We start from the raw sequence: 56,222 nt of genomic DNA on the forward strand, positions 1-56,222 counted from the left end.
ACTGGCTGTTCAAATCCGAGCCCAATACCTGGAGCTGGCAAAACCAGATCGATAAAGGCGATGCGGGCGAAGAATGGGACGGCGTGCGTAACTACCAAGCGCGCAATTTCATGCGCGACATGAAAATCGGCGACCGCGGTTTCTTTTATCATTCCCTGAAAGAGAAATCCGTGGTCGGCATCGTGGAAGTCATCGCCGAAGCCCACCCAGATTCCACCACCGACGACCAAAGGTGGGAATGCGTGGATATCAAGGCGGTTGAGACGGTTCCAACTCCGGTCAGTCTTGATCAGATCAAAGCGGATGAGCGCCTTGCCGATATGGTTCTGGTAAAGAACTCTCGTTTATCGGTGCAACCCGTCACCGATGCCGAGTGGCAAGTGATCTGTGCGCTAGGTGGTCTAAAAAGCTAGCCAGACAACCCATCCCATGCGCATACTCAGTCCCGGAACGTAGGTGACATGGAGTGTGACATGGGAATTCTCAACGTTTTAGCTGCCGCAGTGGCGGCTTATATTTTTGGTGCAATCTGGTACATGACGCTGGCCAAACCTTGGATGTCTGCTTCGGGTGTGGAAGTCGGAGAGGACGGACGCCCCGCGAATTCAACAGACAAAGTGCCTTATATTGTGTCTATCGTCTGTCTCGTGATTGTCGCGGGAATGATGCGGCACGTCTTCAATTTGTCGGATATCGATACCGTCGGCAAAGGGCTGGTGTCGGGGCTTGGGATTGGTCTGTTCCTCGCAACCCCTTGGATCGCGACGAACTACACCTTTGCCGGTCGTTCAAAGCAGCTGATCCTAATCGACGGCGGATACGCAACGATCGGGTGCACGGTCATCGGGACAGTACTGACGCTTTTCTAGGGTCCGCGGACAATCTCCACAAAAAAACACCCGGCGCAATCACCGGGTGTTTTTCTTTTGTCAGTCGGTTTCGAAATTAGCCGTAAATGGACTCTTTTCCGAAATGCTTCACCAGCATGTAGTAGACCACTGCGCGATATTTATTGCGCTCTGAGCGGCCATAAGTTTCGATCACTGAATTGATCGCTTCCATCAGCGCTGGGCTATCAGACAGAGCGAGCTTCTTGATCAGGAAATTGTTTTTTACGGTTTCCAATTCGGATTCTTGGGTTGCCGCAACGGTCGAGGCATCCGCATTATAAATCGCAGGACCACATCCAATGGTCACTTTTGTCAGCAGGTCCATATCCGGCTCCATGCCGCATTTATTGCGCAGGTCGTCGGCATATTGTGCGATCAGATCGTCACGTTTTCCCATAATCACTCTCCCAGTTAAAAAACAGATTGTCAGCTTCGAGCGGAACGTTACGGCTAAATGTGCCAATCACAAAGGAAAAGTTTCCAAGGTTTTTCCCCGTAGAACCAGAGCAGGCGGCGGAACAACACCGATCACCCTACTGGGAGTTTCCAAAGAGGTTTCCCCTAACTGTGATATCCGCAGACGCTAGAAAGGTCTCAGACACAAATTGGGAGAATACCATGGGACTGTTTGATTTTTTCCGCGGCGGTAAAAAAGTATCAGCTGCGGCACCAACGGCAACGGATCTGAAGAAAGAAGTCGCGGACCTTGGATTAGCGGCCGACAATGTTGAGATCGAAGTAGACGGCGACATAGTGAAAGTCAGCGGCAATGTGGATCAGGAGACCAAGGAAAAGGTGATCTTGGCCGTCGGCAATGTCGAAGGGATCTCTAAAGTCGAAGACAATCTTGGCGGCGCAGATCCTAAATTCCACACGGTAGAAAAGGGCGATAGCCTTTGGAAAGTGGCCGAAAAGGCGCTGGGTAACGGCGCGCGCTACACCGAGATCTTTGAGGCCAACAAGCCAATGCTAACCGACCCTGACAAGATCTACCCGGGCCAAGTGCTGCGCATTCCTGGCTAATCCACGATTTAGTTTTGGTAGTAACGAGTAAAAAACCCGCGCTCTGTGGCGCGGGTTTTCTTTTTTGATTTGCTTAGTAGCGGTAGTGCTCTGGCTTAAACGGCCCTTCGGGGGTCACACCAATGTAATCCGCCTGCTCTTTATCGAGCGTTGTCAGTTTGACGCCAATCCGATCCAGATGCAGGCGTGCAACCTTCTCATCCAGATGTTTAGGCAGGATGTACACATCGTTGTTATAGGTCTCACCGCGGGTCCACAGCTCAATCTGCGCCAGAACTTGGTTGGTGAAAGAGGCTGACATCACGAAAGATGGATGGCCGGTCGCGTTGCCGAGGTTTAGCAAACGACCTTCGGACAGCAGAATGATACGGCTGCCCGATGGCATCTCGATCATATCCACTTGTTCTTTGATGTTGGTCCACTTGTGGTTCTTCAGCGCCGCCACTTGGATCTCATTGTCGAAGTGGCCAATGTTGCCCACAATCGCCATGTCCTTCATCTCGCGCATATGCTCGATGCGGATCACGTCTTTGTTGCCAGTGGTGGTGATAAAGACGTCAGCAGACGCCACCTCATCTTCCAGCAATGTAACCTCAAAGCCGTCCATTGCCGCCTGAAGCGCGCAGATTGGATCAACTTCGGTGACTTTCACACGGGCACCCGCACCGCGCAGGGATGCCGCAGAGCCTTTGCCAACGTCACCGTAACCACAAACAACAGCCACTTTGCCAGCCAGCATCGTATCCGTCGCACGACGGATGCCGTCAACGAGGGACTCTTTGCAGCCGTATTTGTTGTCGAATTTTGACTTGGTCACAGAATCGTTCACGTTGATCGCTGGGAACGGCAGGTGGCCATCTTTCACCAGTTGATACAGACGGTTCACACCTGTTGTGGTTTCCTCAGACACGCCTTTGATTTGATCACGCATCTTGGTGAACCAGCCCGGCGACGCTGCCATACGTTTCGCGATTTGCGCTTTGATCACTTCTTCTTCTTCGGAAGATGGGACAGGGATAATATCTTCACCCGCTTCCGCCCGCGCACCCAGCAGGATGTAAAGCGTCGCGTCACCGCCATCGTCTAGGATCAGGTTCGGACCGTCTGCAAACAAGAACGACTTGTCCAGATAATCCCAATGCTCTTCCAGCGTCTGACCCTTGATCGCAAACACCGGAATGTCCGCCGCCGCAATCGCCGCTGCCGCGTGGTCTTGAGTGGAAAAAATGTTGCAAGACGCCCAACGCACATCTGCGCCCAGCGCCACTAGCGTTTCAATTAGAACGGCGGTTTGAATGGTCATATGGAGCGAGCCAACAATTCGCGATCCCGCCAATGGTTTGCTCTCGCCGTACTCTGCACGAAGAGCCATCAGGCCCGGCATTTCGGTTTCCGCAATATCCAGTTCTTTCCGGCCAAACTCCGCCAGAGAAATGTCTTTTACAATGTAGTCATTCGGCATCTCGCCGTGCTCCTTACCATAGGAATTTGAGGGTCAGATAGCACTGAGACCCCCATCCGACAATGGCTTGCGATGGGCGAAATGGTCTTATGTTCAGCTTTTCACGCCATCCGGAACAATTGGCACGTCGCGCTTAAAGAAGTCAGTCCCGGTCGCCACCACACATGAGATACCCTGAGGATTGGTCAGGATCACTGTGAATGTACCGGTTTTTTCAGACGCCCAGACCTCGACCATGGTCTGTACGTTTTTGCTACCCTGCAGTCCGCCCGCAGTCAGCGATTCAGAATATTTGGTTTGCAGTCGATCAACGACCTTGTCGCGCAAAGCGCAATTGTTGGCGTGGGCTGGAGGCGCTGTCGCCACCATGCCGAACAAGAGTCCGGCTGCTAAGACACGTTTGAACATCTCATTGGCTCCTTCTCATCGTTCAAAGTTCTGCTTCTGAGAGGGAGGCACGCGGGAGGACTGACCGTGCCCCCCTTTCGGTTCCAATATCGAGTGTATTCAGCGCGAATTCAAAACACCTGTGATCACGGTTTTGATGCTTTTCGCGATCTCGATATGACACCAGAATTGTTTTCTTTTTGATCAAAAGCAAGGCACATCGTTGATTTTATGAAGGTTTTATGACAAATTGAGTCTTATAAACCACAGATCCCCCTCTGTGAGCATAAAATCGAGCACGGCATTTCTCTCGTTTCTTCGGGCCAAGAATTTTGTGTGTTTCGCGCCAGACACCGTTGTATCCGAGCTTGATGTGATCGAAACTCCCGCAAAACTGAATCATAAAGGCAGAGGCTTATGGCGCGCGCGTGGCAACGCATGTTGTCTGGACGGCGGTTGGATTTATTGGATCCAACGCCAATGGACATTGAAATCGAAGATATCGCGCACGGGCTCGCGTTTGTGGCGCGCTGGAATGGTCAGACCCAGGGGGATTTTCCATATTCTGTGGCAGAACACTCCATTCTGGTCGAAGCGCTGTTTTCCAGAATGTACCCAAAAGCGCCGGTGAAATGGCGGCTAGCCGCCCTCCTGCATGACGCGCCTGAATATGTGATTGGGGATATGATTTCACCGGTAAAGGCTGCGGTTGGCCCTGACTATGGCGAGTTGGACGACCGGCTTATGGCAGCGATCCACATCCGCTTCGGCTTGCCAGCCGCACTGCCCAAAACCATCAAGTCCCAAATCAAGCGCGCAGACAAGGTCAGCGCCTATATGGAAGCCACACAAATTGCCGGGTTCTCTGAAAGCGAAGCGGCAAAGTTCTTTGGCAAACCGAAACCGGAACTCATGGACGGTTTAGAAATTTCCCTTCGCGCCCCTGTCGAAGTACGAAATGATTTTACCGCGCGCCACAACGCGCTCCTGAAAGAGCTTTCATGAACAAATTGGTGGTCCGTCCCGCAGGCAAAATGGACGCGCGCAAAATCGCCTCGTTGATGAATGAAATCATCAAGGCTGGTGGCACCACAGCCATAACGACAGAGCTGACAGCCCAGGATATTCTCGATCTCATGCAAGAAGGTCAACGTGCCGCTTGGCATGTGGCCGAAGACGAAGCTTGTGCGCTTTATGGATTGCAATGGTTTGAGGAACATCCCGATCTGCCTAAGGATGTCGCCAACATCGCAACGTTCACACGCGTCGGCAAAACGGGTCTAGGCATCGGCAGCCGGTTGTTTGAAGCCACTCTGAAATCCGCAAAGGATCTGGGGTATCAATGGATAAACGCCAATATTCGCGCAGATAATGAAGGGGGATTGATCTACTACCAGTCCCGCGGCTTTGAAAACCATAGCCGGCAAGAAAGTGTGAAACTCGCCGACGGCACCTTGGTCGACAAAGTCATCAAACGCTACCGGCTGTAGCGCCTAACCCGCTCTTCTTCTTTGAAAAAATACTCGCGCCGCAGGCAGCGCTCGACAGAGCGCTTGGTTTACCGTGGGCTGCGCTTAGCCAAAATACGCTGCAACGTCCGCCGGTGCATGTTCAAACGGCGCGCCGTTTCAGACACGTTGCGGTCACACAATTCATAGACGCGCTGGATGTGCTCCCAACGTACGCGATCTGCAGACATTGGGTTCTCAGGCGGCGGCGGCAGCTCGCTTTCCGGGGCAAGCAAAGCATTTACGATATCTTGTGCGTCAGCAGGCTTAGACAGGTAATCCGTCGCGCCAATCTTCACCGCAGCCACCGCAGTGGCTATCGCGCCATAGCCTGTCAGAACCACAACGCGGCAGTCCTCGCGTTTCTCACGTAGAATTTCAACAACGTCCAAGCCGTTACCGTCTTCAAGTCGAAGATCCACAACTGCGTATGCCGGTGGTCTAGCCGTTGCGATCGCCGATCCAGCGACCACAGAGCCGGCGGTTTCAACCTCAAAGCCACGTTTCTCCATCGCTTTCGCAAGCCGCTTCAGAAACGGTTCATCATCATCCAGCAACAAAAGAGATTTATCTGGCCCGATGTCTTTCAAATTCTGTTCAGACATATGCGTCCTTCCAAGACCGCCCAATTTATTGAGCTGATTTCATTGAGGTTTTAGCGCGCTACCTTGGGTCCGTCAAACCAAGGCGGGCTGGCTCTATGACGAATTGGCGTAGCAGGCCACCGTTTCGGCCATTTGCTCTGGGGTCGTATCGCGGCGGAAAAACTCAACAAAACCAACCTCTGGCAGCACCAAATAAGAAAAAGTCGAGTGATCCACGAGGTAATATTCGTCTTCTGCAGGCTGCCGCTTGTAATAAGTCCGGTAAGCCTTTGACGCTGCGTCCACTTGTTCGAGGGAACCGGTCAAACCAACCATGCGAGGGTGCAAATAATCTGTGAACTCAGCCAAAACCTCTGGCGTATCTCGCTCTGGATCAATCGAGATCATGACCGGCGTCGTCATGATGCCACGGTCCTCTAAAATCTCCACCGCTTCGGCGTTACGTGATAAATCGAAAGGACACACATCCGGACAGAAAGTATACCCAAAATACAAGATCGTCGGATCAGTAAACACATCCTTGTCAGTGACCAAAACGCCATCTTCTCGCACCAACTCAAAAGGCCCGCCAATCGCTCCTGCGCCACCGGCAATCGTAGAAGCACGGCATTGCGCATAGGGGTCGTCGGAACCACCTTGGCTCGCATACCAGATGCCTCCCATCAGGGCGACCATAGCCAGGGTTGATACGCCTGCAATCACTCGGATCATCGCAGCGCTCCTTCACTCAAATGCACTCTTAGACGATGTTCCGAGTCTTATGCCCGCTTCTATGATCATTCAATATCAGCGCCCTTCACGTTTGAAAGACCGCGCCAATGCACCGCAGCTGTTTGTCAAACCCGGCGCCCCGCCCTATCAATATCTAAGCACAACATGGATATGCGTCCCAATGCGTGAATTGACCGAATTGACCGCGGATATAGGCTCGGATCTCAGCCCTGAATTGATCTCTGGCGAAAGGCGCGGAAACTGGATCCGTTTGCGGACCATCACGATGGTGCGTTGGATTGCTGTTGTAGGACAATTGGCGGCTTTGCTCGTTGCCGATCAATACTACCATCTCGATTTGGCCTACGGGCTTTGCTACATGGCCGTTGGCGTCTTGGTGATTGCGAACTTAGTCGGCGCATTTGTTTTCCCTGAAAACCGGTTGCTCTCTGAGAGCGAGAACGCAGTCATGCTGCTGTTTGACTTACTGCAGCTCTGTTTCTTGTTGTTCCTGACCGGAGGCCTGAACAACCCCTTCTGCATCCTAATTGTCGGCCCCGTTACAATCTCTGCAGCCACGCTGACCATTCGGTCCACGCTGACCTTGGCCTTGGTTGCTATTGTCCTCGTGTTGCTCATACTGGAGTTCCATCTTCCGCTGCGCACTGCAGATGGCGCGATCCTGCGCATTCCAGACATTTTCCTATTGGGCAACTTGGCGGGGATCACAATCGCGATCGTATTCTCATCGATCTACTCTCGACGTGTGGTTTCAGAGATGGCCTCCATGGCCGAGGCGCTGGCCGCCACCCAGCTCGCCCTCGCCCGGGAGCAAAAATTGACGGATTTGGGCGGCGTAATTGCAGCAGCGGCACATGAGCTTGGCACTCCGCTGGCCACGATCAAACTGACCAGCGCAGAGTTGATGGAAGAACTGGACGACCGCCCTGAGCTCTATGAAGACGCAGCCCTTATTCGCGAGCAAGCCAATCGCTGTCGCGACATTCTGCAATCCATGGGCCGCGCTGGAAAAGACGACTTGCAATTGCGCCGCGCGCCGCTTTTGACGTTGATCGAAGAGGCGGCGGAACCTCATATCAACCGCGGTAAAAACCTGACCTTCTCTGAGGACATCACCCAAACTTCGCAAGGGGAAGAGCCTGTCGTTTTCCGCCAACCAGAGATTATCCACGGGCTGCGCAACCTCATCCAAAACGCAGTGGACTTTGCCCGTGAGGGCGTTTGGATAGAGAGCGACTGGACCGATGACCGCATCACGGTTCGTATCATGGATGATGGGTTGGGGTATCCACCCCATGTGATCGGTCGCCTTGGCAACCCCTTCGTGCGCACGCGCCGCACCGACGCGGAAAGACGCCAGCGCCCTGGTTATGAAGGTATGGGACTTGGACTATTTATTGCGAAAACGCTCCTTGAGCGTACCGGTGCCGAGCTCAACTTCGCAAATGGGGCTGAAAACGATGGCACTCAGAGCAATCATTTGAAAAAACGAGGTGCCATTGTGGAAGTCTCCTGGCCCCGCGACCGGATCGAGGCGCCCACAAAATCTGACTTCTCTGCCGAGAACCCTGTGAACTCCCCGTAACCGCACAGCACCCGTTGATCGCTTAACAATTTATTAACCCTGTTTGGCAAATTTGTTTCGGTCTACCGGAGGGAAAACTATGCCGAATCCAGACGTGTTGTTCGCGCTATTTGTCTCGGGCCTTACATTGCTTTTCCTATGGCAAAATGTCAGCCGCCAAAGAGGCAAGAAAAGCGAACCGTGCACGGGCGTTCCCGAGTTTCTGTTTCACAAGGGCACCCTTATTCACAGCAATGCACCTGCACTGGCATTCATTGCCGCGCATGACCAAAACGCGTCAACTTGGGTCGACCTGCGTGACATGCTTGCGCCGCGTTTTGGCGACCTTCCCAACGCGCTTCTATCCACACAAGAAACCCTGTCCTTCCGCGATCCGAATGAAAAAACCGGCGCGCGCGCGGTCATTGAACTCAATCAAGATTATGCAAGGTTGGCTTTGGTGGGGCTTGAAGATCAATCCTGCGCCAAGGCTCTCAAGGCGCACCATACGTTCCGTATCGCCGCAAGAAATGCGCCATTTCCGATTTGGAAAGTGACCAAAGATGGTGACCTTATCTGGGCCAACAAAATGTTCAAAACCAAAGGACTAGGCGCAATTCAATTGCCCAAACCCAAAAAGAATAACCAAGGTGTAATTCGCATCACGGGACCCGAAAGTCCGACCTCCAAGACCAATCACTTTGACGTTCTCAGTCAATCGGTGAAGGGTGGGGTGGTCTATTATGCCCTAGACGCAAACGCGGCGGTGACTGCGGAAGAAACACGTCAGGAATTCGTGACAGCATTGGGCAAGACCTTCGCGCAACTTTCCACAGGAATTGCTGTGTTTGATCAACGCTCCAAACTGGTGCTGTTCAACCCCGCATTGGTCGAGCTCTTTGGCTTGTCTGCCACCTTTCTGACAAATGGGCCGACACTCCAAAGCTTCTTTGACCACATGCGCAACAATCGCATGATCCCCGAACCCCGCGATTACAATACTTGGCGAGAGCAGCTTACCAACCTGATCCTCGGGGCGAGCGAGGGGCGCTACCGCGAGATATGGCAATTGCCGACGGGTGAATCCATTCGCGTCACAGGACAACCCCATCCCGATGGCGCTCTCGGTTTTCTGTTTGAGGATATCAGTGCTGAAGTTTCCATGTCCCGCCGATTTAAGAGCGACCTCACCCGCGCCTACGGAATCCTGGATGCCTTGCCTGACCCTACTTTGGCCATCAATCAAAATGGCGTCGTGTTCTTTGCAAATGAAGCCTTTAAATCCCAATGGAAGGCGGACCCCGAAAGCAGCTTCGCGGACTTTACCATTGCGGATTTATTAGAGGTGCTATCCTCCAAACTGCCCCAAAAGCTCATTGGCGAAATTGAAAGGGCACTGACGAAACCAGACCAAAAGAAAGGGGCGCGCATTAGGCAGTTGGGCTGGGACATCCATATCAACCGCACGAGCGAGCAGGTCATCGTTTTAAAGCTTGTCCAGCACCAAACGAGCGCGCAACCGCAAGCGCATAAAAAGAGCGTCGCCTAAGCGCTTCTTTCTTGCAGGCGGCGCAATGGATTGTATCCTCGGCCCATGCAAAAGGCGCGCTTGAACTCACTTCTTAAATCTCCGGAAGACACCGCAGATCTGGCCGCGCAATTGGCATCTGTTTTGCAACCCGGTGATACGATCCTGCTCAGCGGAGATATCGGCGCTGGCAAAACCCATCTGGCGCGCAACCTCATCCAGAATTGCCTCGGGTATTTGGAAGACGTGCCCTCCCCTACATTTACTTTGGTACAGACTTACGACGGCCCTCAGTGCGAGATTTGGCACTCCGATCTTTACCGACTTAGCAGCCCAGAAGAAGTGATCGAGCTAGGTTTGATTGACGCGTTTGAAGACAGCATTTGTCTGGTTGAATGGCCTGATCGTTTAGAAGAACTTCTCCCGAAGCACGCCCTCTCAATTGAGCTTTCGATGACGGAAGAAACCGGCCACCGAAACTTCAAAGCGGAATGGTCCCATGCAAAATGGAACGACAAACTGAAAGGCATCAAGTTTGACTGATCGCGAGACCGCCATTCAAGGCTTCTTGCAGGCCTCAGGTTTTGGGAATGCCCAGCGCAAAAACCTTGCCGGGGACGCCTCTAACCGGCGCTACGAAAGGTTGCATTTGGAAGACGGGACCACCCACGTTCTCATGGATGCACCGCCCGAAAAAGGCGAAGACATTCGCCCCTTTGTGACCATCGCGCGGCATCTCCGACATACCGGCCTTTCTGCACCTGAAATCATCGCCGAAGATGCTCAGCAAGGCTTCCTCATTCTGGAAGATCTTGGGGATGATCTTTTTGCACGGGTGGTTGCGGCCGCTCCTAATAAGGAAGAGACGCTCTATGCAGCTGCGATCGACGTCTTGGTAGACCTGCACCAAGCGCCACTTCCCGAACACCTTGCCCCATATAGCCCGAAAGTCATGGCCGAAATGGCTGCCCACGCATGGCGTTGGTACCGCCGAGGATGCGGTTTGGATTTTGAGGACCAAGCCCGTGCATTTGAAGAGATTTTCGAAGCAATCCTGGCGGAAACCGTCCCAGAAACCGACGTGCTTATCCAGCGGGACTACCACGCTGAAAACCTACTTTGGCTACCTGAAAGAGCCGGCATTGCGCAGGTCGGTCTCCTAGATTTCCAAGATGCTATGGCGGGTCACCGCGCCTACGATCTGGTCTCCCTGCTTCAAGATGCGCGCCGGGATGTGCCCCCTGCCCTGGAAACCAACATGATCGCGCGCTATTGCGCTGAGGCCAACATTGAACCAGCTGCCTTTGATCGCGCCTATCACTTGCTCGGCCTACAGCGAAACTTGCGCATCCTCGGTGTCTTTGCCCGGCTCTCCATGCATTTCGGAAAAGCCCATTACGTGGATTTCATCCCGCGCGTTTGGGGTTTCATCGAAAGAGACCTCGCCCATCCCGTTGCCGATCCTATCCGGGACACCATTACATCCGAGATCCCCGCCCCAACCCCTGAAATCCTGAAAAACCTGAGAGATCAATGCGGCACCGTCCCAACGCTTTAATGCTCTTCGCCGCTGGTTTCGGTACACGCATGGGCGCGCTCACAGCGAACCAGCCAAAACCGCTGATCAAAGTGGCAGGCAAAACGCTGATCGATCACACCTTGGATCTGGCGCAACCTTGCGGGTTCGAAACGACCGTTGCGAACCTCCACTACAAACCAGAAATGCTGGAGGCGCATCTTTCGGGTACTAACGTCCAAACACTTCGCGAGGAACCGGACATTCTTGAAACCGGCGGAGGCCTCAGAAACGCTCTGCCTTTGCTAGGTGATCGACCAGTTGTCACCTCAAACACCGACGCCATTTGGCAGGGGCCCAACCCCTTCGAGCAGGCTTTGGAAGCGTGGGATCCGGAAAAAATGGACGCGCTTCTGGTGTGCACCCCCCTCCCCCAATGCGTCGGCCACACCGGCGCCGGTGACTTTAAAATTGATGATGATGGACGCCTCACGCGAGGCACCGGAGACGTGGTCTATGGTGGCATCCAAGTGCTCAAAACCACAGGGCTGCATGATATTGAAGATGACGTCTTTTCCTTAAACGTGCTTTGGAACCAAATGCTAGAAGAAGGTCGCCTATACGGTGTGAAATACCCCGGCCAATGGTGCGATGTCGGCCGACCAGACGGTATAGAACTGGCGGAGACCATGTTAGAGAACGCCAATGTTTAGCCCAAAGCAAAATCCGCGCGTTTATGGCGTCGCACCGGGCATCGATTTTCCGCAGGCGCTTTGGCATGGCGTCTTAAGCCGCATGCAGGGTCAGCCCCCCGAAGCCATGGCGCGGGTCCAGATTATCGTGAACACACAACGGATGGCGCGGCGTTTGCGCAGCATCGCGGATCGCGGTCCTGCCACGCTCATGCCACGCATCGACTTGCTGACCCATGTGGGCAAAGACTTAGCCCATAAAGAAATCCCGGCCGCTGTGAACCCGCTGCGGCGACGGTTTGAATTGATCCAGCTGATCGCGCGCCTTCTAGAACAACAACCAGACCTCGCCCCGCGCGCCTCTCTCTATGATCTCGCAGATAGCCTTGCGGGACTTATGGATGAAATGAGCGGCGAAGGTGTGTCCGCCGACACAATTGAAAAGCTGGATGTGACAGATCAATCGGGCCATTGGGAGCGGGCCCAAGCGTTTTTCGGCATCGCGCGGCAGTTCCTGTCTACCGTCGATGACGCCCCGGATTCTGAAACACGCCAACGTATGATCATCCAACGATTGGCGGATCATTGGGCAGATAATCCACCCGAACACCCGGTGATCCTAGCAGGTTCCACCGGATCGCGCGGCACCACGATGCTGTTGATGCAAGCGGTTGCCAAACTGCCCCAAGGTGCGTTGGTTCTCCCAGGCTTTGACTTTGATACGCCACCAAGCGTTTGGAGCGCCCTGTCTGATGCGCTTACCGCTGAGGATCATCCGCAATATCGCTTTGCCAAGGTTCTGTCCGAGCTGGGTCTTACTGCCGATGAGGTCCAAGATTGGTCGCCAGAGGCCATCGCCCCCTGCCCCGAACGCAACAAACTGATCTCGCTTGCCCTGCGCCCTGCCCCGGTCACCGATCAATGGCGTCGCGAAGGCCCCGACCTCACCGGCCTCGATCTCGCGACCCAAAACGTCACTTTGCTCGAAGCCCCGTCAATGCGAGAAGAAGCGCTCGCTATCGCCATGCGCTTGCGCCAAGCAGCAGAAGACGGCCAAACCGCAGCTTTGATCACGCCCGACCGGATGCTGACTCGACAGGTTACCGCGGCGCTGGACCGGTGGGACATCCTACCCGACGATTCCGCAGGCACACCTTTGCAGCTGTCGCCCCCTGGTCGGTTCCTTCGTCATGTGGGCGCGTTGATGTTTCGGCCATTGACCTCAGAGTCCCTGCTCACCCTGCTCAAACACCCGCTGACCCATTCAGGCGAAGAGCGTAACAACCACCTACGCTTCACCCGCGAACTGGAACTCTATATTCGCCGCAAAGGCATAACGTTCCCAGACCCAGAGGTGCTTGCCGCATGGAGCAAAACCATCGACGGGGCGGAAAGCTGGGGAGACTGGGTTGTAAGGTGCTTCTGCAACCAAGAAACACCCGGTTCGCTTGATTTTGAAGACCATCTGAGCACCCATCTCGCACGCGCCGAGTTAATTGCACGTGGTTCTGTATCCGACGCTGGAACCGGCGGCCTTTGGGACGAAAAAGCGGGACGAGACGCGGTTAAAACAGTCTCTAACTTGCAGGAAAACGCTCAATATGCCGGAGAGCTCACCGCCGCGGCCTATATGGATCTTTTTGGTGCGGTACTGTCTCAGGGCGAAGTCCGTGACCGCGATGCACCGCATCCAAACATCCTGATTTGGGGCACATTGGAAGCGCGTGTTCAGGGCGCGGATTTAACCATACTAGGAGGCTTGAATGAGGGCAGCTGGCCCGAAAATGCCAAGCCTGACCCGTGGCTCAATCGCAAAATGCGCCATGACGCCGGATTGCTGCTGCCCGAGCGGCGCATCGGCCTATCTGCCCACGATTTCCAGCAAGCGGTTGGGGCCAAGGAAGTCTGGCTCACCCGATCAATCCGGTCTGACGACGCTGAAACCGTCCCATCACGCTGGATCAACCGGTTGGTCAACTTGCTAGAAGGCCTACCGCAACAAAATGGGCCAGAAGTGCTCGACGATATGCGCGAGCGGGGCGGCCATTGGTTGGGCATGGTCCAAGTCTTAGAAGAGGTTGCGCCCGTCCCCGCCGCCAAAAGACCTTCGCCAAAACCGCCAGTCGCCTCTCGACCGACCCGGCTATCTGTCACCGAGATCAAAAAGCTGATCCGCGACCCCTATGCCATTTATGCCCGCCATACACTGCGTTTAAGGCCGATGGATCCGCTGATGCGCACGCCGGATGCGTTGTTGCGGGGCATTGTCATCCACGAAGTTCTGGAACAGTTCATCAAAGACGTCTCTAAAGACCGAACGCGGCTCACGCCGGAGCATCTTCTTGAATTAGCAGAGACTGTTCTGGCCAAAAACGTCCCATGGCCGACCGCACGAAACCTTTGGAAAGCGCGGATCGAACGCATCGCGAACCAATTTATCGCCGATGAAGGGGCCCGCCAAAACCGGGGCAAACCTGTGGGTTTTGAAACCAAAGCCAAGACCGACATTGCAAACCTTGGTTTCACGCTGACTGGTACCGCAGACCGGATCGACCGTACATCGACAGGTGATCTGGTGATCTACGATTACAAAACCGGCGCGCCGCCCACTCAAGCGGAGCAAAGGTATTTTGACAAACAGCTGTTGCTCGAAGCGGCCATGGCAGAAAAAGGCGGCTTTATGGATATCGAGCCGGCTGAAGTACTCGAGGCGATCTATATCGGCCTGTCCAATTCCCCAAAGACTGTCGCCGCCCCGCTGATTGAAATGCCAACCGCCCAGGTCTGGGCGGAATTTGAACAACTGATCGCCCGCTATCTGGATGCCGACCAAGGTTTCACCTCACGCCGCGCCCTGCGCAAAGACACCGATTACAGCGATTACGACCAACTCGCCCGATTTGGCGAATGGGACGTGACCGATGAACCCACGTCGGAGACTTTGTCATGAAGCGCAATGACGCCACCGAACGCCAAGTCCAAGCGGCGCGGCCCGACGCCTCCACCTGGCTCTCCGCCAACGCGGGATCGGGTAAAACGCGCGTGCTGACAGACCGTGTTGCGCGGCTATTGCTTGAAGGCGTCCAGCCACAGCACATACTGTGTCTGACCTACACAAAAGCGGCAGCATCCGAGATGCAGAACCGGCTTTTCAAACGGCTTGGGTCCTGGGCGATGCGCGATGATGCGGCGCTCAAAGCTGAACTGCTTGAACTCGGCGTAGAAGGCGCGATTGATACGGAACGGCTGAATGGCGCACGCACCCTCTTTGCCCGCGCCATTGAAACGCCCGGCGGTTTGAAAATCCAAACCATCCACTCTTTCTGCTCGTCTTTGTTGCGACGTTTTCCGCTGGAAGCAGGGGTCAGCCCGCTGTTCAAAGAAATGGAAGACCGCGCGGCAACCTTGTTGCGGGAAGAAATCGTCGATGACATGGCAGAAGGCGAAGATTCCGCTCTGATCAGCGATCTGGCGCGTCATTTCACCGGCGACAGCTTTGAAAACCTAACCGCCGACATTGTCCGCGCGGCAGAAAGCTACAGCCAACCAGTTTCGTCTGAGCGGCTTTACGATGTCTTGGAACTCAAGCCTGAGACAACGGAAGAGACGATCCGACAATCGGTGTTTTTGGGCGATGAATCGGATTTGGTTACCCGCTTGATCGAGGTGCTGAAAACCGGTGGGGCCAATGACAACAAAGCAGCCGTCAAACTCGCTGCATTGCCCTCAATCGGGTTTGAATCCCTTGCCGATCTAGAGGGTATTTTCCTGACCGGCGAAAAGACAAAACAGCCATTTTCCGCCAAAATAGGGTCTTTTCCGACCAAGAAGCTGCAAACCGAGCACCCAGATCTGATCGCGCGCGTCGACAAATTTATGATGCGTGTCGAAGACGCCCGCAAAACCCGGCTTGCGCTGGCAAATGCCCGGCGCAGCCTGGTGCTGTGGCGTTTTGCGAACCGATTTTTGGAACATTACCAAGCGCAGAAACAAAAACTTGGCTGGCTCGACTTTGACGACCTGATTTTGCGCGCTCGTAACCTTTTATCTGACCCCGCCGTGGCGCAATGGGTGCTTTACCGGCTGGACGGAGGTATTGACCATATCCTTGTGGACGAAGCCCAAGACACAAGCCCTGTGCAATGGCAGGTGATCGAACGTTTGGCGCAAGAATTCACGTCGGGGACCGGCGCGCGGGATGACACGCGGCGCACCATCTTTGTGGTCGGGGACAAGAAACAGTCGATCTATAGCTTCCAAGGGGCCGACCCAGCGGAATTTGACCGCATGCGGGCGGATTTTGGTGAACGTCTAAAGGGTTCAGAAACGCCGCTTCAAAACCTCGAACTAGAGTATTCTTTTCGCTCCTCAAACGCAGTGCTTCGGGTGGTGGACGCCTGTTTTGACGTCGCGCCGGACACGGATTTCGAAAAGCACATCGCCTTTAACGGCGAATTACCGGGGCGGGTGGATTTGTGGCCCGTGGTGGAAAAGGCCGAAAGCCCAGAAGAGGGCGATTGGTATGATCCGGTCGATCGCCTGAGTGACACACATCACACCGTCCAACTCGCCCATAACATCGCTTGGGAAATCAAGCGCATGATCCGTGAAAAGGTGACTATTCCCGCTAAAAAAGGCGACGATGGCATTTATAGCCAACGCCCGGTGCGCGCTGGGGATTTCCTGATCCTTGTGCAAAGACGATCGGATTTGTTCCAGGAAATCATCCGCGCGTGCAAGGTCGCCAAACTGCCCATCGCCGGTGCTGACCGCCTCAAGGTCGGTGCCGAAATGGCGGTGAAAGACCTTGAAGCGCTGTTGAAATTCCTTGGCACGCCAGAAGACAGCCTGTCTTTGGCAACGGTCCTGCGTTCCCCGCTGCTAGGCTGGAGCGAACAACAGCTGTTTGACCTCGCCCACCGCCGCACGACGCCATTCCTGTGGCAAGCGCTGCGGGATCGCGGGGATGAATTCCCGGAAGCCATGGCGTTTCTGTCTGATCTTATGGGTAAAACCGACTTTTTACGCCCCTATGATTTGATCGAGCGCATCCTGACACGCCATTCTGGGCGGCAAAAACTGCTCGCACGGCTGGGCAATGAGGCTGAAGACGGGATCAACGCATTGCTGTCCCAAGCCTTGGCCTATGAACGCAGCGCCGTGCCCAGTCTGACGGGCTTCCTTGTCTGGATGGAAACCGACGATCTGGAAATCAAACGCCAGATGGACAGTGCCAGCGACCAGATCCGCGTGATGACGGTGCATGGTTCAAAAGGCCTTGAAGCGCCGATTGTGATTATGCCGGACACAGGCAAACGCTTGATCCGCATGACCGATCAGATTGTCCATCAAGACGGGGTCGCGCTTTGGAACACATCTGGGGCAGGGGCGCCTGATGCGGTGCGTACCGCGCGAGATGCAAAAATTGCTTCCCAACGCGAGGAACGCATGCGTTTGCTCTACGTGGCCATGACCCGCGCAGAGAAATGGCTGATTGTCGCTGCAGCGGGGGATTTAGAAAAATCCGGCGACACTTGGTATCAAACCGTTGAGGCGGGCATGACCCATGTGGGTGCGACAGCTTTTGGCTTCGCAGACGGGCAGGGGCTCCGTTACGAGCATGGCGACTGGAATGGGCCGGTTCAAAACGCACCGGCTGCGAGCGACGCCCAAAAGCCAACGCTGCCTGATCTTTACAAAGCGCCAGCCCCGGCGGTCACGCAGCGTGCAGAAGCGCTCAGCCCTTCCGACCTTGGAGGCGCGAAAGCGTTACCCGGGGACACTGGACTTGAGGAAGAAGCCGCCAAAAAACGCGGGCGGCAAATCCACCTATTGCTAGAACATCTGGCCAATGAACCAGAACAGCGCTGGTCAGAACTCGCGCCGCGCATTCTACGGAACGCGGGGGAAGGAGATGCGGGTTGGCAACACCTTCTGGAAGAGGCTGCGCGGGTATTGAAAGCTTCGGATTTGAAACCCCTCTTCTCAGAGAACTCTCTGGCCGAAGTTTCCCTAACCGCTGATTTGGGCAACCAGAAGCTCCACGGAACAATCGACCGGCTTATCGTGGAAGACGACCGCGTGATCGCTGTGGATTTTAAAACAAATGCCGTTGTACCCGAATCCGCAAGCCAAACACCTGAAGGGCTTTTGCGACAAATGGGGGCCTATGCCCACGCGCTTGAACAGATCTACAAGAACAAAGACATTGAATGCGCACTGCTTTGGACAAAAACAGCCCAATTGATGCCGCTTCCAAGAACGCTGATCACCAAAGCTCTCACAAACGCGTGTTCACCTTGACGCCCCCCATGGGCGTACATAGGTTCAGTGCCGACCCAATTTTTTAGGAGACGAACATGGCAACTGTCGCTGTCACCGATTCCACCTTTGACGCAGAAGTCAAAAATTCCGATATCCCAGTTGTCGTAGACTTCTGGGCAGAATGGTGTGGCCCATGCCGCCAGATCGGCCCGGCTCTCGAAGAGCTGTCCGCGGATTACGAAGGCAAAGTCAAAGTTGTAAAAGTAGACGTGGATAGCAACCCGAACTCTGCCGCAGCCATGGGCGTGCGCGGTATTCCGGCGCTGTTCATCTTCAAGGACGGGCAAGTGGTATCAAACCGCGCCGGCGCAGCACCAAAAGCAGCGCTGCAAAGCTGGATCGAAGAATCCATCTAAGCGCGGGTTAAGCCCCAACGCATTGAAAGGCGTCCCTCAATGGGGCGCCTTTTTCTTTGGCCCTATGAAAATGCCTGCGTGGACCTCTTTTCTTTCGCCAGTCCTTTGCCCAAGGTGATCGCAAAGAAAAGGGAACCCTAATGTCCAAAAAACGCGTGTTGGTGGAATTCGGGATGGGCACATCCTTGCGCCGCCAAGATTACACCGAAGCCGCAAGCCGCGCCCTAAAGGATGCGCTTTGGCACAACTCGATCAATATGGCGGAACTGTTTGGCTTTGATAAAGCCGACATGATCATCGACGCCAAAATCGGCTGTGCGAAACCTGATCAGGTAGATGTGGATGAGCTGAAGAAAATCTTTCCCTACGGTCAGCCGACGATCTCTGTGGAAGAGGGTGGTTTGGATATCGACGCACCCCATCGCGATGGCCACACCGTGATCGCCAATGCCGCAATCATTGTGTCCTTTGATATGGAGCCAGCCTGATGGAAAAGAAACGCATCATCTTGGAAATGGGCATGGGCAACGACCTCTACGGAGGGGACTACACCAAGGCCGCCAAACGCGCTGTGCAAGACGCGCTACATCACTCTTCGATCACGTTGTTTTCCGAGCTTGATATCGACCACAAAGACATGCGCGTGAAAGTCACGATTGGCGTCGCAAAGCCTGAAGAAGTGGATTGCGATGCGGTTTGCGAAACGCTTCCGCGCGGAGTTGCTGAGGTCACTGCGACCAAAGGCGGCTTGGACGTCTATGACGACGAAAAAGGCAGCCACCATGTGGTTGCGACTGCCGCGATTGAGGCCTTCGTCCCAGACCAAACCGGCAAGTGGAAGCTGTCGCAAAGCTAAAAATAAGAAGCCGCCCCAATGCGATTAGGGCGGCTTTCTATCGGTGGAGCGTAACGCTTAAAGACGCGTCAGACGAGGTCTTTGCGTGTCAGCCCAACGTCTTCCAGCTGCTCGTCTGAAAGTTGCAGCAACATTTCGCGAGTTTTGTGTTTTTGGTACCAGCTCACGAAAGCTGAAAAAATTTCTGAAACCAACGAATACTCACGGAGAGTGTTGACTGCTCCGAAAGGCGCTGGTGCGGCGATTGCAATAGATGCCATTGATCTTGTCCTTTACTTGTCAGCCGACCCATTGTCGGTTGCAAGGCCTAGATATTGCGCGAAAATGAGTCTCACAAATGCCGTTCGGATATGCCCGCATTGCGCGCTGTGCATAGCTTTTAGGCAGTTTGAAAACTCTTCGTTAAACTTGCGTCCAACGGTTCACCGTCCCATATACAAGGGACGTTAAAACGGAGACCCAAATGGCGGACGACACATTTCCTGGCTGGCACGGCACAACAATCATTGGCGTCAAAAAAGGCGACGAGGTTGTCATTGCGGGCGACGGGCAGGTGAGCCTTGGCCAAACCGTGATCAAAGGCAGCGCGCGTAAGGTACGGCGCCTGAAACCCGGCGGCCACGAGGTTGTCGCGGGATTTGCAGGCTCTACAGCGGATGCGTTTACACTGCTGGAACGTCTTGAGGTCAAACTCGAGGCGACGCCCGGCCAATTGGCGCGGGCCTCAGTCGAGCTCGCCAAAGACTGGCGCACGGACAAATACCTGCAAAAGCTGGAGGCGATGTTGATCGTGACAGATGGCAAGGACATCTTTGTCATCACGGGTGCCGGCGATGTTCTGGAGCCGGAACATGATGTGACCGCCATTGGATCGGGCGGCAACTTCGCATTGGCCGCCGCGCGCGGCATGATGGACAGCGACAAAGACGCCGAAACCATCGCACGTGACGCTATGGCGATTGCCGCAGACATCTGCGTCTACACAAATGGCCGCCTGACCGTGGAAAAGATTTCGGGCTAACCCGAAGACATAGGAATTTAGATGACTGACTTAACCCCACGCGAAATCGTTTCCGAACTCGACCGTTTCATCATCGGCCAAAAAGACGCCAAGCGCGCCGTTGCCGTCGCCCTGCGCAACCGCTGGCGGCGCAAGCAGCTGTCTGATGATTTGCGGGACGAGGTTTACCCAAAGAACATCCTTATGATCGGCCCTACAGGAGTGGGCAAAACCGAAATCTCCCGCCGTCTGGCAAAGCTCGCCAAAGCGCCGTTTATCAAGGTTGAAGCCACGAAGTTCACCGAGGTGGGCTATGTGGGCCGCGACGTGGAACAGATCGTTCGTGATCTTGTGGACGCGGCCATCATGCAGACCCGCGAATACATGCGTGAAGACGTGAAGGCCAATGCACAACACGCGGCTGAAGAACGGGTGATCACAGCGATTGCCGGTGAAGATGCGCGTGAAGGAACGCGCGAAATGTTCCGCAAGAAACTCCATGCAGGTGAGCTTGATGACACGGAAATCGAGCTAGAAGTGTCCGACACTTCCAACCCAATGCCGATGTTTGACATTCCGGGTCAACCCGGCGGTCAGATGGGCATGATGAACTTGGGCGATATCTTCGGCAAAGCCCTCGGTGGGCGAACAACCAAGAAACGCCTGACCGTTGCTGAAAGCTACGATGTGCTGATTGGCGAAGAAGCGGACAAACTGTTGGACGATGAAACCGTGACCAAGGCTGCATTGGAAGCGGTCGAACAAAACGGCATCGTCTTTTTGGATGAGATCGACAAGGTCTGTGCCCGCTCTGATGCGCGCGGCGGAGATGTGTCTCGCGAAGGCGTACAACGCGACCTGTTGCCTTTGATCGAAGGGACCACTGTTTCCACCAAACATGGCCCTGTGAAAACAGATCATATCCTCTTCATCGCATCTGGCGCGTTCCATATCGCAAAGCCATCTGATCTCTTGCCAGAACTTCAAGGCCGTTTGCCGATCCGCGTGGAACTGCGCGCTCTGACCGAAGAAGACTTTGTGCGCATTTTGACGGAAACCGACAATGCGCTGACCCTTCAATATTCTGCATTGATGGCCACTGAAGAAGTCACCGTGACCTTCACCGATGATGGCATCGCAGCGCTTGCTAAGATTGCCGCCGAAGTGAACCAGTCAGTCGAAAATATCGGCGCGCGACGGCTCTACACAGTGATCGAGCGTGTGTTCGAAGACCTCAGCTTCACGGCGCCTGACCAAGCGGGCACTGACATCTCAGTCGACGCCGCTTTTGTCGAAAAACACTTGGGCGAATTGTCCAAATCCACGGATGTGTCGCGCTACGTTCTGTAAGCCGATTTCACCTAGCTATTCAGACTCCGCTGAGACATAGTTTCGGCGGAGTTTTTATTTGGTGCAGCCCCGATGCGTGTTCTTATTTTGGTTACCATGTGCATCGCGTTGACCGCCTGCGGTACAGCCCGGCAAGAGCTGCAACTACGCCCCGAAGCGGAAAACGTCGGAACCCTGCATGAGATCTTTGCGGTCACCAACCGAAGCCCGTCTGCGGACGGCGGTTTCAGCGCAACCCGTGATTCATCGCTGTCCTATTTGGAAACACAGATCTCAATTCCTCCAACGCATGAGCCGGGCAAAGTCCAAACCGATCCACGCAATCCGAACCCGGCGCGCCACATTGTTGTCGCCGAGCAAACGAAGCTTGGAAGCAAAGCTCTGTTTGAGAGAACCCTGCGAAATCGTCTCGCGCAACAACCAGTCTCAGAACGCGAGTTCACGCTGTTTGTGCACGGGTTTAACACCAGCTATTCCGAAGGGCTTTTCCGGCTCGCCCAAGTTCAGCACGATATGAAGCCTCCGGGCGTTCCGGTCTTGTTTTCCTGGCCCAGCGCAGCGCGGGTCGTTGGCTATGCCTATGATCATGACAGCATGATCTTCAGCAGAGACGCCGTGCAAGACACATTGTTTTCAATGAATAGGCTTGCCCCGAAACGCACACTGTTGGTGGCTCATTCCATGGGATCGATGCTGTCGATGGAGGCTTTGCGCCAGATCGAAATTGGCCAACCCGGCTGGTCCCATCGCAACCTCGCGGGTGTCGTTCTGATCGCGCCCGACATCGACATCGACGTATTCCTAAGCCAGCTCGAGTCTTTTGAGCGACTGCCGCAGCCTTTCGTCGTCTTTGTATCCAACCAAGACAGGGCACTTGAGTTATCTGGTTTCATAAACGGACGACCGCAACGGCTTGGCCGTGCCAGTGACATTGAGGCGCTTCGTGATTACCCGATCCTCGTGATCGATATTTCACAATTTGCAAGCGGCCGCGGGGCGGATCATTTCACCGTTGGCAGCTCACCTGAACTGATCGAATTCCTCGGAAGCCCTGAACTGCGAAACGTCGTGGACAGCCAAGAATTCAAAAACGGTGTCATTTCTGCCAGTGGCCAATTGGTACGAACCACTGCGAAACGTGCGCAAAAAGCAATTCAGTGGATCTTGTTTCCAAGCGCCGCCGAAAGCTAACGACTGCGGCGCAGGTAAACATAGTAGGCACCGGTCCCGCCGTGTTTCAAATGCGCTTCACGGACCTGCAAAACCACCTGACGCAAAGGGGCCATCTGCAGCCACTGCGGCACCTGATGTTTCAAAACGCCCCGCCGCACAGGGATCGGGCCATCGTCCCTTTTTGACTTTCCTTTACCGGTGATCACAAGAATCAGGCGCTTGCCTTCGCCATAAGACCGCATCACAAAGCCAACCAACGCAGGGTGGGCCTGTTCCAGTGTCATGCCATGAAGGTCAATTCGCGCCTCTGGCACCAACTTTCCTTTGGTCATACGCCCATAGGCTTTCTTGTCCATTTGAACCGGCTGCTTACCAACCCGCTCAGAGATTGACGGCATAAGATCATTGCCCGTCGATTTGGTCTTGGCCTTCGCTCCCAGCTCAAAAGGCTGAAGACGCGATTTTTCCACCTTTACCGGTTTCGGCATCGGCAAAGGCCGTTCAGCAGTCGGCAAAGGTTTGGGTCGCGCAACCTGCAACGGCTCAGCAGTTTCAGACACTTTTTTCCAAAGCGCCTTATCCTCTTCGCTTAGCCGTTTGCGTTTCACAGCACAGCCTCAGGCAACAATGAATATGCGCGTTGGATCGGTAGCAGAACGATCATCCGGCCGGGATCACGCAAGCGGCCGGCTTTGCGGCCTGCCTCGTCGCCTGTCCCAAAGAATATATCTGCCCGTTGCGCGCCCTTAATGGCCGAACCGGTATCCTGTGCGATCATCAATCGACGGATCGGATCAGCGCCATCTTTTTCCACCCAAACCGGCGCACCAAGCGGCGTGTAGGCAGGATCAACCGCCACCGAGCGCATGGTCGTGATGGATCGGTTCATTGCCCCAAGCGGACCCTTGTCTGCAGGAACCTGATCCACGCGACGGAAGAAAACGTAAGATGGATTGTGGCGAAGCAGTTCCGCCCCATCCACCGGGTTACGGTTTACCCAATTTTGGATGACTTGCGCGCTCACTTGGTGCGGTTGATAGGTCCCGCGACGGACCAATTCGGTGCCAATCGAGCGATATGGGTGCCCGTTCGCGCCACCATAGCCAACGCGGATCGCGCTTCCATCAGATAGTTTGATCCGACCAGAGCCTTGGATCTGCAAAAAGAACAACTCAACAGAGTCATCCACCCAAGCAATCTCAAGCCCGCGCCCTTCAAGCGCTTTACTGTCTTCAATCTCCCGACGGCTGAGCCAACGCTGGCCCAAACGGACCTCTGGCGGTTTAGCATAAACCGGGAAACGATAGCGCGCCGTCGGCACCCGAGAGCCCTGCAGCTCGGGCTCAAAATACCCGGTGAATTTCATGTCGACGCCGTCCTCAATCAGGACGGGTTTAAAGAGCAACTCAAAGAACTTCTTCGCGTCCCCAAAAGAGGGTGCCGCTGCGCAAAGTGTGCGCCAATCCGGCGCATCCAGATCGGGGCAGGTGTTCTGAAAAACACGAAGCGCGGCGATATGATCGTCGCGCTCCCAGCCGTCTAAATCTTTGAAATCTAAAATCGTATACGTGGGCTCAGCGGCCGCGATGTCTGCCATCATTGCCGCTCCTGCCACCAATGCCGCTCGTAGCGCCGCAATCATTCGCCCGTGGCAACAAGCTGCCAGTTTGGATCGTCAGAACCCATAACACGTGCAAAGGTCCAAGCGTCTTTTTGGCGTTTCACTTGGGTTTCGCTGCCTTCAACGATCTCGCCGTCCGCATTGCGAACAACATAGGTCAGCTCGCCAATGAATTTAACGGTGACTTCCGCTTCGCGGGTTGCATCATCAAAGGTCGCTTCCTGCAGAGCAGTCTCACGCACACCAATGAATTCTGCATCGATTGTCAGGCCTTGCGCTTCACGCGCTTGAATCACTTCGGCGAAGGCGTCGTAAACATCTTCCGCCAAGAAATCTTTGACCTGCGCAAGATCACCTTTTTCGAAACCCATAAGGATCATCTCATAAGCGCCCTTCGCACCACCGATGAAATCGCTGACGCCAAAACCAGGCTCCACAGATTTCATCTTACCAAGCGCGACAGCGGTATCGCTGCCTTCTTCGGCATGGTCCGTGATATCGCGGTCAGGGCCGCCTTCGATCACTTCCAAATCTGGGCCACGGCGCTGAGGCGCAGGGGCTGCTTCACGAGGTGGCTCAAACCCATCGCGGGTGCCAAGTACGTTTCTCAGCCGCAGGATCAGAAAGACGGCGATGCCGGCTAGGACCAAAAGCTGGATAAGTGGCGAATTCATTAGAACCTCGTGTCAGGCGTGGAAAACATCATGTACCGCACTTATGTATGTCACAGGCGCAGTCAAGTCCACACGCGCCGGATGATAAGGAGCACTCATATGTGGTTGTTTTTGGCTTTCTTGGCCGTTCCCTTGATCGAGATCGGCTTGTTTATTCAAGTTGGCGGCGCGATCGGGCTGTTCCCGACGCTGGGGATTGTGGTTTTGACAGCTATTTTGGGCACTTGGCTGGTGCGAAATCAAGGAGCGATGGCATTGGGCGATTTGCGCAAATCCTTCAATGAACTCAATGACCCGACGGAACCTTTGGCCCATGGCGCCATGATCCTGTTTTCGGGCGCTTTATTGCTGACGCCAGGTTTTTTTACTGATGCGGTTGGCTTCGCTTTATTGATGCCGCCGGTTCGCGTGGCGATCATGAACTATGTGCGTAAGCGCGTTCACGTGCAGCGATTTGACATGGGCGGCGCTCAAAACCGCCACGCTGGCTTCCAAGATACGCGCCAAGCTGATGAAACTGTGATCGATGGTGAGTTCTCTGAAGTCGATCCAAGCAAAAAACCAACCCACGAAACACCGAAAGGCACCTCTGGCTGGACCAAGCATTAAGGCCAGCCATTGAGGCCTCCGCGCAGCTCTGATAAGCCTCGGGGCAAAGTCTTAACTCGGAGAATTTGAATGGCTGAAAATACGCCTGAAAATGGCGGCGCAGCAGCGGCGCAGCCACAAGTCAAAATGAATGTCATGACACAATATGTGCGTGACATGTCTTTCGAAAACATCCTCGCGCAAAAAGGCATTGCTGGCGACGTTCAGCCAGACGTGCAAGTGCAGGTGAATCTGGACGCAAAGAAGCGCACTCAGGAAAACCAGTACGAAACATCGATCAAGCTGAACATCGTCAACAAGGCGAAGGGCGGCGATGAAACGCTGTTCGTTCTAGAGCTGGACTACGCAGGCATCTTCCATATCGAAGGTATCCCAGAAGAGCAGCTGCACCCGTTCCTGTTGATCGAATGCCCACGCATGATCTTCCCATTCGTGCGTCGCATCGTTTCAGACGTAACCCGCGACGGTGGCTTCCCGCCGCTGAACCTGGAAACTATTGATTTTGTAGCGCTTTACCGCAATGAAATCGCGCGCCGTCAGGCGGCAGCAGGCGAACAGAAACTGGACGCTTAAGTCTTTCAATGCCCTCGGATAACGTCCGGGGGCATTACCCCAGCTTTTTCCAAAGCGCCTCATCCCCCATGCCATCGACAAACTCTGTATGAGCTGCCTTTTCCGCATCGGTTAGGCGCGCGGGCAGGGGATTCGCCCGTTGTGTTGGCCGCCAATCATCTTGCGCAGCGCCACCGGATTGACCGGATGTAGACGCCAATGCGAAGTCCGGTTGTCGACCGCCGATCAGCTCAAGGTAAACTTCCGCCAGAATTTCAGAGTCAAGCAACGCGCCGTGAAGGGTCCGGTTGCTGTTATCAATCCCAAACCGCGCACAAAGCGCGTCCAGCGAAGCGCGAGACCCGGGGAACTTCTTACGGGCAATCGCCAATGTGTCCACTGCGCGTTCCCATGGAATTTCCGCAAGACCCATTCGTTTAAGTTCCCAGTTCAGGAACTTCATATCAAAGGCCGCGTTGTGGATCACAAGGTTTGCATCACCAATGAAATCAACAAATGATTGTCCAACTTTTTCAAAAACCGGTTTGTCACGCAGTAAAACCTGGCCTGGCTCCGCTTCGCGTGGCGGTTCCAAAATATCCGGACCAATCCCGTGCACCCCGAAAGCCTCTTCCGGCATCATTCGCTCGGGGTTGATATAGACGTGATAAGTTTCGCCAGTCGGCATGTGATTATAAAGCTCGACACAACCGATCTCGACGATGCGGTCACCGGATTCCGGATCAAATCCCGTGGTTTCCGTATCCAGAACGATCTCACGCATTCTTCAGCCCCTGCTTTATATCTTCGATCACAGACCGTACTTGCTGTTGCGCATGTTCTAGCGTGTCCGTCTCTATCACATAATCAGATTTCGCGATCTTGTCTGCAATCGGCATTTGTTTTGACAGGATGCTTTCAAACTGCGCTTCAGACATAGTCCCACGCGCGAGAACTCTTTGTCTTTGGATGTCAGGTGACACAGACACACAAGCCACCGCATCAAACATGGCTTCCGCACCGTTTTCAAACAGTAGCGGAATGTCCAAGACGGCGATCTCTGCCTTTGTCTCAGCCAAAAAATCATTGCGATCTTGGGCGACCAAAGGGTGCACGATACTCTCAATGGTTTTGAGTGCGTTTGCGTCCTGTGAAATGATCTCTTTCAGAACGCCCCGAGAGACTTCTCCGTCGACAATCGCATCCGGGAATGCACCACCCATTGGCGCAACGGCCGCGCCATCTTTGCTATACATCCGATGCACCGCGGCATCCGCATCCCATACGGCACAGCCTAAATCCGCAAACATCTTTGCTGTCGTGGATTTTCCCATACCAATGGAACCGGTGAGCCCAAGCTTAAACGTCATCCCAAAATGACTCGTCTAAGGTCTTCGGTCACTTCCGGTCGCGGGCCAAACCAGCGTTCAAAACCTGGCGCCGCTTGATGCAACAACATTCCCAAACCATCAACGGAAACACACCCCCGCTGCGCCGCTTCATCTAGGAACGGGGTGCGCAAAGGGGTGTAGACCAAATCAGTCACAAGGCTACCGGGCTGGAGCCCGTCGAGCGATACTTTCAACTCTGGCTTGCCCGTCATGCCAAGAGACGTTGTATTCACAATAGTCGTGCCATCCTCAATGACATCGCCAGCCTGAACCCATTCGACCACTTTGAGACGCGCGCCAAAGTCGTCGCGCAATTGCTCGGCCCGCACCCGCGTACGGTTCGTGATGAAAATCTCGGGCACACCGACGTCAAGAAGAGAGGCAACAACCGCGCGCGCCGCACCACCCGCACCAAGAACAACAGCCGCTCCTGCCGTTGGATCCCAATCGGGCGCTGATTGCCTTAAGTTCTGAATGAATCCGTAACCATCTGTGTTATCAGCAAGAATTTTTCCATCTTCATGGAAAATCAACGTATTCGCCGCACCGATAAGCGTGGCGCGATCTGTCACCTGATCTGCAATTTCCAAAGCACGGGTTTTGTGAGGAATTGTGACATTGGCACCGACAAATCCCATCTTGTGCATATTGCGCAGAACCGTTTCCAAATCGTCCGGCGCCACATCCATTGGAATGTAATGGCCGTTAATCCCATAAGTCTTCAGCCAATGACCATGCAGCATCGGAGATTTTGAATGCGCAATCGGATGACCGATCACGGCAGCCAAAGGCACTTTGGGTAATGTCATCGCTGCAAATCTCCTCTGAGCGTCAAATATGCCAGTATCTCAAGCAATGGCATACCAAGCACCGTAAAATAATCGCCATCCACACGGGTGAACAATCGCACGCCTTCCGCCTCTAATTGATAACATCCAACGGTGTGCCGGATCTCTTCCCAATTCCGCTCTATATATGCGTCCAAAAAGTCATCGGTGAAATCGCGCATCCGAAGACGCACGATACCAACATGACGCCAAATGGGTTTGTTGTCTTCATAGATAACCGCCGCAGATAGAAGCGAATGGCTGTTGTTGCGCAACCGTTGCAACTGGGCCCGCGCGTCCTCCTGACTTTGCGGTTTGGCAAAAACCTCACCTTCAAAGTCCAGAACCTGATCGCAGCCCAGAACCAAGGCTCCAGGGACTTTTGCACTGACCCTTTGGGCTTTCGCTTCCGCCAAAGAATCCGCAATATCGCGTGGACGTGTCCCTTCGGCTTCCAAACTCTGGCGGATCATTTCTTCGTCCACCGGAGCGGTGAGCACCTCAAACGCTACATTGGCATTGCGCAGCAAATCCGCGCGAATTTTTGATCCGCTTGCCAAGATCAATGGCTGAGACATGTGGATAACCCGTCGAATAACTGACCGAACAACTTGCGTATGATTTGTCGGGTAAATCGAGAGGCGCTGCAAGCGGTAGATAACTCCCCCCGTTTAAAGTTTTTTGCGATGATTCCTACGCAGGGGATTGGGATAAGTTCCCATGGTGATGGAATCGCCCGGCGACAATTTCATCCCACAGCTTATCCACAAGCTTAATTTATGGGAAAAATTTTCAAGTATTTGTTTTTATTTAATAAATCGGAGAAATACAATTTTGCGGCCTGCAGTGTGCCAATCTTTCCCACCGCTCAGGGCTTGTGGAGAAAACCAAGATAACCCTTTAATCCACAGAAATCGGTGTCCCTACCAAATCATCTTCCTTTTTAAATAATAATTATTTATTTGAGAGGGGCTTAGCTAAGAAGGATCTGATCCATGTCCGACATTCTCGCGACTCTCTATCCTTGGACCAAGTCACTTCATATCATTTCAGTGATCAGTTGGATGGCTGGGCTATTCTATCTTCCTCGTCTCTTTGTGTATCACGCAGAAAAGGCTGAGAAGGGGGATCAATTGGATCAGACGCTTCAGATTATGGAGTACAAGCTTCTTCGCTTCATTATGGGCCCTGCAAGCGTCGCCACATGGGTCTTTGGGCTTTTATTGCTCTTCACCCCCGGGATCGTGCATTGGGGCGATGTGTGGCCTTATACGAAGGGGTTAGCCGTCATTGCTATGACAGGGTTCCATCATTGGCTTATGGCGCGCCGTAAGGACTTTGAGAGCGGCGAGAACACGCTGTCTGGAAAGAGGTATCGGCAAATGAACGAACTGCCGACGATCTTGATGGTGATTATCGTGATTTCAGTGGTTGTGAAATTCTGATCGCAGTTTCACGAGGTGGTTTGACTTGCCTAAGGAATCCACCTATCTCTTTTCGCAACAGGCCCGTCCGGGCCATGTGTCTTCCGACCTACATATATGAACTCGCGGCTCCTATAGCCGTTTGATGGACCGTTAAGGATTTCTCATGTCCGAGAACAAACTCGCGCTTTCTTCATTGAAAGCACAAAGCCCTAAAGATCTGCTGGCGATGGCAGAGGAATTGGAAATCGAAAACGCATCCACCATGCGCAAAGGTGAGATGATGTTCCAAATCCTGCGTGAACGCGCGGATGAGGGATGGGAAGTCTCAGGCGATGGTGTGCTTGAAGTTCTGCAAGACGGGTTTGGTTTCCTGCGCTCTCCAGAGGCGAACTATTTGCCGGGCCCAGACGATATCTACGTTAGCCCTGAAATGATCCGTAAGCATTCCTTGCGCACAGGCGACACCATCAATGGCGTCATCAAAGCACCAGATGACAATGAGCGTTACTTTGCGCTGACCAATGTCACATCCATCAACTTTGAAGAGCCAGAGAAGGCAAAGCACAAGATTGCCTTCGACAACCTGACACCGCTTTATCCGGATGAGCGTCTGAAGATGGAGATCGAAGATCCAACCATCAAAGACAAGTCCGCACGTGTGATCGACCTGGTGGCTCCAATTGGTAAGGGACAACGTTCCTTGATCGTTGCGCCGCCGCGGACCGGTAAAACCGTGATCCTGCAAAACATCGCGCACAGTATCGAAGCCAACCACCCAGAGTGTTACTTGATCGTTCTGTTGATCGACGAACGCCCTGAAGAGGTGACTGACATGCAGCGCTCTGTGAAGGGTGAGGTGATTTCCTCGACCTTTGATGAACCGGCAACGCGCCACGTGGCCGTATCTGAAATGGTCATCGAAAAAGCCAAGCGTTTGGTCGAACATAAACGAGATGTTGTTATTCTTCTCGATTCGATCACAAGACTTGGTAGGGCCTTTAACACTGTTGTTCCATCTTCCGGTAAAGTTCTGACCGGTGGTGTGGACGCGAATGCGCTGCAACGTCCAAAGCGTTTCTTTGGTGCAGCTCGGAATATCGAAGAGGGTGGCTCGCTCACCATTATCTCCACCGCACTGATCGACACTGGCTCGCGGATGGACGAAGTGATCTTCGAAGAATTTAAAGGGACTGGTAACAGCGAAGTTGTTCTGGATCGTAAGATCGCCGACAAGCGCGTCTTCCCAGCGATCGACATTCTTAAGTCCGGTACACGGAAAGAAGACCTGCTGGTCGATCCAAAGGACCTGCAGAAGACATTCGTTCTGCGCCGCATCCTCAACCCAATGGGCACTACGGATGCGATCGAGTTCCTGCTGGGTAAACTTAAGCAGACTAAGACCAACGGCGAATTCTTCGATTCCATGAATGCGTGATGTGTCATGACCTTGGTCAATGACACCATATTTGCTTTGGCGACGGCCCCCGGGAAATCGGGGGTCGCTGTCGTTCGGGTATCTGGTCCTGAAGTTCAAGCGGTCGCAGAAGCGCTTTGCGGGGTCGTCCCTGAACCGCGGCTCGCGACTCTAAAGGTTATTCGGGATTCTGACGGGGTTCGGGTGGATCAGTCTCTGATCTTATACTTCCCGAAAGGAAATTCTTTCACCGGAGAAGAGGTCTTAGAGCTTCATACCCATGGTTCCGTCGCCGTGGTCAATCGCTTGCTCCGCATCTTGGGGGATATGCCAGGCCTGCGCTTAGCCGAAGCCGGAGAGTTTACACGCCGAGCGTTGGAGAACGGCTGCATGGACCTCGCGCAGGTCGAAGGTCTTTCTGATCTCATTGAAGCAGAAACCGAAGCGCAAAGACGGCAAGCGCTGCGCGTACTTTCTGGCGATCTCGGTGATCTTGCGGAAAGCTGGCGTACCGATTTGATCCGCGCTGCTGCTTTAATTGAAGCGACCATCGATTTTGCGGACGAAGAAGTCCCCGTTGACGTTACTCCCGAAGTCGACGCTCTGTTGGACGGGGTTACCACACAACTCTCAAAGCAAATCATTGGTGTTGAAACCGCCGAACGCATTCGAACCGGATTTGAAGTCGCCATTGTCGGCGCACCGAACGTTGGCAAGTCTACGCTGCTGAATGCCATAGCTGGGCGGGATGCTGCGATCACTTCTGAATATGCTGGTACCACAAGGGATGTCATTGAGGTGCGTATGGACCTTGGTGGCTTGCCAGTAACGCTGCTGGATACCGCCGGTATCCGAGAAACAGAGGATCATGTTGAAGGGATTGGTATTCAGCGTGCCAAACAGCGCGCTGAGCAGGCCGATCTTCGCATTTTCTTGGTAGAGCAGGGGACTGATCCAGAGCTGGCGCCTGATGAAGATGATATGGTTTTGATCGCCAAGGCTGATACGTTGGATGATCTCGAAGGCGCAATTTCTGGCAAGACCGGGGCCGGCGTTCCAGAGCTTATTCAGTCTGTTCAAACGAAGCTGATGGAGCGGACAGGTAACTTAGGTATCGCGACACGCGAACGACATCGCGTTGCAATGGTACAGGCGACAGAAGCTCTTTCAGCGGGTAAGGCTGTTTTGGCGCTTGGGCCTGAGCAATATGATATAGCAGCGGAAGAGCTGCGTACGGCGATTCGAGCTTTGGATTCCATTGTCGGGCGAATTGATGTTGAGAACCTCTTGGACGAGATTTTCTCTAGTTTCTGCATCGGTAAGTAAGGAGTGTTTCACGTGAAACATTTTGACGTCATTGTTGTCGGCGGCGGTCATGCCGGATGTGATGCCGCGCACGCTGCTGCGCGAGCTGGAGCTAACACCGCGCTAATCACCCTGACCATGGACGGCATTGGGGTAATGTCCTGCAACCCGGCAATCGGTGGTCTGGGCAAAGGCCACCTGGTCCGCGAAATCGATGCGCTGGACGGTGTGATGGGGCGCGTCGCCGACTTGGCAGGCATACAGTTTCGGTTGCTGAACCGACGGAAAGGGCCCGCTGTTCAAGGTCCCCGTGCGCAGTCGGATCGAAAGATCTACCGAACCGAAATGCTGCGTGAGATGAAGGACTGCGAGAACCTCTCGATTATCGAGGGAGAGGCGACAGACTTCATTATGGACAATGATCGCGTCTCTGGCGTCATCCTCGCGGATGGCTCTGAGGTTCATTCGTCCGCAGTTGTTTTGACCACCGGCACATTCCTTCGCGGCGTTATCCATATTGGTGATGTTTCCAAACCCGGCGGCCGCATGGGCGATAAGCCTTCAGTCAAGCTGGCAGAACGAATTGATAGCTTTAGTCTGCAGCTGGGCCGTCTGAAGACCGGCACACCGCCTCGCTTAGACGGCCGTACCATCAAGTGGGACTTGCTGGAATCTCAGCCAGGCGATGATGATCCGGTGCTCTTCTCGTTTATGTCTAGAAAGACAAGCGCGCCGCAAATCTCATGCGGGATCACACACACCAATGAAAAAACGCACGACATTATTCGGGACAATCTCGACCGCTCTGCGATGTATGGCGGGCATATCGAGGGGGTAGGGCCGCGGTATTGCCCCTCTATCGAAGACAAGATTGTACGCTTCGCTGATAAGACGTCTCACCAAATCTTCCTAGAGCCAGAGGGGGCGGATGATCACACTGTATACCCAAACGGTATTTCGACGTCTCTGCCAGTGGATGTTCAAGACGATTACGTTCACTCGATCTATGGACTTGAGGATACCAAGATCCTGCAGCCGGGATATGCGATCGAATATGATTACATTGACCCGCGGTGCTTGTCGGCAGACCTCCAGCTGAAAGATGTCCCGGGCCTTTATCTTGCGGGACAAATCAACGGAACAACGGGCTACGAAGAAGCGGCGGCACAGGGCTTGGTTGCGGGAATGAACGCAGCTCGTGCAGCAAAGGGTTTGGCGCCTCATACTTTCGGCCGTGCAGACAGCTACATCGGTGTGATGATAGATGATTTGATCACACGCGGCGTTTCCGAGCCGTATCGTATGTTCACCTCGCGGGCTGAATTTAGATTGTCGCTGCGAGCCGATAACGCCGATCAACGGCTTACCCCTGTCGGCTTGGATCTGGGTTTGGTAGGCGAGGCTCGAAAAGAGGCGTTCGGTGATAAGATGGAGCAACTGACCACTGCGCGCAGCTTGCTAGAAGGGGATACATTTACACCGAAGCAGGTGAACGCCGTTGGCATTTCGGTGAACAACGATGGTCAACGTCGAAGCGCGTTCCAACTTTTGGCTTTCCCTGATGTATCCTTCTCTGAACTGACCGGATTGAATGAGGAATATGGTGAGATAGATGGTCTGATCCAAGATCAGCTCGCTAAAGATGCGCTCTATGCCAATTACATTCAACGCCAACAAAAAGACGTGGAGGCTGTCCGCCGCGACGAGGCACAGCCTATTCCGACCGATTTTAGCTATGAAGGCATTGAAGGGCTGTCCAACGAACTGAAACTGAAGCTCGGTAAAGCCCGTCCTGCTAACCTCGCGCAGGCTGGACGCGTGGATGGAATGACGCCGGCCGCGCTAACTCTTCTTCTTGCGAAGCTACGGCAGCGTAAGCGTCAGGAAAAATCTGCATGACACCAAATGATTTTGAAAAGCGCTTTGATGTTTCACGTGAAACAATGGAGCGCCTAGAGCATTTGGACGTATTGCTCAAGAAATGGAACCCTAAGATCAACCTGGTATCCCCGGCCACTCTTAAAGAGAGTTGGGGAAGACACATATGGGATTCAGCGCAGATCTATGGCCTAGCGTCAGAAAAATGCGGCAAGTGGCTGGATATCGGGAGTGGCGGTGGTTTCCCCGGACTGGTTGTTGCAATCTTGAATGCAGGTGAAGGAAATCCTTGGGATGTTGCGATGATGGAAAGTGATGTCCGAAAATGCACTTTCTTGCGCACAGTCCTGCGAGAAACCAGCGTGAAGGCAGAAGTGATCACGTCCAGGATTGAGGAAGCGGAACCCGCTAATGCGGATGTGCTTTCCGCACGCGCTTTAACGGATCTCACAGGGCTTTGCGAGTTCAGTGTGCGGCATTTGAAGGCAGATGGCCTTAGCATTTTCCCGAAAGGCGTGTCCTGGAAAAAAGAAGTGCAAACCGCTGAGAAATCGTGGTCTTTCGCCTCAGAGGTGATTAAAAGTGAAACTCAAGAGGGTGCAGTAATACTGAAAGTCAGGGATATCACGGGTGTCTGATCCAGTGCGTGGCAGCGGGCCAAAAATCATCGCGATTGCCAACCAAAAAGGTGGCGTAGGCAAAACCACAACAACGATCAACCTAGCAGCGGCTTTGGTCGAAGAGGGGGTTCGTGTTTTGCTGGTTGACTTGGACCCGCAAGGCAACGCGTCAACAGGCCTTGGCGTCGATGACCGCCCCCTGACAACCTATGATCTCTTGGTTGATGACATCGACCTTTCTGACGTTATCCAGATGGTCGATCAGGAAGGCTTGGGCATTATTCCAGCGACCGTTGACCTAAGTTCTGCCGACATGGAGCTGATGGCGAACGAAAAAAGATCGTTTCTTTTGCATGATGCGCTCCGCCAGACCGCTATGGATCAGTTCGACTGGGACTATATCCTGATCGATTGCCCGCCTTCGCTAAACCTTCTGACGGTGAACGCGATGGTCGCATCGCATTCGGTCATGATTCCACTGCAAAGTGAATTTTTCGCGCTTGAAGGCCTGTCTCAGCTGATGCTGACGGTGCGTGAGGTCCGCCAGACGGCAAACCCAGATTTGCGGATCGAAGGTGTTGTGCTCACTATGTTTGATGCGCGGAACAATCTGTCTCAGCAGGTAGAAGAAGACGCCCGAGCGAATTTGGGCGATCTGGTTTACGAAACCCGGATCCCGCGCAATGTGCGCGTTTCTGAGGCTCCCTCTTTCGCGCAGCCTGTTTTGCAGTATGATCCAACCTCAAAGGGAGCCGAAGCCTATCGCTCTCTCGCGCGCGAAATGTTGGATAAACATTTCGGTGCGGTTTAAGAAATTAAAGTAGGGGGCAAAGAGCATGGCTGAAAATAGAACAAAATCCCGAGGATTGGGCCGCGGTCTGTCTGCGCTTATGGCAGATGTAAATGAGGCGCCGGCAGCAGCATCGTCTGATGAGCCACGCCGTCCGGATTTGGTTGTTCCCATTGAGAATATTGAGCCAAACCCGGATCAGCCGCGCCGCCGGTTTGATCCCGAGCACCTGGAAGATCTTGCCAACTCAATTCGCGAAAAGGGGGTTATCCAGCCTTTAATCGTACGTGAGAAGGCAGGTGGTAAGTATGAGATCGTTGCGGGTGAACGGCGCTGGCGCGCGTCTCAGAAAGCGCAGTTGCACGAATTGCCGGTTATCGTACGAGAGTTCGACGACACGGAGGTTCTTGAAATTGCGATCATTGAGAACATCCAGCGCTCTGATCTGAACCCGGTCGAAGAGGCGGCAGGGTATCGTCAGCTGATGGACAAGTTTGGCCATACGCAAGATGCGATGTCTAAAGCACTTGGTAAAAGCCGAAGCCATATTGCGAACCTTCTGCGTTTGTTGAACTTGCCACAGGATATCCAGGATTTGGTCGAAGAGGGTCAGCTAAGCTCTGGTCACGCCCGTGCACTGATCACTTCGGACCACGCGCATGAGATCGCAAAGCGCATCGTGAAAGAAGGCCTGTCCGTAAGGGCGACTGAGGCGCTTGTTAAAAAATACGCGTCTGGAGATCTGGAAAAGCCGAAGAAACCTAAGGCTGAGAAGGATGCAGATACAAAAGCGCTGGAAGGCGATTTGTCTGCCAATCTTGGTATGAAGGTTCAAATCGACCACAAAGCTGGCGGCGAGACCGGCCAGATCACGATCAAATACAAAGATATGGAACAGCTTGATGAGCTGTGCCGGATCCTGACTTCGTCGTAATTGTGCTTGATTAGAGCCGATTATTCGTCTGGGCGTGTCCAGATAAACAACATGACACAAGATAAAGTGACGGCTTGGATAATCAAGACCGTCATTTTTACTTCCATCAACCAGGATATGCCAAAAACCGCCACGATTGACGCCGTGGCCAGCAATTTCGCCCTTCGGCTGATGGCGCCGTTTTCGCGCCAATCCGATATTGGGGGGCCGAGCCTAGGGTGTTCTAACATCCAATCGTGAAGTCTTTCCGACCCGCGTGCGAAACAAAACGCCGCCAGCAGAAGGAAAGGTACTGTTGGAAGAAGCGGTAAGATGACACCCAGCGCGCCTAGACTCAGCGAGATTAGACCAAATGTTGCCCAAATATACCGCATATGGTTAGTCCACCAATATCTCGGCGAGAAGGGTATTTAGAACCATACGACCATCTTGTGTCGCATAGATCCTGCCTTGCGCCTGCCTGATCATTCCTATGTCTTCCAAATGGTCCGTCACGTTAGAATTTAAAGGCCGGCCAGATAAGTTTTGCCAACGCGCAATGTCGACACCTTCCGATAGGCGTAGGCCCATCATCATCATTTCATCTGCTTGATCGGGGAGCGAGATCGCGCGGCGCACGTTTTCGGCGGTTTGTTTGGAAACAGCGTCTAGCCACAGGGTTGGGTTTCGAATGCATTCTGTCGCGAATCTTTGTCCACCCAACGTCACGCGGCCATGTGCGCCGGGACCGATCCCGACGTAGTCCCCATACCGCCAATAGATCTGGTTGTGGCGACTTTCGGAACCGGGCAAGGCGTAGTTGGAAACTTCATAACCTTCCAGGCCAACCTCAGCGCAGATTTCACCAGTCACTTGGTACATATCAGCAGCAAGATCATCTTCGGGTAAGCCTTTGAGCTTGCCCTTTTCATAGCGTTGTCCGAACGGTGTCCCGGCTTCGATTGTCAGTTGGTAGAGCGAGAGGTGATCAAAAGCCATCGAAAGCGCTTCGCGCAGTTCTGCCTTCCAAGCCTCAAGGGTTTGATCCTGACGGGCGTAGATCAGATCGAAGCTAACGCGATCAAAGGTTTTGCGCGCAATGTCAAAGGCGGCCTTGGCTTCATCAACCGAATGGATGCGCCCCAAGCGTTTTAGGTCTCGATCATTCAAGGCTTGCACACCCATCGAAATCCGGCTGACACCACCAAGCCGGTAGTCGGCGAATTTTGCCGCTTCTACAGAGCCCGGGTTTGCTTCGAGAGTGACTTCAAGATCGTTGGCAGTTGGCCAAAGGCGATGCACCCTTTCCAAAATGGCTGCGACGATCTCTGGATCCATCAAGGAGGGGGTGCCACCTCCGAAAAAGACAGAGTTTAGAACGCGTCCCTGGGTCTCTGATCCGACACGGTCCAGCTCCGATAAATAGGCGCTAAGCCATTGTTTTTGATCAATTTTTTGAGATACGTGAGAGTTGAAGTCGCAATAGGGGCATTTGGCCTGACAAAAGGGCCAATGGATGTAGAGCCCAAAGCCCCCATTTTTCCAATCTTCACCCAAAACAGCCAGCAACAAAGGCTGTCACGGCACGGCCGCGGTGGCTGATTTTGTTTTTCTCAGCTTTTTCCATTTCGGCGCAGGTGATGTCCAAGCCTTCTGGAATAAACATAGGGTCGTAGCCGAAGCCACCTTCACCACGAATAGGCCAAGTGAGCGAGCCGGGCATCACGCCTTCGAACACTTCGTCATGACCATCGGGCCAAGCGAGAACCAAGGTGCAGCGGAACTGCGCAGTGCGCGGCGCATCTGGACCGGCGGCTTTGATTTCGTCATTGGCGCGGTTCATCGCCATCATGAAATCACGGCCATCAGGAGTTTCCGCCCAGTCGGCGGTGTACACGCCCGGCGCGCCGTTCAGCGCATCAATCGTGATACCGCTGTCATCGGCGAGCGCTGGTAGACCTGTGGCCTTTGCAGCGGCGTGCGCTTTGATGCGGGCATTGCCCACAAACGTGTCTTCGGTTTCTTCTGGCTCAGGCAGCTTCATTTCGCCCGCGCCGACAACGGTGACCCCGTGCGGGGCCAAGATGTCGGCGATTTCCAGAAGTTTGCCTTTGTTATGCGTGGCGACCAGAATGCGGTCGCCCTCGAATTTGCGGGTCATGCAGTGGCTTCCAGCTGTTTCGCCGCCAGCTCTTCCACGCCTTTTTCAGCAAGGTCCATCAACTGGTTCATTTGATCACGAGAGAAGACAGACCCTTCAGCACTCATCTGTACTTCGATCAGGTTTTTGTTGCCGAGCATGATGAAGTTGCCGTCAACGCCGGCCTCAGAGTCTTCAGGGTAATCCAGATCCAAAACAGGCTGTCCCGCGTAGATGCCGCAAGAGATAGCAGCAACCGGGGAAATCAGTGGATCAGTCACAATATCACCAGCTTTCAGCAGTTTGTTGACTGCCAAACGCAGCGCAACCCAGCCGCCTGTGATGGACGCGCAGCGGGTGCCGCCATCGGCCTGGATCACGTCACAGTCGATCGTGATCTGACGCTCACCCAAAGCGACGCGGTCAACACCAGCGCGCAAGGAACGACCGATCAGACGTTGAATTTCAACGGTACGACCGCCTTGTTTACCAGCCGCTGCTTCGCGACGCATGCGGGATGTGGTCGAACGTGGCAGCATGCCATATTCCGCAGTTACCCAACCAAGACCGGATCCTTTAATGAACGGTGGTACGCGGGCCTCCAAAGTGGCGGTACACAGCACATGTGTGTCGCCCATTTTGATCATGCAGGATCCTTCCGCGTGTTTTGTGACGTTGGTTTCAATCGACACTTCACGCATTTCGTTCAGCTGACGTCCGGAGGGGCGCATTTGGCAATTCCTTTTAAAGGCATATTTGTTAGGTCTGTTGGGCCATGGGATACAAGGCCGTGCAAGGGAAACGCAACCCCGTTTGCCCTTTCTGCTTGAGGCTCTGAAAGGGGCGATTAAAGTACATATTCAGATGAGCGATAGTAAAGATATCCTAAATGAGATGAATGACCGCAGCCGCGAAGTCTTCCGGCGTGTGGTTGAAGGGTATTTGTCCACCGGCGACCCGGTGGGCTCGCGGACGCTGACTCGTGAGTTTTCGGAAAAAATCAGCGCAGCAACAATTCGCAATGTGATGCAGGATCTGGAGTTTCTGGGTCTGCTGGATTCTCCGCATGTCAGTGCAGGGCGCATTCCGTCTCAGCAGGGATTGCGCATGTTTGTCGATGGCTTGCTGGAAGTGCGCGATCTAGATCGTGATGATCAGCTGAAGATCGACGAAACCCTTGGATCGAATTCCAACGATGTTGGCGGCATGCTCGACCGCGTTGGATCGGCGCTGTCCGGTGTCACTCAAGGGGCGTCCTTGGTGCTCGCGCCAAAACACGAAGCTCCCATTCGACATATCGAATTTGTCAGCCTCGCCCATGACCGGGCATTGGTCGTGTTGGTCATGGCAGATGGCCACGTGGAAAACCGACTATTCACTCCGCCGCCAGGTCAAACCCCAAGCAGTATGCGGGAAGCCGCCAACTTTCTGAACGCGTTGATTGAGGGGCGCACGCTGTCTGAGCTGCAGACCGTGATTCGCGAAGAGATTGGTAAGCGGCGGCAAGAGATCGACGAACTTTCCCGCGCCATGATCGATAGCGGATTGGCGGTTTGGGCGGATGATGGCGGCAGTGACGAACGACTCATCGTGCGTGGCCGGTCGAATTTGCTGGGCGATGCGCAGGGTGAAGAAGAGCTAGAGCGCATCAGAACCCTGTTTGATGACCTCGAACGCAAGCGAGATATCGCAGATTTCCTTGAATTGGCCGATCAAGGCGATGGCGTTCGCATTTTTATTGGCTCTGAGAACAAACTTTTTTCACTTTCGGGTTCCTCTTTGGTGGTCTCTCCATATATGAACGCTGATCGTAAGATTGTGGGTGCTGTCGGGGTCATCGGACCCAAGCGCCTGAACTATGGACGCATCGTGCCGATTGTAGATTATACGGCGCAGCTGGTTGGAAAGCTGATTTCTGATCGGAGCTAGAGGTGGAATATGGCAGAGCCAAGAGAAGACGATTTTCTGGATGATGTAGAAGACCTGGAAGCGGAGCTTCAGGATCTGGATGAGTTGGAAGATGAGGCCATCGAATTGGATGAGCTGAAAGCGGAACGCGACGAATACAAAGATCGCTGGATGCGTGCCTTGGCGGATGCAGAGAATTCCCGCAAGCGTGCGGACAAATCCCGCCGGGATGCCGAGATGTACGGCGGCTCTAAACTGGCGCGCGACATGCTGCCGGTTTACGACAATATGAAACGCGCGATGGAAGCGATTACCGAAGAGCAAAAGGCAGCCGCGCCTGCTGTGATCGAAGGCATCGAGCTGACCATGCGCGAGCTTCTGAACGTGTTCAAAAAGCATGGGCTTGAGATCATTGTGCCCGAAGTGGGCGACAAGTTTGACCCGAACCAGCACGAAGCGATGTTTGAAGCGCCAGTACCTGGGACTAAAGCGGGCGACATTATTCAGGTGTCCGCAGAAGGCTTCATGTTGCATGACCGTCTGCTGCGTCCAGCGCAGGTGGGTGTGAGCTCGACGCCGGGCTAATTGGAAAGGGCTAACGCTCTACAAAATCTGAAAAATCTGCTACAAAGCCCTCGGAACTTCGGGGGCTTTTTCTTTTGCGACATATTCTTGCAGCTGTTTTTCTATTTGTGACGGCGTTGGCGGCGCAGGCCCAGACATACCCGGACTACACAGAACTCTATGTGAACGACTTCGCCTATCTGCTTTCGGTTGAGGATGAAGAGGTCATCCGCGAAAAACTGATCGAGCTAAAAACCGAAACCGGCATTGAATTCACCGTCGTGATCATCGACCGGATGAGCGACTACGGCCATGACGGGCCGATTGAACCCTTTGCCACCGGGCTTTTCAACTATTGGGGCGTTGGGGATGCGTCGCGCAACGACGGTGTCATGCTCTTGGTTTCGCGCCTTGATCGCGTGCTGCGGATTGAAGTTGGATCGGGTTATGGCGACACCAAGAACGATGCGATGGCTGCGATTATCGACGAGAAGATCGTGCCGCTGTTTCGTGATGATGAATATGAGAAGGGCATCAATCGCGGCGTTGATGCGGTAATCCGAGATGTGGGTGGGTCGTGGCCCGGTGAGTTTAATGCAAGTATATTTGAAAAACTGAAGAACCGATTCAGCTTTGGCCTTGATGTGATCGGTGACTGGATCGCGGTTTTCTATGCCTTTGTGGCCGGTTTAGCGTTTCGGCTGTATCGCCGTTGGCGGCGCAATAAACCTCGGATCTGTCCGATTGATGGCGCGAAGATGCGCAAGCTTGAGGAACATCTGGATGATGAATACCTCGATGACGGTCAGAAGCTTGAAGAGCATCTAAAAAGCGTCGACTATGACGTGTGGTTTTGTGACGAATGCGGGCACCGCACGATAGAAAGCTACAAATCCTGGTTTTCAAAATATGGCGCTTGCCGGTCCTGTGAATATCGAACTCTGGAAGGCGAAGAGACGATTGTGGAACATGCCACCACGTCCAGCACCGGCCTCAAGCGTATCGATTACCACTGCAAACACTGCAATGATCGCTACCACACCCATGTGACCATTCCGAAGAAATCCAAAAGCTCGTCTTCGTCATCATCTGGCGGATTTGGCGGTGGGTCGTCCTCTGGCGGTGGTGCCAGCGGAAGCTGGTGAATTAGTCGCCTGAGGTTGCGAGACCTTTCAGTTCGTACAGCAAATTCAGTGCTTCGCGTGGGGTCAGTTCATCTGGGATGATTTCATCCAGACGTTCATCGACGGGTGATGGACCTGACTTTTGTGCCTGCATAGGCTCTGGCGCGGCGGCAAAGAGCGGCAGATCGTCGATAATGGCTTTTTGGGACCCGCCTTCACGCTCGTTTTTCTCTAGCATATCCAACACGTCGCGGGCGCGGTTGATGACCGCTGGTGGCAGTCCCGCGAGTTGCGCCACTTGAACGCCGTAACTGCGATCCGCCGCGCCACGTTTGACCTCGTGCAAGAAGATCACTTCGCCGTCGAATTCTTTAACGGAAACCGTTGCGTTATCGACGCCTTTAAGCTTGCCGGCGAGGGCAGTCATTTCGTGGTAGTGCGTCGCAAATAGTGCGCGGCATTGGTTGACCTCGTGCAGGTATTCAAGGGTCGCCCAAGCGATGGACAAACCGTCATAGGTCGCTGTGCCACGGCCGATTTCATCAAGGATCACCATAGCGCGGTCGTCTGATTGGTTCAGGATCGCAGCAGTTTCCACCATTTCGACCATGAAAGTGGATCGGCCACGTGCAAGATCGTCTGACGCGCCAACGCGGGAAAAGAGTTGGCTGACAATGCCGATTTTAGCGGACTCCGCCGGGACATAGCTGCCCATCTGCGCGAGCAAAGCGATCAACGCATTTTGGCGCAAGAAGGTCGATTTACCAGCCATGTTCGGACCGGTCAGCAACCAGATGCTGGCGTCATCGCCACCGCTTAGATCGCAGTCATTGGCCACAAACGGCGCACCGGATTGCTGGCGCAGCGCGGCCTCAACCACTGGGTGGCGACCAGCATTGATCTCAAAGTCACGGCTGTCATTGACCTGCGGCAGGTTCCAGTTTTCCGCTGCGGCCAAGTCTGCCAATGCGGCCTGCAGGTCGAGTTCTGCAAGGGCGCGGGCAGCGCCGGAAACCTTAGCCGAAGCCTTCAGAATTTCTTCTCTTAAGCTGGAAAAGAGACGCTTTTCAATCTCAAGTGCGTTCCCCCCAGCGTTCAGAATTTTGGTTTCCAGCTCAGACAATTCAACGGTCGTAAAACGCACCTGATTGGCGGTGGTTTGACGATGGATGAAGGTTTCAGACAGCGGCGCAGACATCATTGCGTCCGCATGTTTCGCCGTCGTTTCGACAAAATAGCCCAGCACGTTGTTGTGCTTGATTTTCAGGGACTGAATGCCTGTCAATTCGCTGTACTGCGCCTGCAGGCCCGCAATCACACCACGCCCCTCATCGCGCAAGCTGCGCGATTCATCGAGCTCTTCATGGTAACCCGGCGCGATGAAACCTCCGTCCCGTGCCAAAAGCGGAGGATCAGCGATCAAGGCTTGGTCGAGCAAATCCAACAATGTGTCGTGGCCTCGAAGGTTCTGTAGCGCATCAGTCAAAAGTGCAGGGAGTTCGACGGAACCCATCAATCCACAGATGTCTGCAGCTTGCGCAAGACCATTTCGGATGGCTGCCATGTCTCGCGGACCGCCTCGGTCAAGTGATAGGCGCGACAATGCCCGGTCCAGATCAGGGACTTTCCGCAAAAGATCCCGCAGATCTCGCGCCATATGGGCGTTTTCAACATTAAAGGTCACCGCAGCTTGGCGGTTATGGATTGTATCGAGCGAGAGCGATGGGGAGGACAAGCGCCGTTCCAGCAGTCGCGCGCCAGCGGAGGTCACGGTGCGGTCCATCGTCGACAAAAGCGTGCCGGATCGACCGCCGGACAGAGAATGCGTAAGTTCTAAATTCCGACGTGTTGCGGCGTCGATTTGCATCGTGCCGCCTGTGATCTCTTTCACTGGTGGACGCAGCAGCGGCAGTTTGCCTTTTTGGGTGATCTCTAGGTAGTCAACGATCGCGCCCAGTGCACCGGTTTCCGACCGAGTGAAGCTGCCAAATGCGTCCAAATCCTGCGTGCCAAACAGGGCCGCAACCCGTTTTCCCGCAGCAGTGCTGTCAAAGGATCCGCGAGAAACCGGGGTCATGGAAACGCCCATATCAGAGACTGTTTCAGCCAAATCCGCCTCGGATCCCTCAGCCACCAATATCTCAGAAGGGGCCAAGCGCGCGAGTTCTGCGCCCAAGCGAACTTGAGGCAAAGACATAACGTGAAGCGCGCCGGTCGAGATATCCGCCCATGCCAGCGCCGCCTCATCCCGTACTTGGGCAAAGGCAGCCAAGAAGTTGTGACGACGGGCATCAAGGAGAGAATCTTCAGTCAATGTACCGGGCGTGACCAGACGGACGACCTCACGGCGAACCACCGCCTTGTAGCCACGCTTTTTGGCTTCGGCAGGGCTTTCCATTTGTTCGCACACCGCAACGCGGAATCCTTTGCGGATCAGTGTCAGGAAATAACCCTCCGCCGCATGGTGGGGCACACCGCACATGGGGATTTCATTGCCATCGTGTTTGCCGCGTTTGGTGAGCGCGATATCGAGCGCTTCCGCCGCCGCAACCGCGTCGTCAAAGAACATCTCGTAGAAATCGCCCATCCGGTAGAACAACAGCGCATCCGGATGCGAATCTTTGATCTCAAGATACTGCGCCATCATTGGCGTGACAGCTGGTTTCGCTGCGTTCACGTGCCCGTTCCCCGAAAATTCTTGTTCCTATGGGTGTAGCAAAGGTCATAATGGTGGTGAAAGGCGAAAAACAACGGAGTTTCGCCGCTAACATGTTGAGCCGACCATGCGGTCGGTTTATGAGCGGCGCGAGCCAAAAGGAAATTCCCCCAATGACCAAGACCAAAGTCACCCGTGAAGAGGCGCTTGCCTTTCACCTAGAGCCAACGCCCGGCAAGTTTGAAATCAACGCAACCGTGCCAATGACGACGCAACGCGACCTGTCGCTGGCATACTCCCCTGGGGTGGCGGTGCCATGTGAAGAAATCGCAGCGGACCCGGCGACGGCTTATGATTACACGAACAAGGGTAACTTGGTTGCGGTCATCTCTAACGGTACAGCTGTCTTGGGCCTTGGTAACCTTGGTGCGCTGGGCTCTAAACCGGTGATGGAAGGGAAGTCGGTCCTGTTCAAACGCTTCGCGGATGTGAACTCGATCGATATTGAGTTGGACACCGAAGATCCGGACGCGTTCTGTCAGGCGGTGAAGCTGATGGGGCCGACTTTTGGCGGTATCAATCTTGAAGACATCAAAGCGCCTGAGTGTTTCATCATTGAGCAGCGCTTGAAGGAAGAAATGGACATTCCTGTCTTCCACGATGACCAGCACGGTACCGCAGTGATCTGTGCGGCGGGCTTGATCAACGCGCTGAAACTGTCCGGCAAAAAGATCGAAGACGTAAAGATCGTCCTGAATGGTGCGGGTGCAGCCGGTATTGCGTGTATCGAGCTGTTGAAGTCCATGGGCGCAAAGCACGATAACTGCATCGTCTGCGATACCAAGGGCGTGATCTATCAAGGCCGCACAGAGGGTATGAACCAGTGGAAGTCAGCGCACGCGATCAAGACGAAACTGCGCACGCTGGATGAAGCCATGAAAGGTGCGGACGTCTTCCTTGGTGTTTCCGTTAAGGGCGCGGTGACACCAGAGATGGTGGAAGGTATGGCGCAAGATCCATTGATCTTTGCCATGGCGAACCCAGATCCAGAGATCACTCCGGAAGAAGCACAGGCGGTGCGTCCAGATGCAATCGTTGGGACAGGTCGTTCCGACTATGCCAACCAAGTGAACAACGTATTGGCTTTCCCTTACCTGTTCCGCGGCGCGCTTGATATTCATGCCCGTGCGATCAATGACGAAATGAAGATCGCCTGCGCGGAAGCACTGGCGGAGATGGCACGTGAAGATGTGCCGGACGAGGTGGCGATGGCTTACGGTCGTAAGCTGTCTTTTGGTCGCGATTACATCATTCCAACACCGTTTGACCCACGCTTGATCCACCGTATTCCGCCAGCAGTGGCCAAAGCGGGTATGGACACTGGCGTCTCCCGCCGCCCGATCGTGGATATGGAAGGTTATGAAGCGAGCCTGAAATCTCGCATGGACCCAACCGCGACCATGCTACGTGGCCTGAACGCCCGTGCACGAAACGCTCAAGCGCGTATGATCTTCGCGGAAGGCGACGATCCGCGCGTTTTGCGTGCGGCTGTGACCTACCAACGCTCTGGATTGGGCAAAGCCATTGTTGTTGGGCGCGAGACGGATGTCGCTGAGAAGCTGGAAGCTGCGGGTCTTGGCGATGCAGTGAACGAGCTTGAAGTGGTCAACGCAGCAAACTCTCTGCATTTCCGTTCTTACAAAGACTTCTTGTACAAACGTTTGCAGCGCAAAGGTTATGACCGTCACGATGTGCACCGTCTGGCGGCGCGTGACCGCCACGTATTTGCGTCTTTGATGCTGGCGCATGGTCATGGCGATGGCTTGGTGACCGGCGCGACACGTAAGTCGGCGCATGTGATGGAATTGATCAATCACGTGTTTGACGCAGACGCGGATGCCGGCGCTGTTGGTGTGACCGCGATCTTGCACAAGGGTCGTGTGGTTCTGATCTCAGATACGCTGGTGCATGAATGGCCGGACGAAAATGATCTTGCCAACATTGCGGAACGCTGTGCGGTCGTGGCACGTGACATGGGGCTTGAGCCTCGTGTTGCCTTCGTGAGCTTCTCAACCTTTGGCTACCCAGTTTCTGAGCGCGCCGAGAAGATGCACCTGGCTCCGCAGGTTCTGGACAAGCGTGGCGTTGACTTTGAATACGAAGGTGAGATGACCGTGGATGTGGCGATGAACCCATCTGCGCAGGAAGCCTATCCGTTCCAACGCCTGACTGGTCCTGCAAACGTTCTGGTGGTTCCAGCACGTCACTCTGCAAGCATCTCGACCAAACTGATGCAGGAAATGGCTGGCGCCACAGTGATTGGCCCGATCTTGTCCGGTGTCGATAAGTCGATCCAGATTTGTTCCACAACATCGACCGCAAATGACATCGTCAATATGGCGGTTCTGGCAGCGTGTAAGGTTGGCTGACAAGTAGGTCTTTCAAATATTAGTGGCTTGTACTCCCCCTGAGACCAATTCAGATTGGCCTCAGGGATTTCTCTTTTTGTGAGTGACAATGGCCATCTATAACCTTGGTTCGATCAACGCAGATCTGTTCTATCAGGTGCCGCATTTGCCGGGGCCTGGCGAAACGCTTGCGGCGAAAAGCATGACCCGTGGTTTGGGTGGCAAAGGCGCGAATATGTCTGTTGCCGCCGCACGGGCGGCGGCGTTGGTGTCTCATATCGGCGCGGTTGGGTCTGATGGCACTTGGGCGCGGCAGCGGCTGTTGGAATATGGCGTGGACACGCGGCATATCGCGGTGATGGATCAGCAATCCACTGGTCATGCGGTTATCAATGTTGACGAGGATGGTGAAAACGCGATTGTCTTGTTTCCCGGTGCGAATGCAGAAATCACCGAAAGCGCGGTTGGCCAAGCGCTGAGCGAAAGCGCGAATGGCGACACGTTGCTTATTCAGAACGAGACCAACCAGCAGGCCTATGCTGCGAAGATGGGTAAAGAACTGGGCATGTATGTGGCCTATGCAGCGGCACCCTTTGACGCGGCCTCTGTTCAAGCGGTTCTGCCCTATTTGGATTTCTTGATTTTGAACGAAGTCGAGGCGGCGCAGCTAACAGAAGAGACCGGCCTAGCGGTAGATAATCTGCCTGTCGCCGATGTGGTCATCACGCTGGGGGCAAAGGGGTGTCGTTGGATCAACTCGATCGAAAAGACCTCTCAAGATTTTCCAGCGCATAAGGTGGATGTGGTGGATACGACCGGAGCAGGGGACACGTTTACGGGCTATCTGCTCGCGGGTCGAGATCGCGGTATGCCGATCGCTCAGGCGATTGGTTTGGCGATGAAAGCGGGCGCCTTGATGGTTACGCGTGAAGGTACCGCCGATGTGATCCCGGACCTTAAAGAGGTCCAGGAATCAGGGCTCTAACTTACTTCGCAAATGGTGCGTCCGTGCCCCAAAGTTGTTTTACCCGGGCATCCCGACCGCAAGCTTCGCGGTAGCGTTTGTAGGCCTCTGACTGTTTCTTTGGCCCAAAACGCGTCAGGATCAGCTTGCTGCCTTTGTAGTAATCTTGGTGATACGCCTCGGCTTTGTAGAATGCGCCTGCGGCAATCACCGGCGTGACGACTTTGCGACCCAGCGCTTTCTGAGCATTTGCTTTGGCTTGTTCCGCAGCAGCCTTTTGCGCGTTATTGCCGTAGAAAACGGCTGTGCGATAGCTGTCACCGCGGTCACAGAATTGACCGCCGGCATCTGTCGGGTCGACAGAGCGGAAGAACTTATGAAGGATCTCGTCGCGAGAGACCCTGTTGTTGTCGAATGTAATCTCGACCGCTTCATAGTGGCCTGTGCCGCCCTTGGTGATCTTCTTGTATTCAGCGTCAGCGGCGGATCCGCCAATATAGCCAGACACCGCGCGTTTGACGCCGGGCACGCTTTCAAAATCACTTTCAACACACCAGAAACAGCCGCCTGCAACAATGAGCTTTTCGGTTCCGGCTTGCGCCTGGCCGCATTGAAGGATCGCTGCGACGGCAATCAGACCGCCCAGAAGATAGGTTTTCAGGTTGATCATAGGGTTCATAAGACACTCTCCACTCGTGTTGAGGGCAGGTTGCATAAGCGGATGCTAACGCTCAAGTCACGGGCGTGTGACGTCACGGATTGGTGATTGATTGTCACATGGTGAATGAGGGGCTCTGCCCCTCGGCCTTTGGCCTCACCCCGGGATATTTTGGCCAAAAAGAAAGGCCTGCCGTCACGAAGGAAGGCAGGCCTTTTGAAATTGGTTTGAACGCTCTTACTTGTCAGAAACGCGCTTGTTGCGGGCTGCGAGCAGTTTGAGGCGCAGGGCGTTCAATTGGATGAAACCAGCGGCGTCTTTCTGGTCGTAAGCGCCAGCGTCTTCTTCGAAGGTCACGTGCGCTTCGGAGTAGAGGCTGTGGTCGGACCAGCGGCCCACACAGGTTGCGGAGCCTTTGTAGAGCTTCAGTTTCACGGTGCCGGTGACATTTTCTTGGGATTTGTCGATGGCCGCTTGCAGCATTTCACGCTCTGGCGAGTACCAGAAGCCATTGTAGATCAGTTCCGCGTAGCGTGGCATCAGGCTGTCTTTCAGGTGGCCTGCGCCGGAATCCAGTGTGATCTGTTCGATGCCGCGATGCGCTTCCAGAAGCACAGTGCCGCCTGGGGTTTCGTAGATGCCGCGGGACTTCATGCCGACGAAACGGTTTTCGACGAAGTCCAAACGGCCGATGCCGTGTTTGCCGCCTAGTTCGTTCAGTTTGGTCAGGATGGTCGCCGGGCTCATTGCTTCGCCGTTGATGGCAACCGCGTCGCCTTTTTCGAAGGTGACTTCGATGAATTCAGGTGTTTCAGGCGCGTCTTCTGGTGCGACGGTGCGTTGGTAGACGTAATCTGGTGCGTCAATTGCTGGGTCTTCCAGGACTTTGCCCTCAGAAGAGGTGTGCAGCAGGTTCGCGTCCACAGAGAATGGCGCTTCGCCGCGCTTGTCTTTGGCGATCGGGATTTGGTGCTGTTCAGCAAATTCCAGCAGTTTAGTCCGGCTGGACAGGTCCCATTCACGCCAAGGGGCGATCACTTTGATGTCGGGGTTCAACGCATAGGCTGCCAGCTCAAAACGCACCTGGTCGTTGCCTTTACCGGTTGCGCCGTGGGCGACGGCATCTGCACCGGTCGCTTCCGCGATCTCGATCAGACGCTTGGAAATCAACGGGCGCGCGATGGAGGTGCCCAGAAGGTACAGACCTTCGTAAACCGCATTGGCGCGGAACATTGGGAAGACGAAATCACGTACGAACTCTTCGCGGATGTCTTCGATATAGATGTTGTCTGGGTTGATGCCCAACAGCTCTGCCTTTTGGCGGGCTGGTTCCAGCTCTTCGCCCTGACCGAGGTCAGCGGTGAACGTGACGACTTCGCAACCGTATTCGGTTTGCAGCCATTTCAGGATGATGGAGGTATCAAGGCCACCGGAATAGGCCAAAACAACTTTCTTAGGCGCAGACATTTTATTTTCCTTCAGACGGGCAACGCTTTGGACAACAGCGGGGCGATAACGTGTTTTGAAGGCTGGGGCAAGCGGTGTGAGTATGCAGGCTTGAAAAGCACACAGAAAATGGTCACGACTGAGGTAAATTCGTTAGGAGAAATTTATGTTGGGTTTGAGAGTTCTTTTGCATTCGGTGAAATTGGTTTTTCTAAATTGGCAGACCGCTTTGCGTATTTCGTCTCCGATTATCGCGGTCGGGCTTGCGTTTGCCGTGTTGTTTGGAAGCTCAGATGTCAGTTTTGACTTTGAGAACCCGCCTTCTGATTTCCCGTGGGGTGCCGTCACCCTTTTCGGCATCGCATATGTCGTCGCGGGGCTTTGGGTCGCCGTCGCTTGGCATCGATATGTCTTGCTCGAGGAAGATAGCGGATCGATTGTCCCAAGATTCCGCGGTAATCGAATTGGCGCATATCTTCTGCAGGGTATCTTGCTTTCCCTGATTGTGATTTTGGCCGCAGTAGTGGTCGGCACGGTTTCTGGATTGATCTTCACCCTGGTCGGCGGAATGGCCGGTGTCTTTTTGACCACTCTTGTTGTCACCGGCGTTCTGCTGTGGATTTTCTACCGGCTGTCACCAACATTGCCTGCTGCCGCTTTGGGTGAAGCGCTTTCGATTGGCAATGCTTGGCGCAAAACCAGCGCTTACTCCGGTGCAATCTTGATCATGGTTATCGCAATGAGCGTGCTTTCATCGTTGTTTGGTTCTATTGTGGAATCCTTTGCCGGCGTATCGAGCCTTATCTACGTGTTGCTTAGCGTTGTTCAAACTTGGGTGAGTTTGATGGTTGGCATCAGTGTCCTGACCACGATCTACGGGATTGCGGTCGAATACCGCGAGCTCTGACCCAGTATTCATTGGTATTCTTCGCCCCAAAGGCTTGCTCTTCTTATGGGCTTCAGGCACCTAGGATCTCATGACCGATTTCCGCACCCAAGCCCGCAGTGCCGAAGCCGCCATGCGCAGCGTTTTTGATGCCACGCCTCTGCAGCGGAATGCCCATTTGTCTCAACGCTACAAGGCCGAGATCTACCTCAAACGCGAGGACTTGACGCCTGTGCGTAGCTACAAGCTGCGCGGGGCGTTTAATGCCATGCGAAAGGTGCTGGACAAAGACCCGTCCCGTGACCTTTTTGTCTGCGCCTCTGCGGGAAACCATGCCCAAGGGGTTGCCTTTATGTGCAATCATTTTGGTGTAAAAGGCGTGATCTTTATGCCGGTGACCACGCCGCAGCAGAAGATTTTCAAGACCGAAGTCTTTGGCGATGGCGCAATAGAAGTGCGTTTGGTCGGCGACTATTTTGATGACACCTTGGCGGCGGCGCAGGCGTTTTGCGCTGAAGCAAAAGGGACGTTTCTGCCGCCCTTTGACGATGAAGATGTGATTGAAGGTCAGGCATCCGTTGCCGCTGAGATTCTGACGCAACTGGGTAAAGCTCCTGATCACATCGTTCTGCCTGTTGGCGGCGGAGGGCTGTCTTCGGGTATCAGCAGCTTTTTTGGTAACGAGGTCGACTATACTTTCGTCGAACCATCAGGCGGGCCCAGTTTGAAGGCGGCTTTGGACGCGGGCGAATTGGTGACCTTGGATGCGGTCGACAGCTTTGTGGATGGCGCAGCGGTGGCGCGGATTGGCGAGAAGAACTTTGCGCGCCTGAAGCATCACAGCGCGGATGAGGTGGTGCTGTCTCCTGAAGACCGTATTTGTGCGACGATGCTAGAGATTCTAAACGTCGAAGGCATCGTGTTGGAGCCAGCCGGTGCCTTGGCCGTCGATGCCCTGACCGATGTTGCTGATGAGATCAAAGGAAAAACCGTGGTTTGTGTGACCTCTGGTGGCAATTTTGACTTTGAGCGCCTGCCTGAGGTCAAAGAACGTGCGCAGCGCTATTCCGGTGTGAAAAAGTATTTCATTCTGCGCCTCCCTCAACGTCCCGGCGCGCTTAAAGACTTCTTGGCTATGCTTGGTCCAGACGATGACATTGCGCGGTTTGAGTACCTCAAGAAATCCGCACGCAATTTCGGCTCTGTCTTGATTGGTATTGAGACCAATGACCCAAAGAACTTCGCCAAGCTCTTTGATCGGATCGAGGCCGCGGGGATGGGTTTCACCGACATTACCAATGATGAAACGCTTGCGCAGTTCTTGATTTAGAGCCGTTCAACTTTGGTCTTCTAGGAACTCTGCCACAAAAGCCTGCTTGGATTGGTAAAATGAACTGCGCACGGCGTCCAAATCCGCTTGCGCCCCTTCATTTAAGCTATGTTCTGCGATTTGACATGTTTTGGAAAAGGCCGCGAAGCCAACATTCGCGCCGCTCCCCTTTAAAAAATGCATGTCTGTTCCAGAGGCACCATCGTTTTGAATGCGCCCGAAGACCTCTTCAACCTCCTCGTAAAAAATGTCGACAATTTCAGCAAAACCTTCCGCGCCTAGGTCGTTGCGCAGCTGATTTATCTTTTGGTGATCAAGCATGACGGCCCCTTTAGTCTCATAATGAGTAGAGAATTTTAAGAAACGGTAATCACGGCCCTTAAAACCGAGTGGATTTTCTTCATGCGGATTTAATAGGCTTTGGGTGAAGCTGCGGCTCGCTGCGAACAGGAAGTCGTTTAGGGAGTCGTCGTGATCAGTGCTCAGCCAATTGTCGTCGATAGTGTACCGGCGTCTCGGGCCCTTCAACGGGTATTGCTGGTGGACGAAAGTCGATTGCAGAGACGTATTCTATCCGCGTCCCTGAACAGGGATGGATTCGAAGTGTTGGAGGCGGGCAGCGCGCAAGAAGCATTGGATATATGTCAGCGGGATATGCCCGATCTTGTTCTGTCTGATTGGGTTCTCTCTGATATGGAAGGCCCGGAATTCTGTCGGAACTTCCGAGATTTGCCATCACCACATTACTGCTATTTTGTTTTCCTGACGGCCAAGTCCGAAAAAGACAGTGTCGTGAAGGCGTTAGAGCAAGGTGCCGACGATTTTTTGCTTAAACCGGTTGATGCGCATGAGCTAAGAGCGCGCATGTCGGCGGCTGCGCGTATTCTGAAAATGCAGCGTGAAATCACAGATACTCTTTCAGAGCTTCAGACGGTTCATGAATTGGTGAACAAGGACCTGCTGGCGGCGAAGCGGTTTCAAGAATCTTTGGTCAAGGAGAGGGTCGTAGAATTCCCAAAGGGGCGCGTTTCGATGTTGCTTGAGTCCAGTGGACATGTCGGCGGGGACTTGGTTGGCCACTATCGCATTGATCGAGATCGGATTGGTTTGTTTGCAATTGATGTGAGCGGACATGGGATCAGCTCTGCGCTGATGACCGCGCGCCTTGCGGGATATTTGTCAGCAACGTCTCGGGAGCAAAATATTGCGCTGATCCCAGCAAACGGGGAAGGCTATGATGCGTTGCCACCTCATCAAGTGGTCGAACAGCTGAATAGCTTGTTTTTGGATGAAATAGAGACTGAACATTACTTCACGATGGTTCTTGCAGAGGTCGATCTTGAGAGCGGCAAGGTGCGTTTGGCGCAGGCAGGTCATCCTCACCCATTGGTGCAACGATCTTGTGGTGCGATTGAAAAGCATGGTGCTGGCGGGCTGCCCGTCGGTCTTGTGCCCGGGGCGGATTACGCGGAATTCGAGTTGACGCTTGGACCCGGCGATCGGCTGATCGTGCTCTCGGATGGGCCGATTGAATGTCCGGATGCCGAAGGCAATATGCTGGATGACGACGGGCTCAATCTGCTTTTGACAGAACTCGCGCAGGACCAAGGCGAGGACTTTCTAGAAGGGTTTTTGTGGCGCTTGCAGGAATTTGCTGGAGGTCGTCCGATCCCGGATGACGTGTCCGGAATTTTATTAGAGTTTCATGACCTCAGAAATGCGCCAAGTCGATGAAGTGTCGGTCGCCGCTATTGGCGAGCATGTACCTTGCTTCTTCACGATGGAGCCAGACTGCAGTGTGACCGGGTTCGGTTGGATGGCCAAGTCGGCACACTGGGCGTGCCAGGTAAATCGTGCAGAGCTTATCTGCGAACTTCTCGTACTCCGCCATATAGGCAAATCGGCGAAAAGCCCCTAGCCGACGGGGTTTTGAGATACGCCAGCCGGTTTCTTCTAGCACCTCGCGATGTAGTGCCGTGATTGGCGACTCGCCGGGGTCAATTCCGCCGCCGGGCAATTGCAGTTCCGGCTCTGGCAATTTGTCTGAGGCGTCTTGGCGCGTGACCAGTATTTTATCTCCGCGCAACAAGATCACATAAGCTCCGGGGCGGGGTTTATAGACCTGTCCTGTCTTCGGTGGGGTTCCAAACCGTCGGATCATGCGTTACCAGCCCTTTTTGTTCATCTTGCCGCACCTATATAGCTGCGGTATGCCAAGGTAAGGCCCGTAAGGAAAGCCCAAGGAACTCCAATGACTCTCGGAACCAAAATCGCCTGGGACGACACAGTGTTGCCGTTTCAGCTGGATAAATCTGACATTCGCGGACGCGTTGCGCGGCTGGATAACGTTTTGCACGGTATCCTAAAGCAACATGAATATCCGGAATCTGTTGAAGCTTTGGTGGCCGAGGTTGCGCTTTTGACTGCGCTGATCGGTCAAACCATCAGCCTGCGCTGGAAACTGTCTTTGCAGGTGCAAACCAATGGTCCAGTGCGCATGATTGCGTCAGACTATTATGCGCCGACCAAAGAAGGTGAGCCTGCGCGCATCCGTGCCTATGCGGGGTTTGATGAGGATCGGCTGACCGATGCAGCGCCATTTGAGCAGCTGGGGAATGGTTATTTCGCGGTTTTGATTGATCAGGGTGAGGGGACGCAGCCTTATCAAGGGATCGCTCCTTTGACAGGTGGCTCGCTGAGCGCAAGCGCTGAAGGGTATTTTGCGCAGTCAGAACAGCTGCCGACACGCTTTTCTCTGCGGTTCGGAAAGTCTTCCGAGCCGGGTGTCGCCGAACATTGGCGCGCGGGCGGCGTGATGCTTCAGCACATGCCAAAGGCGTCTCCGCTTGTCAGCGGTGAAGGTGGTTCTGGGGACAAAGGCCAGTTGACCGCAAGCGATCTGCTGGAAGATGACGAAGAAGAAAACTGGAACCGCGCGAATATTCTGCTCGACACGGTCGAGGAGCTGGAACTGATTGGCCCAAGCGTGACCCCAAGCACTTTGCTTCTGCGCCTGTTCAATGAGGAAGAGCCGCGGGTTTACGATGCTCAGAAAGTGGCGTTTGGCTGCTCTTGCTCAGAAGACCGCGTGCGCCAATCGTTGTCGATTTATTCTGCCAAGGATATCGAGAAGATGACGACAGAAGATGGC

At 54.1% G+C, this 56,222-nt stretch carries 58 protein-coding genes (2 of these 58 running past the window's edge); 36 read left to right on the forward strand and 22 right to left on the reverse strand.

Features of this window, described 5'->3' with window-relative positions:
* Both TA5113_RS01945 and TA5113_RS01950 read left to right on the forward strand, forming a co-directional pair.
* Nucleotides 1–413: the 3' portion of an EVE domain-containing protein gene (locus tag TA5113_RS01945; RefSeq protein ID WP_058313543.1), read on the forward strand. Its footprint begins 7 nt before the window's first position; the window shows 413 of its 420 coding nt (coding positions 8–420); the start codon falls outside the window, past its left edge; it ends in the stop codon at nt 411–413.
* 60 nt (nt 414–473) lie between these two features.
* Nucleotides 474–869: a DUF1761 domain-containing protein gene (locus tag TA5113_RS01950; RefSeq protein WP_058313544.1), complete on the forward strand. Its 396-nt coding sequence runs from the start codon at nt 474–476 to the stop codon at nt 867–869.
* Nucleotides 870–945: 76 nt separating this feature from the next.
* Here the strand turns inward: TA5113_RS01950 and TA5113_RS01955 are convergent, their stop codons facing one another.
* Nucleotides 946–1,287: a DUF2853 family protein gene (locus TA5113_RS01955; RefSeq protein ID WP_058313545.1), complete on the reverse strand. Its 342-nt coding sequence runs from the start codon at nt 1,285–1,287 to the stop codon at nt 946–948.
* 221 nt (nt 1,288–1,508) lie between these two features.
* Between TA5113_RS01955 and lysM the strand changes: the two genes are divergently transcribed.
* Complete coding sequence (gene lysM / locus TA5113_RS01960) at nt 1,509–1,913, forward strand: peptidoglycan-binding protein LysM (RefSeq protein WP_058313546.1); 405 nt, start codon at nt 1,509–1,511, stop codon at nt 1,911–1,913.
* Nucleotides 1,914–1,986: 73 nt separating this feature from the next.
* Here lysM and ahcY read toward each other — a convergent pair whose 3' ends face one another.
* On the reverse strand, nt 1,987–3,375 hold the full coding sequence (ahcY, locus tag TA5113_RS01965) for an adenosylhomocysteinase (protein ID WP_058313547.1): 1,389 nt from the start codon (nt 3,373–3,375) through the stop codon (nt 1,987–1,989).
* Between the two features lie 93 nt (nt 3,376–3,468).
* Nucleotides 3,469–3,783 (reverse strand): hypothetical protein, encoded by a 315-nt coding sequence (locus TA5113_RS01970; protein ID WP_058313548.1) that lies wholly within the window; start codon nt 3,781–3,783, stop codon nt 3,469–3,471.
* 396 nt (nt 3,784–4,179) lie between these two features.
* Between TA5113_RS01970 and TA5113_RS01975 the strand changes: the two genes are divergently transcribed.
* Together TA5113_RS01975 and TA5113_RS01980 are read left to right on the forward strand one after the other, a co-directional pair.
* Nucleotides 4,180–4,767: an HD domain-containing protein gene (locus TA5113_RS01975; RefSeq protein ID WP_058313549.1), complete on the forward strand. Its 588-nt coding sequence runs from the start codon at nt 4,180–4,182 to the stop codon at nt 4,765–4,767.
* The gene (locus TA5113_RS01980) at nt 4,764–5,252 is read left to right on the forward strand and encodes a GNAT family N-acetyltransferase (protein WP_058313550.1); all 489 of its coding nucleotides are present in this window, start codon (nt 4,764–4,766) and stop codon (nt 5,250–5,252) included. Before TA5113_RS01975 ends, TA5113_RS01980 begins: the two co-directional genes overlap by 4 nt.
* Nucleotides 5,253–5,320: 68 nt before the next feature.
* On the opposite strand, the gene TA5113_RS01985 is transcribed toward TA5113_RS01980, so the two are convergent.
* Nucleotides 5,321–5,875 carry an ActR/PrrA/RegA family redox response regulator transcription factor gene (locus TA5113_RS01985; RefSeq protein ID WP_058313551.1) on the reverse strand — a complete coding sequence of 185 codons (555 nt, stop codon included), beginning with the start codon at nt 5,873–5,875 and terminating at the stop codon, nt 5,321–5,323.
* A gap of 93 nt (nt 5,876–5,968) precedes the next feature.
* The gene (locus tag TA5113_RS01990) at nt 5,969–6,586 is read right to left on the reverse strand and encodes an SCO family protein (protein WP_058313552.1); all 618 of its coding nucleotides are present in this window, start codon (nt 6,584–6,586) and stop codon (nt 5,969–5,971) included.
* A 181-nt stretch (nt 6,587–6,767) separates the two neighbouring features.
* Here TA5113_RS01990 and regB point away from each other — a divergent pair, with 181 nt between their 5' ends.
* From regB to TA5113_RS02040, 10 genes are all read left to right on the forward strand, one after another.
* Nucleotides 6,768–8,192, forward strand: coding sequence for a sensor histidine kinase RegB (regB, locus tag TA5113_RS01995; protein WP_058313779.1), 1,425 nt, complete (start codon nt 6,768–6,770; stop codon nt 8,190–8,192).
* Between the two features lie 79 nt (nt 8,193–8,271).
* Nucleotides 8,272–9,720 (forward strand): PAS-domain containing protein, encoded by a 1,449-nt coding sequence (locus TA5113_RS02000; RefSeq protein ID WP_058313553.1) that lies wholly within the window; start codon nt 8,272–8,274, stop codon nt 9,718–9,720.
* 60 nt (nt 9,721–9,780) lie between these two features.
* Nucleotides 9,781–10,242 (forward strand): tRNA (adenosine(37)-N6)-threonylcarbamoyltransferase complex ATPase subunit type 1 TsaE, encoded by a 462-nt coding sequence (gene tsaE, locus TA5113_RS02005; RefSeq protein WP_370736427.1) that lies wholly within the window; start codon nt 9,781–9,783, stop codon nt 10,240–10,242.
* A complete protein-coding gene (locus tag TA5113_RS02010) occupies nt 10,235–11,257 on the forward strand; it encodes an aminoglycoside phosphotransferase family protein (RefSeq protein WP_058313555.1) in 1,023 nt (340 codons plus the stop codon). Before tsaE ends, TA5113_RS02010 begins: the two co-directional genes overlap by 8 nt.
* On the forward strand, nt 11,233–11,928 hold the full coding sequence (locus TA5113_RS02015; RefSeq protein WP_058313556.1) for a nucleotidyltransferase family protein: 696 nt from the start codon (nt 11,233–11,235) through the stop codon (nt 11,926–11,928). The genes TA5113_RS02010 and TA5113_RS02015 overlap by 25 nt, the downstream gene beginning before the upstream one ends.
* On the forward strand, nt 11,921–14,857 hold the full coding sequence (addB, locus tag TA5113_RS02020) for a double-strand break repair protein AddB (RefSeq protein ID WP_058313557.1): 2,937 nt from the start codon (nt 11,921–11,923) through the stop codon (nt 14,855–14,857). The genes TA5113_RS02015 and addB overlap by 8 nt, the downstream gene beginning before the upstream one ends.
* The gene (addA, locus tag TA5113_RS02025) at nt 14,854–18,210 is read left to right on the forward strand and encodes a double-strand break repair helicase AddA (RefSeq protein ID WP_058313558.1); all 3,357 of its coding nucleotides are present in this window, start codon (nt 14,854–14,856) and stop codon (nt 18,208–18,210) included. The genes addB and addA overlap by 4 nt, the downstream gene beginning before the upstream one ends.
* A gap of 56 nt (nt 18,211–18,266) precedes the next feature.
* On the forward strand, nt 18,267–18,587 hold the full coding sequence (gene trxA / locus TA5113_RS02030) for a thioredoxin (protein WP_058313559.1): 321 nt from the start codon (nt 18,267–18,269) through the stop codon (nt 18,585–18,587).
* 140 nt (nt 18,588–18,727) lie between these two features.
* Nucleotides 18,728–19,075: a Lin0512 family protein gene (locus TA5113_RS02035; protein WP_058313560.1), complete on the forward strand. Its 348-nt coding sequence runs from the start codon at nt 18,728–18,730 to the stop codon at nt 19,073–19,075.
* Entirely contained in the window at nt 19,075–19,443 is a 369-nt protein-coding gene (locus TA5113_RS02040; protein WP_058313561.1) for a Lin0512 family protein, read from the forward strand. Before TA5113_RS02035 ends, TA5113_RS02040 begins: the two co-directional genes overlap by 1 nt.
* Before the next feature lie 68 nt (nt 19,444–19,511).
* Here TA5113_RS02040 and TA5113_RS02045 read toward each other — a convergent pair whose 3' ends face one another.
* On the reverse strand, nt 19,512–19,703 hold the full coding sequence (locus TA5113_RS02045; RefSeq protein ID WP_058313562.1) for a DUF1127 domain-containing protein: 192 nt from the start codon (nt 19,701–19,703) through the stop codon (nt 19,512–19,514).
* 203 nt (nt 19,704–19,906) lie between these two features.
* Between TA5113_RS02045 and hslV the strand changes: the two genes are divergently transcribed.
* The 3 genes from hslV (at nt 19,907) to TA5113_RS02060 (ending at nt 22,984) form a co-directional block, all read left to right on the forward strand.
* Nucleotides 19,907–20,464, forward strand: coding sequence for an ATP-dependent protease subunit HslV (gene hslV, locus TA5113_RS02050; RefSeq protein ID WP_058313563.1), 558 nt, complete (start codon nt 19,907–19,909; stop codon nt 20,462–20,464).
* Nucleotides 20,465–20,485: 21 nt separating this feature from the next.
* On the forward strand, nt 20,486–21,793 hold the full coding sequence (gene hslU / locus TA5113_RS02055; RefSeq protein ID WP_058313564.1) for an ATP-dependent protease ATPase subunit HslU: 1,308 nt from the start codon (nt 20,486–20,488) through the stop codon (nt 21,791–21,793).
* Between the two features lie 72 nt (nt 21,794–21,865).
* Nucleotides 21,866–22,984 carry an alpha/beta hydrolase gene (locus TA5113_RS02060; RefSeq protein WP_058313565.1) on the forward strand — a complete coding sequence of 373 codons (1,119 nt, stop codon included), beginning with the start codon at nt 21,866–21,868 and terminating at the stop codon, nt 22,982–22,984.
* Here TA5113_RS02060 and TA5113_RS02065 read toward each other — a convergent pair.
* From TA5113_RS02065 to TA5113_RS02075, 3 genes are read right to left on the reverse strand one after another with little or no spacing between them, the layout of a single operon-like run.
* On the reverse strand, nt 22,981–23,574 hold the full coding sequence (locus tag TA5113_RS02065; RefSeq protein ID WP_058313566.1) for a Smr/MutS family protein: 594 nt from the start codon (nt 23,572–23,574) through the stop codon (nt 22,981–22,983). The genes TA5113_RS02060 and TA5113_RS02065 overlap by 4 nt on opposite strands.
* On the reverse strand, nt 23,571–24,608 hold the full coding sequence (gene mltA, locus TA5113_RS02070) for a murein transglycosylase A (RefSeq protein ID WP_058313567.1): 1,038 nt from the start codon (nt 24,606–24,608) through the stop codon (nt 23,571–23,573). Before mltA ends, TA5113_RS02065 begins: the two co-directional genes overlap by 4 nt.
* Nucleotides 24,605–25,261, reverse strand: coding sequence for a Tim44/TimA family putative adaptor protein (locus TA5113_RS02075; protein WP_058313568.1), 657 nt, complete (start codon nt 25,259–25,261; stop codon nt 24,605–24,607). The genes mltA and TA5113_RS02075 overlap by 4 nt, the downstream gene beginning before the upstream one ends.
* Nucleotides 25,262–25,360: 99 nt before the next feature.
* On the opposite strand from TA5113_RS02075, the gene TA5113_RS02080 reads away from it, so the two are divergent.
* Nucleotides 25,361–25,870: an FxsA family protein gene (locus TA5113_RS02080; RefSeq protein WP_058313569.1), complete on the forward strand. Its 510-nt coding sequence runs from the start codon at nt 25,361–25,363 to the stop codon at nt 25,868–25,870.
* A gap of 69 nt (nt 25,871–25,939) precedes the next feature.
* Nucleotides 25,940–26,443 carry a protein-export chaperone SecB gene (gene secB / locus TA5113_RS02085; RefSeq protein WP_058313570.1) on the forward strand — a complete coding sequence of 168 codons (504 nt, stop codon included), beginning with the start codon at nt 25,940–25,942 and terminating at the stop codon, nt 26,441–26,443.
* 34 nt (nt 26,444–26,477) lie between these two features.
* On the opposite strand, the gene dnaQ is transcribed toward secB, so the two are convergent.
* From dnaQ to TA5113_RS02105, 4 genes are read right to left on the reverse strand one after another with little or no spacing between them, the layout of a single operon-like run.
* On the reverse strand, nt 26,478–27,206 hold the full coding sequence (dnaQ, locus tag TA5113_RS02090; RefSeq protein WP_058313571.1) for a DNA polymerase III subunit epsilon: 729 nt from the start codon (nt 27,204–27,206) through the stop codon (nt 26,478–26,480).
* The gene (coaE, locus tag TA5113_RS02095; protein WP_058313572.1) at nt 27,199–27,792 is read right to left on the reverse strand and encodes a dephospho-CoA kinase; all 594 of its coding nucleotides are present in this window, start codon (nt 27,790–27,792) and stop codon (nt 27,199–27,201) included. The genes dnaQ and coaE overlap by 8 nt, the downstream gene beginning before the upstream one ends.
* Nucleotides 27,789–28,622: a shikimate dehydrogenase gene (locus tag TA5113_RS02100; protein WP_058313573.1), complete on the reverse strand. Its 834-nt coding sequence runs from the start codon at nt 28,620–28,622 to the stop codon at nt 27,789–27,791. The genes coaE and TA5113_RS02100 overlap by 4 nt, the downstream gene beginning before the upstream one ends.
* Entirely contained in the window at nt 28,619–29,218 is a 600-nt protein-coding gene (locus tag TA5113_RS02105; RefSeq protein WP_058313574.1) for a Maf family protein, read from the reverse strand. Before TA5113_RS02105 ends, TA5113_RS02100 begins: the two co-directional genes overlap by 4 nt.
* Nucleotides 29,219–29,635: 417 nt before the next feature.
* Here TA5113_RS02105 and hemJ point away from each other — a divergent pair, with 417 nt between their 5' ends.
* The 7 genes from hemJ to TA5113_RS02140 all read left to right on the forward strand — a co-directional run bounded on the left by hemJ (nt 29,636) and on the right by TA5113_RS02140 (nt 37,008).
* Nucleotides 29,636–30,085 carry a protoporphyrinogen oxidase HemJ gene (hemJ, locus tag TA5113_RS02110; RefSeq protein WP_058313575.1) on the forward strand — a complete coding sequence of 150 codons (450 nt, stop codon included), beginning with the start codon at nt 29,636–29,638 and terminating at the stop codon, nt 30,083–30,085.
* A gap of 145 nt (nt 30,086–30,230) precedes the next feature.
* A complete protein-coding gene (rho, locus tag TA5113_RS02115; RefSeq protein ID WP_058313576.1) occupies nt 30,231–31,502 on the forward strand; it encodes a transcription termination factor Rho in 1,272 nt (423 codons plus the stop codon).
* A gap of 6 nt (nt 31,503–31,508) precedes the next feature.
* Nucleotides 31,509–32,807 carry a tRNA uridine-5-carboxymethylaminomethyl(34) synthesis GTPase MnmE gene (mnmE, locus tag TA5113_RS02120; RefSeq protein ID WP_058313577.1) on the forward strand — a complete coding sequence of 433 codons (1,299 nt, stop codon included), beginning with the start codon at nt 31,509–31,511 and terminating at the stop codon, nt 32,805–32,807.
* Between the two features lie 3 nt (nt 32,808–32,810).
* Nucleotides 32,811–34,685, forward strand: coding sequence for a tRNA uridine-5-carboxymethylaminomethyl(34) synthesis enzyme MnmG (gene mnmG / locus TA5113_RS02125; protein WP_058313578.1), 1,875 nt, complete (start codon nt 32,811–32,813; stop codon nt 34,683–34,685).
* Nucleotides 34,682–35,302, forward strand: coding sequence for a 16S rRNA (guanine(527)-N(7))-methyltransferase RsmG (rsmG, locus tag TA5113_RS02130; protein ID WP_058313579.1), 621 nt, complete (start codon nt 34,682–34,684; stop codon nt 35,300–35,302). The genes mnmG and rsmG overlap by 4 nt, the downstream gene beginning before the upstream one ends.
* Complete coding sequence (locus TA5113_RS02135) at nt 35,295–36,095, forward strand: ParA family protein (protein ID WP_058313580.1); 801 nt, start codon at nt 35,295–35,297, stop codon at nt 36,093–36,095. The genes rsmG and TA5113_RS02135 overlap by 8 nt, the downstream gene beginning before the upstream one ends.
* Before the next feature lie 25 nt (nt 36,096–36,120).
* Complete coding sequence (locus TA5113_RS02140; protein WP_058313581.1) at nt 36,121–37,008, forward strand: ParB/RepB/Spo0J family partition protein; 888 nt, start codon at nt 36,121–36,123, stop codon at nt 37,006–37,008.
* Nucleotides 37,009–37,028: 20 nt separating this feature from the next.
* On the opposite strand, the gene TA5113_RS02145 is transcribed toward TA5113_RS02140, so the two are convergent.
* The 4 genes from TA5113_RS02145 to rph are packed head-to-tail and all read right to left on the reverse strand — an operon-like array spanning nt 37,029 to nt 39,858.
* A complete protein-coding gene (locus TA5113_RS02145; protein ID WP_058313582.1) occupies nt 37,029–37,382 on the reverse strand; it encodes a YbaN family protein in 354 nt (117 codons plus the stop codon).
* A 4-nt stretch (nt 37,383–37,386) separates the two neighbouring features.
* Complete coding sequence (hemW, locus tag TA5113_RS02150; protein WP_058313583.1) at nt 37,387–38,544, reverse strand: radical SAM family heme chaperone HemW; 1,158 nt, start codon at nt 38,542–38,544, stop codon at nt 37,387–37,389.
* A complete protein-coding gene (rdgB, locus tag TA5113_RS02155; protein WP_058313584.1) occupies nt 38,537–39,148 on the reverse strand; it encodes an RdgB/HAM1 family non-canonical purine NTP pyrophosphatase in 612 nt (203 codons plus the stop codon). The genes hemW and rdgB overlap by 8 nt, the downstream gene beginning before the upstream one ends.
* Nucleotides 39,145–39,858 (reverse strand): ribonuclease PH, encoded by a 714-nt coding sequence (gene rph / locus TA5113_RS02160; RefSeq protein WP_058313585.1) that lies wholly within the window; start codon nt 39,856–39,858, stop codon nt 39,145–39,147. Before rph ends, rdgB begins: the two co-directional genes overlap by 4 nt.
* 133 nt (nt 39,859–39,991) lie before the next feature.
* On the opposite strand from rph, the gene hrcA reads away from it, so the two are divergent.
* The 3 genes from hrcA to TA5113_RS02175 all read left to right on the forward strand — a co-directional run bounded on the left by hrcA (nt 39,992) and on the right by TA5113_RS02175 (nt 42,744).
* Nucleotides 39,992–41,056, forward strand: a complete 1,065-nt coding sequence (gene hrcA, locus TA5113_RS02165; RefSeq protein WP_058313586.1) for a heat-inducible transcriptional repressor HrcA — start codon at nt 39,992–39,994, stop codon at nt 41,054–41,056.
* A 9-nt stretch (nt 41,057–41,065) separates the two neighbouring features.
* Entirely contained in the window at nt 41,066–41,620 is a 555-nt protein-coding gene (locus tag TA5113_RS02170) for a nucleotide exchange factor GrpE (protein WP_058313587.1), read from the forward strand.
* 74 nt (nt 41,621–41,694) lie between these two features.
* Nucleotides 41,695–42,744 (forward strand): TPM domain-containing protein, encoded by a 1,050-nt coding sequence (locus TA5113_RS02175; RefSeq protein WP_058313588.1) that lies wholly within the window; start codon nt 41,695–41,697, stop codon nt 42,742–42,744.
* A 1-nt stretch (nt 42,745) separates the two neighbouring features.
* Here TA5113_RS02175 and mutS read toward each other — a convergent pair whose 3' ends face one another.
* Nucleotides 42,746–45,370, reverse strand: a complete 2,625-nt coding sequence (mutS, locus tag TA5113_RS02180) for a DNA mismatch repair protein MutS (RefSeq protein WP_058313780.1) — start codon at nt 45,368–45,370, stop codon at nt 42,746–42,748.
* 182 nt (nt 45,371–45,552) lie between these two features.
* Here mutS and TA5113_RS02185 point away from each other — a divergent pair, with 182 nt between their 5' ends.
* Together TA5113_RS02185 and TA5113_RS02190 are read left to right on the forward strand one after the other, a co-directional pair.
* A complete protein-coding gene (locus tag TA5113_RS02185; RefSeq protein ID WP_058313781.1) occupies nt 45,553–47,808 on the forward strand; it encodes an NADP-dependent malic enzyme in 2,256 nt (751 codons plus the stop codon).
* A gap of 88 nt (nt 47,809–47,896) precedes the next feature.
* The gene (locus tag TA5113_RS02190; RefSeq protein ID WP_058313589.1) at nt 47,897–48,772 is read left to right on the forward strand and encodes a ribokinase; all 876 of its coding nucleotides are present in this window, start codon (nt 47,897–47,899) and stop codon (nt 48,770–48,772) included.
* A 1-nt stretch (nt 48,773) separates the two neighbouring features.
* Here the strand turns inward: TA5113_RS02190 and msrA are convergent, their stop codons facing one another.
* The gene (gene msrA, locus TA5113_RS02195) at nt 48,774–49,430 is read right to left on the reverse strand and encodes a peptide-methionine (S)-S-oxide reductase MsrA (protein ID WP_058313590.1); all 657 of its coding nucleotides are present in this window, start codon (nt 49,428–49,430) and stop codon (nt 48,774–48,776) included.
* Nucleotides 49,431–49,646: 216 nt separating this feature from the next.
* On the reverse strand, nt 49,647–50,876 hold the full coding sequence (locus TA5113_RS02200; protein WP_058313591.1) for an argininosuccinate synthase: 1,230 nt from the start codon (nt 50,874–50,876) through the stop codon (nt 49,647–49,649).
* Nucleotides 50,877–51,021: 145 nt separating this feature from the next.
* Here TA5113_RS02200 and TA5113_RS02205 point away from each other — a divergent pair, with 145 nt between their 5' ends.
* Nucleotides 51,022–51,762: a hypothetical protein gene (locus TA5113_RS02205; protein WP_058313592.1), complete on the forward strand. Its 741-nt coding sequence runs from the start codon at nt 51,022–51,024 to the stop codon at nt 51,760–51,762.
* A 70-nt stretch (nt 51,763–51,832) separates the two neighbouring features.
* Entirely contained in the window at nt 51,833–53,071 is a 1,239-nt protein-coding gene (gene ilvA, locus TA5113_RS02210; protein WP_058313593.1) for a threonine ammonia-lyase IlvA, read from the forward strand.
* A gap of 6 nt (nt 53,072–53,077) precedes the next feature.
* On the opposite strand, the gene TA5113_RS02215 is transcribed toward ilvA, so the two are convergent.
* A complete protein-coding gene (locus tag TA5113_RS02215; RefSeq protein WP_058313594.1) occupies nt 53,078–53,392 on the reverse strand; it encodes an Hpt domain-containing protein in 315 nt (104 codons plus the stop codon).
* 150 nt (nt 53,393–53,542) lie between these two features.
* On the opposite strand from TA5113_RS02215, the gene TA5113_RS02220 reads away from it, so the two are divergent.
* Entirely contained in the window at nt 53,543–54,805 is a 1,263-nt protein-coding gene (locus tag TA5113_RS02220) for a PP2C family protein-serine/threonine phosphatase (protein ID WP_058313595.1), read from the forward strand.
* On the opposite strand, the gene TA5113_RS02225 is transcribed toward TA5113_RS02220, so the two are convergent.
* Nucleotides 54,783–55,232 (reverse strand): NUDIX domain-containing protein, encoded by a 450-nt coding sequence (locus tag TA5113_RS02225; protein ID WP_058313596.1) that lies wholly within the window; start codon nt 55,230–55,232, stop codon nt 54,783–54,785. The genes TA5113_RS02220 and TA5113_RS02225 overlap by 23 nt on opposite strands.
* Before the next feature lie 90 nt (nt 55,233–55,322).
* Between TA5113_RS02225 and hslO the strand changes: the two genes are divergently transcribed.
* Nucleotides 55,323–56,222: the 5' portion of an Hsp33 family molecular chaperone HslO gene (hslO, locus tag TA5113_RS02230; RefSeq protein ID WP_058313597.1), read on the forward strand. The gene runs 90 nt beyond the window's last position; 900 of the gene's 990 nt are visible here — the first part of the coding sequence; the start codon lies at nt 55,323–55,325; the stop codon falls past the right edge of the window.

The sequence above is a fragment of the Cognatishimia activa genome (genome assembly GCF_001458335.1).
In the GTDB taxonomy this organism is placed as follows: domain Bacteria; phylum Pseudomonadota; class Alphaproteobacteria; order Rhodobacterales; family Rhodobacteraceae; genus Cognatishimia; species Cognatishimia activa.

Coding starts and splice junctions, on each gene's coding strand:
- TA5113_RS01950 (WP_058313544.1), top strand. CDS start 474: ATGGGAATTCTCAACGTTTTAGCTGCCGCAGTGGCGGCTTATATTTTT.
- TA5113_RS01955 (WP_058313545.1), bottom strand. CDS start 1,287: ATGGGAAAACGTGACGATCTGATCGCACAATATGCCGACGACCTGCGC.
- lysM (WP_058313546.1), top strand. CDS start 1,509: ATGGGACTGTTTGATTTTTTCCGCGGCGGTAAAAAAGTATCAGCTGCG.
- ahcY (WP_058313547.1), bottom strand. CDS start 3,375: ATGCCGAATGACTACATTGTAAAAGACATTTCTCTGGCGGAGTTTGGC.
- TA5113_RS01970 (WP_058313548.1), bottom strand. CDS start 3,783: ATGTTCAAACGTGTCTTAGCAGCCGGACTCTTGTTCGGCATGGTGGCG.
- TA5113_RS01975 (WP_058313549.1), top strand. CDS start 4,180: ATGGCGCGCGCGTGGCAACGCATGTTGTCTGGACGGCGGTTGGATTTA.
- TA5113_RS01980 (WP_058313550.1), top strand. CDS start 4,764: ATGAACAAATTGGTGGTCCGTCCCGCAGGCAAAATGGACGCGCGCAAA.
- TA5113_RS01985 (WP_058313551.1), bottom strand. CDS start 5,875: ATGTCTGAACAGAATTTGAAAGACATCGGGCCAGATAAATCTCTTTTG.
- TA5113_RS01990 (WP_058313552.1), bottom strand. CDS start 6,586: ATGATCCGAGTGATTGCAGGCGTATCAACCCTGGCTATGGTCGCCCTG.
- regB (WP_058313779.1), top strand. CDS start 6,768: ATGCGTGAATTGACCGAATTGACCGCGGATATAGGCTCGGATCTCAGC.
- TA5113_RS02000 (WP_058313553.1), top strand. CDS start 8,272: ATGCCGAATCCAGACGTGTTGTTCGCGCTATTTGTCTCGGGCCTTACA.
- TA5113_RS02015 (WP_058313556.1), top strand. CDS start 11,233: ATGCGGCACCGTCCCAACGCTTTAATGCTCTTCGCCGCTGGTTTCGGT.
- addB (WP_058313557.1), top strand. CDS start 11,921: ATGTTTAGCCCAAAGCAAAATCCGCGCGTTTATGGCGTCGCACCGGGC.
- addA (WP_058313558.1), top strand. CDS start 14,854: ATGAAGCGCAATGACGCCACCGAACGCCAAGTCCAAGCGGCGCGGCCC.
- trxA (WP_058313559.1), top strand. CDS start 18,267: ATGGCAACTGTCGCTGTCACCGATTCCACCTTTGACGCAGAAGTCAAA.
- TA5113_RS02035 (WP_058313560.1), top strand. CDS start 18,728: ATGTCCAAAAAACGCGTGTTGGTGGAATTCGGGATGGGCACATCCTTG.
- TA5113_RS02040 (WP_058313561.1), top strand. CDS start 19,075: ATGGAAAAGAAACGCATCATCTTGGAAATGGGCATGGGCAACGACCTC.
- TA5113_RS02045 (WP_058313562.1), bottom strand. CDS start 19,703: ATGGCATCTATTGCAATCGCCGCACCAGCGCCTTTCGGAGCAGTCAAC.
- hslV (WP_058313563.1), top strand. CDS start 19,907: ATGGCGGACGACACATTTCCTGGCTGGCACGGCACAACAATCATTGGC.
- hslU (WP_058313564.1), top strand. CDS start 20,486: ATGACTGACTTAACCCCACGCGAAATCGTTTCCGAACTCGACCGTTTC.
- TA5113_RS02060 (WP_058313565.1), top strand. CDS start 21,866: ATGCGTGTTCTTATTTTGGTTACCATGTGCATCGCGTTGACCGCCTGC.
- mltA (WP_058313567.1), bottom strand. CDS start 24,608: ATGATTGCGGCGCTACGAGCGGCATTGGTGGCAGGAGCGGCAATGATG.
- TA5113_RS02075 (WP_058313568.1), bottom strand. CDS start 25,261: ATGAATTCGCCACTTATCCAGCTTTTGGTCCTAGCCGGCATCGCCGTC.
- TA5113_RS02080 (WP_058313569.1), top strand. CDS start 25,361: ATGTGGTTGTTTTTGGCTTTCTTGGCCGTTCCCTTGATCGAGATCGGC.
- secB (WP_058313570.1), top strand. CDS start 25,940: ATGGCTGAAAATACGCCTGAAAATGGCGGCGCAGCAGCGGCGCAGCCA.
- dnaQ (WP_058313571.1), bottom strand. CDS start 27,206: ATGCGTGAGATCGTTCTGGATACGGAAACCACGGGATTTGATCCGGAA.
- coaE (WP_058313572.1), bottom strand. CDS start 27,792: ATGACGTTTAAGCTTGGGCTCACCGGTTCCATTGGTATGGGAAAATCC.
- TA5113_RS02100 (WP_058313573.1), bottom strand. CDS start 28,622: ATGACATTACCCAAAGTGCCTTTGGCTGCCGTGATCGGTCATCCGATT.
- TA5113_RS02105 (WP_058313574.1), bottom strand. CDS start 29,218: ATGTCTCAGCCATTGATCTTGGCAAGCGGATCAAAAATTCGCGCGGAT.
- hemJ (WP_058313575.1), top strand. CDS start 29,636: ATGTCCGACATTCTCGCGACTCTCTATCCTTGGACCAAGTCACTTCAT.
- rho (WP_058313576.1), top strand. CDS start 30,231: ATGTCCGAGAACAAACTCGCGCTTTCTTCATTGAAAGCACAAAGCCCT.
- mnmE (WP_058313577.1), top strand. CDS start 31,509: ATGACCTTGGTCAATGACACCATATTTGCTTTGGCGACGGCCCCCGGG.
- rsmG (WP_058313579.1), top strand. CDS start 34,682: ATGACACCAAATGATTTTGAAAAGCGCTTTGATGTTTCACGTGAAACA.
- TA5113_RS02140 (WP_058313581.1), top strand. CDS start 36,121: ATGGCTGAAAATAGAACAAAATCCCGAGGATTGGGCCGCGGTCTGTCT.
- TA5113_RS02145 (WP_058313582.1), bottom strand. CDS start 37,382: ATGCGGTATATTTGGGCAACATTTGGTCTAATCTCGCTGAGTCTAGGC.
- rdgB (WP_058313584.1), bottom strand. CDS start 39,148: ATGACCCGCAAATTCGAGGGCGACCGCATTCTGGTCGCCACGCATAAC.
- rph (WP_058313585.1), bottom strand. CDS start 39,858: ATGCGCCCCTCCGGACGTCAGCTGAACGAAATGCGTGAAGTGTCGATT.
- hrcA (WP_058313586.1), top strand. CDS start 39,992: ATGAGCGATAGTAAAGATATCCTAAATGAGATGAATGACCGCAGCCGC.
- TA5113_RS02170 (WP_058313587.1), top strand. CDS start 41,066: ATGGCAGAGCCAAGAGAAGACGATTTTCTGGATGATGTAGAAGACCTG.
- mutS (WP_058313780.1), bottom strand. CDS start 45,370: ATGATGGCGCAGTATCTTGAGATCAAAGATTCGCATCCGGATGCGCTG.
- TA5113_RS02185 (WP_058313781.1), top strand. CDS start 45,553: ATGACCAAGACCAAAGTCACCCGTGAAGAGGCGCTTGCCTTTCACCTA.
- TA5113_RS02190 (WP_058313589.1), top strand. CDS start 47,897: ATGGCCATCTATAACCTTGGTTCGATCAACGCAGATCTGTTCTATCAG.
- msrA (WP_058313590.1), bottom strand. CDS start 49,430: ATGAACCCTATGATCAACCTGAAAACCTATCTTCTGGGCGGTCTGATT.
- TA5113_RS02200 (WP_058313591.1), bottom strand. CDS start 50,876: ATGTCTGCGCCTAAGAAAGTTGTTTTGGCCTATTCCGGTGGCCTTGAT.
- TA5113_RS02205 (WP_058313592.1), top strand. CDS start 51,022: ATGTTGGGTTTGAGAGTTCTTTTGCATTCGGTGAAATTGGTTTTTCTA.
- ilvA (WP_058313593.1), top strand. CDS start 51,833: ATGACCGATTTCCGCACCCAAGCCCGCAGTGCCGAAGCCGCCATGCGC.
- TA5113_RS02215 (WP_058313594.1), bottom strand. CDS start 53,392: ATGCTTGATCACCAAAAGATAAATCAGCTGCGCAACGACCTAGGCGCG.
- TA5113_RS02225 (WP_058313596.1), bottom strand. CDS start 55,232: ATGATCCGACGGTTTGGAACCCCACCGAAGACAGGACAGGTCTATAAA.